This is a genomic window from Billgrantia desiderata (assembly GCF_900108215.1).
Classification (GTDB): domain Bacteria; phylum Pseudomonadota; class Gammaproteobacteria; order Pseudomonadales; family Halomonadaceae; genus Halomonas; species Halomonas desiderata.
In genome coordinates this window covers 1-56639 of the sequence record NZ_FNVC01000027.1, presented here as the reverse complement: position 1 = coordinate 56639, position 56639 = coordinate 1, and the positions used below count along the sequence as shown (strand labels likewise).

Here is a 56639-nt window from a genome sequence, read left to right as displayed (position 1 = left end):
GCAGGCCTGGTGATTCGCCACAACTTCGACGGCGGTCATGCCGTGTTCGAGATCTCCCAGGAGGAGCATCACGACCACATGGTGTGCCTCGACAGCGGCGAGATCATCGAATTCTTCGACGAGACCATCGAGCGGCGTCAGCAGGAGATCGCCGAGGAGCACGGCTTCGAGCTGGTCGATCACGCACTGGTGCTCTACGTGCGCCCGCGTGGCTCCAACGCCACGCGCCAGGACGGCCTGCCGCGCAAATAGCCCGACGAAGCAGGCGCTCGAAACAGCTCGGCTGGCACGATCATGACAGCGGCCCCGGTCAGCATTGACCGGGGCCGCTGGCGTATGGGCTGAGGGCTGCCCGAGCGTCCGGCTAGTGGGCGGCGCCCTGCTGGCTGGCATCCAGCATCTCGCGCGCGTGGGCCAGGGTGCGATCGGAGAGGTTGACCCCGCCCAGCATGCGCGCCAGTTCGCTGACCCGGCCGGCCTCGTCGAGCAGCGCCATGCGGGTCAGGGTGGTGTCGCGCTTGGCCTGCTTCTCGATGTGCAGATGGTGGTGCGCCTGCGCCGCCACCTGGGGCAGGTGAGTCACGGTCATCACCTGGCCCTGCTCGCCCAGGCGGCGCAGCAGCTGGCCGACGATCTCGGCGGTGGCACCGGAGATGCCCACGTCGACCTCGTCGAACACCAGGCTGGGGATGGTCGAGTGGCGTGCGGCGACCACCTGGATCGCCAGGCTGATGCGCGACAATTCGCCGCCCGAGGCGACCTTGGCCAGCGGGCGTGGCGGCTGGCCGGGGTTGGCACTGATCAGAAAGCGCACTTCCTCCATGCCGTCGACCTGCGGGCTCTGGCGCGGCGAGACTTCCACCTCGAAGCGTGCCTTGCCCATGGCCAGGAAGGCGAGCTGCTCCTGCACCGCCTTGCCGAACCTGGCCGCCGCCTGCTGGCGGGACTCGCCAACGCTTCGTGCCTGCTCGCGCCAGCTGTCGCGCAGGCTCTCGACCTCGGCGCGCAGCGCCTCGAGATCGTGTTCGCCGCCCTCCAGGCCGTCCAGCTCGGCCTGCAGCCGGCGGTGCAGGGCGGGCAGCTCCTCGGGCATGACGTGGTGCTTGCGGGCGATGCGATGCACCTCGCCCAGGCGCGACTCGACCCAGGCCAGGCGCTCCGGGTCCAGCTCGGTGGCATCGGCGAAGCGATGCAGCTCGCGCACCGCTTCCTCGACCTGGATGCGCGCCTCGCCCAGCATGGCGAGGATCTCGGCCAGTGCGCCGCGGTCGCTGCCCGGTAGCGGATCGAGCCGATGCATCGCCTGGTTGAGCAGGGTCATTACGCCGCCTTCGTCGTTGTCGCAGCATTCGGCGGCGTGCTGTGCCTCGCGCAGCGTCTCCTCGGCGTGGGCGAGCTGCTCCTGTTCGTGCTCCAGGGTGGCGAGCTCCTCGTCGCCCAGCGCCAGCAGGTCGAGCTCCTCGACCTGATAGCGCAGCAGCTGGCGGCGCGCCTGTACCTCGTCGCCGCTCTCGCTCAGCTGCTTGAGGCGTTTGCGGGTCGCCTGCCAGCGGCGGAACGTCTCGCTGAGTGCGTTCACCGCGGCGCGGTTGCCGGCGAAGTCGTCGAGCAGGCGCAGGTGGGTCTCCTCGCGCAGCAGCAGTTGGTGGGCGTGCTGGCCGTGGATCTCGACCAGGTGCTCGCCCAGCGCCTTGAGATCGGCCACGGTGGCCGGCTGGCCGTTGATCCACGCCTTGGAGCGACCGCTCGCGGTCACTACCCGGCGCAGCAGGCAGTCGTCAGCGGGCAGCTCGCGCTCCGTGAGCCAGGCGCGGGCGGCGGGCAGCGCGGCGATGTCGAAACGCGCCGAGAGATCGGCACGCTCGCAGCCATGGCGCACGCTGGCGGCGTCGCTGCGCTCACCCAGGCACAGCCCCAGGGCGCCGAGCAGGATCGACTTGCCGGCACCGGTCTCGCCGGTGATGGCGGTCATGCCGCCGGCAAGCTCCAGATCGAGCGTATCGACGATGGCGTAATCGCGAATGGCAAGCTGAGTCAGCATGGGACCTCCCGGCGGCCGGTATCCTGGTGAGCTGGATATCCATACACGTTATTGCGTTTTTATACAGTAGTCGAGGTTCGCTCACAACACATGCGCGAAACAGTCGCCCTCGTTGATGTCCGATCACTTGAGTTTGCGGCGAGGACCCCCATATAGGCGGCAGACCTTCAAGGCATTCGCCGATTCGAAATCTTTCCGGCCTCGCTGGGCCGGTGTTGCTTCAGGAGATGCGCATGGCTAAAGAACCCCAGACCCCGCTTGACGACGAGCTGGCGCGGCGCGAGGAAGAGGCCCGGCCGGAGCCGCTGGAAGGCGAGCTGGACGAGGCGGCCGGCCTCGTGGAGGACGACGCCGCGGCGCCCGAGGAACCGACGGAGGTGAGCGACAACCCCGAGGCCGACATGCTGGCGGCCCAGGTGGAGGAACTGGAGCAGAGCCTGGCGGAGGCCAAGGACCAGGCGCTGCGTGCCGCCGCCGAAGCGCAGAACGTGCGCCGCCGCGCCGAGCAGGAGGCCGAGAAGGCGCGCAAGTTTGCCCTGGAGCGCTTCGTCAAGGAGCTGCTGCCGGTGGTCGACAGCCTCGAGAAGGCGCTGGACGCCATGGGCGAGGACGCCAGCGACGCCCATCGCGAAGGCGTGGCCATGACGCTGAAGATGCAGCACGACGTGCTGGCCAAGTTCGGCGTTGAAACGGTCGAGCCGGCCGGCGAGCCGTTCGACCCGCAGTTCCACGAAGCGATGGCCATGGTGCCGAACCCCGAGCTCGAGCCCAACAGCGTGATGGAAGTGATCCAGAAGGGCTACCTGCTCAACGGGCGCCTGGTGCGCCCGGCCATGGTAGTGGTCAGTCAGGCCGCCGGCTGAGGCCTCACGAATGAAAACGGGGGCGGGGCTTGAAAAGCCACCCGACGCCCCCAGATAGACGTCAACCGCGGCAGCTGCCGCAGCGATGGATTCAAGGCAAACGAATTTTCGAGGATTTCCTATGGGACGCATCATCGGTATTGACCTGGGGACCACCAACTCCTGTGTGGCCGTGCTCGACGGCGACAGCGCCAAGGTGATCGAGAACGCCGAAGGTGCCCGCACCACGCCCTCCATCATCGCCTATACCGATGATGGCGAGATTCTGGTGGGGCAGTCGGCCAAGCGCCAGGCGGTGACCAACCCGCAGAACACCCTGTACGCCATCAAGCGCCTGATCGGTCGTCGCTTCAAGGACGACGTGGTGCAGAAGGACATCAAGATGGTGCCCTACGGCATCGTCGAGGCCGACAACGGCGACGCCTGGGTGGAAGTGAAGGGCAAGAAGCTGGCACCGCCGCAGGTCAGCGCCGAAGTGCTGAAGAAGATGAAGAAGACCGCCGAGGACTACCTGGGCGAGACCGTTACCGAGGCGGTGATCACCGTACCGGCCTACTTCAACGACAGCCAGCGTCAGGCCACCAAGGACGCCGGTCGTATTGCCGGTCTCGAGGTCAAGCGCATCATCAACGAGCCCACCGCGGCGGCGTTGGCCTACGGCATGGACAAGGCGCGCGGCGACAAGACCATTGCCGTGTACGACCTGGGCGGCGGTACCTTCGACATCTCCATCATCGAGGTGGCCGATGTCGACGGCGAGACCCAGTTCGAGGTGCTGGCCACCAACGGCGACACCTTCCTCGGCGGTGAAGACTTCGACATGGCACTGATCAACTACCTGGTCGATCAGTTCAAGGCCGACAGCGGCATCGACCTGTCCGGCGACAACCTGGCCATGCAGCGCCTCAAGGAAGCCGCCGAGAAGGCCAAGATCGAGCTTTCCAGCGCCCAGCAGACCGACGTCAACCTGCCCTACATCACCGCCGACAACACCGGGCCCAAGCACCTCAACGTCAAGGTGACCCGGGCCAAGCTGGAGTCGCTGGTGGAGGAGCTGGTGCAGCGCTCGCTGGGGCCGTGCAAGACCGCGCTGTCCGACGCCGGCCTGTCCGCTTCCGAGATCGACGACGTGATCCTGGTCGGCGGTCAGACCCGCATGCCGCTGGTGCAGAAGAAGGTCGCCGACTTCTTCGGCAAGGAAGCGCGCAAGGACGTCAACCCCGATGAGGCCGTGGCCGTGGGTGCGGCGATCCAGGGCGGCGTGCTGGGCGGCGACGTCAAGGACGTGCTGCTGCTCGACGTCACCCCGCTGACCCTGGGTATCGAGACCCTGGGCGGCGTGATGACGCCGCTGATCGAGAAGAACACCACCATCCCGACCAAGAAGACCCAGACCTTCTCGACCGCGGATGACAACCAGACCGCCGTGACCATTCACGTGCTCCAGGGCGAGCGCAAGCAGGCTGGCCAGAACAAGTCGCTGGGTCGCTTCGACCTGGCCGACATTCCGCCGGCGCCGCGCGGCGTGCCGCAGATCGAGGTGGCCTTCGACCTCGACGCCAACGGCATCCTCAACGTCTCCGCCAAGGACAAGGCCACCGGCAAGGAGCAGTCGATCGTCATCAAGGCCTCCAGCGGCCTGACCGATGAAGAGATCGAGCAGATGGTGCGCGACGCCGAGGCTCACGCCGACGAGGACAAGAAGTTCGAGGAGCTGGTGGCCCTGCGCAACCAGGCCGACGGCATGGTCCACGCCGCGCGCAAGACCGTGCAGGAAGCCGGCGAGCATGGCACCGACGAGGAGAAGCAGGCCATCGAGGCGGCCGCCACCGAACTCGAGGAAGCGCTCAAGGGCGACGACAAGGACGACATCCAGGCCAAGCTGGACAAGCTGACCGAGCTCTCCGGTAACCTGGCGCAGAAGATGTACGCCGCCCAGGCCGAGGCTGCCCAGCAGGCCGGTGGCGAGGGCCAGGAGGCCGGCGCCAAGCAGGAAGACGACGTGGTCGACGCCGAATACGAAGAAGTCAACGACGACCAGAAGAAGCAGTAATCGCCACGGCGATGCCACGGACGACGGTAGCGCGGGGGGACGACTCCCGCGTTGCCGTTTCCGCGGATCGGGCAGCACTGCCTAGACCAGGAGGCGCATGGACCCATGTCCAAACGCGATTATTACGAGGTGCTCGGCGTCGAGCGAGGGGCCGACACCAAAGAGATCAAGAAGGCCTACCGACGGCTGGCGCAGAAGTACCATCCGGACCGCAATCCGGATGACGACAAGGCCGCCGAGAAGTTTCGCGAGGTCTCCGAGGCCTACGAGATCCTTTCCGACGGCGAGAAGCGTGCCGCCTACGACCAGTTCGGCCATGCCGGCGTAGATGGCCAGGCCGGCGGTTTCGGTGCGGGCGGCTTCGGCGGCGCGGGTGCCGGCGGCTTCAGCGACATCTTCGGCGACGTGTTCGGCGACATCTTCGGTGGCGGCGGCCGGCGCAGCCCCCATGCGCCGCAGCGCGGCAGCGACCTGCGCTACAACCTCGAACTCGACCTCGAGAGTGCGGTGGCCGGTACCACGGTGGACATCCGCGTGCCGCGTCACGTGGAGTGCAGCCGCTGCGACGGCGAGGGCGCCGAGCCTGGCTCCACCAAGGAGACCTGCCCCACCTGTAACGGCCTGGGCCAGGTGCGCATGCAGCAGGGCTTCTTCGCCGTGCAGCAGACCTGCCCCACCTGTCACGGCAGCGGCGTGCACATCAAGGTGCCGTGTCACAAGTGCCACGGCGAAGGCCGCGTGCGCGAGACCCGCACCCTGTCGGTGAAGATTCCCGCCGGGGTCGATACCGGCGACCGCATTCGTCTCAACGGCGAGGGCGAGTCCGGCATCAACGGCGGCCCGCCCGGCGATCTCTACGTGCAGGTGGCGATCAAGCCGCACCGAATCTTCCAGCGCGACGGCAAGCACCTGCAGTGCGAGGTGCCGATCAACTTCGTCGACGCTGCGCTGGGCGGCGAGCTCGAAGTGCCCACCCTGGACGGCCGGGTCAAGCTCAAGATCCCGCCCGAGACCCAGACCGGCAAGCTGTTCCGCCTGCGCGGCAAGGGCGTCAAGCCGGTACGCGGCGGTCCGCCCGGCGACCTGCTGTGCAAGGTGGTGGTGGAGACCCCGGTCAACCTCAGCGAAGACCAGAAGGCGCTGCTGCGTCAGTTCCAGGAGAGCCTGGGGGGCAGCAACAGCGCCCACCACTCGCCCAAGAAGAGCGGCTTCTTCGACGGCGTGAAGAAGTTCTTCGAGGACATGAAGCCGTAAGGCGGAAGTGCGCCACGCAAGCCCCCGAGCCCTTGCGGTGTCGGGGGCTTTTGCGTTTTCGGCGTGGACGGTTCCTTCGAACCCGGCGTTCCGCCCTGCGCTGCGCATCGGGGCTGGCGCCAACCCGCTCCGGCATCTTAGTCTGTTGGCTCAGATACGAATGGAGATCGTTGCTATGCCGATGTCGCGTGCCGAGATCGCCACCGAGTCCGGGGCGAGGGTGATGAAACGGCTGTGCAAGCACTGGGCGCACAAGCTGGAAGTGGAGCAGGGCGAGGAGCAGAGCCGCGTGGCGTTCGAGGGCGGCTCCTGCGTCATGCGCGTCGAGCCGGGCAAGCTGCTGGTGGCCATCGAGGCGCTGGACGATGAGGTGCTCGACCGCCTCGAGGGCGTGGTGGATTCCCACCTGCAGCGCATGGCGGGTGACGAGGAACTGGCCATCGTCTGGGAAAATTGAGCACCCTGCCGTCGCCCCGCCTGGCCCACCTCGGCATGCTGCTGTGGGCCCTGCTGGTGGGGCTGTCGTTTCCCGCCGTGGGGCTGATGAGCGAGCTGCCGCCGCTGTCGCTCACCGCGCTACGTTTCGCCATCGCCTGTGCCGGGCTGTGGTGGCTGGCGCGGCGCTCGTCCGACTTCCTGCCCACCTGGCGGTTGCTGCCGCTCTACACGCTGATGGGGCTGTGCCTGGCCGGCTTCTTCGGTGCCATGTTCTGGGCCGCCCATCACGCCACCGCGCTCTCCATGGCCACCCTCTACGTCACCGTGCCGCTGCTGGCCTACCTGCTGGGGCTGGGCTTTCGCGTCGAGCGGCTGGGCTGGCAGCTGCCGGCCATCCTTGCGCTGGGCGCCGCCGGGGCATTGGCGCTCGCCTTCGCCGAGGCCCGCAGCCACGGTGAAGGCATGCGGGTGGGGATCGGCGAGGCGGTGTTCTTCTTCGGCTGCGTGTCGTCGGCGCTCTACCCGGTGCTGAGCAAGTGGGGGCTGGCGCGGCAGTGGCTGCCCGAGTCCGCGGCGGTGCGCACCTTCTGGAGTCTGGGGCTGGGCGGGATCGCCATCGGCCTGCTGGGGCTCGCCATCGAGCCGGCTACCCACCTCGTCGCCATGCGCTGGCAGGATCTGGCCCTGGTGGTCTATCTCGGGCTCTTCTCCAGCGCGCTCACCTTCTGGCTGATGCAGCGCGCCACGGCGGTGCTCACCCCAGGAGCCGTGACCGCCTACGGCTACATGGTGCCATTCGTCTCCATGCTGCTGCTGTTCGCCACCGCCCCCGAGCAGCTCGGCTGGCACTGGCTGCCGGGCAGCGCGCTGGTGCTCACCGCCATCGGGCTGCTGCTGCGCCAGGACGGCAGGCAGGAGCCAGGCTAGCCTTCCACGTCGTCGTGCTGCTCGTCGGTGCTCTCGCTGCCCGGCGTGGCGGCCAGCCGCGGAAAATGGCGGCGAATCTCGGCGTAGAGCTCGCTCACGTCCTCCACGTGACGGCGCGAGAAGTGGAACGGCACCAGTTGGCCGACCCCGGCCGCGGCGGCGATCTCGCCGCAGGCGCGGGCGGTCAGATGGCCGGTACGCCGGGCCTGCTCGACCTGGTCTTCACGAAACGAAGCCTCGCAGAACAGCACCTCGGCGCCGTGGGCAAGCGCACACAGGCGCTTGCGGTTCTCCGGTGTGTCGCCGAAGTCGGTGGCATAGACCAGGCGCTGGCCTGGCTGCGCGAACAGCAGTTGCTCGGCCAGCCCGGCGACGGGCTGACGGCTGCCGTCGGGCAGGGCGATCTCGCCTGCGTCGCCGCCTTCCTGCGCGCGCTGCTTGAGCTCGCCCAGCCAGGGGCCGGGCGCCCAGCCGTGTGCGTTCAGGCGCTCCTTGCGCACCTTGAGCTGGGTCGCCGGCTCATAGGCGAAGGCCAGTACCGGGGTGCCGTGGTCGAGGGTGACCGCTCTCACGCGAAAGCTGGGCTCGGCGTGGATCACGCCGTCGTCGACCTCGCGCGGTGAGCGCGCCTGCATCGGCTGGCCGGCGACGAGCCGATAGTGGGCCAGGCGTTCACCGTGCAGCTCGAAGACCTCGAAGCGAGGCGCCTTCTGCTCGACCCGGTCCCACAGGATGCCGCGCAGAAAGCCGTCCAGGTGAGCGGCGAGTCCGGGCGGGCCGTAGACCCGGCAGGCCGAGTAGTCGCCGATGCGCGAGCGCAGCAGCCATAGGAAACCGCCGATGTGGTCGACATGGGCATGGCTGATGAACACGTCGCTGATCTGGTGGGCCAGCCGCGCCGGCAGCCGGCCGGGGTCGCCTAGGTCGAACAGTAGGCTGCGCTTGCGGTGGCGCAGGCGCAGATGCAGCAGCGGGTCGCCGAACACGCCGTTGACCAGCGTGGCGCGCAGGCCATCGAGGCGCAGCGTCGGGCGGGGGCCGGTGGCGCTCTCCTGAGGAGTGTACGAGAGCGCCGGCGCTTCACCGGATGCGGCCGAGGAGCGAGGGTGAGGGCGCGCCGTGCCGAGCTGTCCTTCGGCGCTGCGCCGGGCATCGCGAATCACCAGGGTACGCGGCGTGCCCGTCAGGGGCGGAGTGCGCACGCTGAGCCAATCCCCCACCAGAGCGAACACTTCGCCCATGGCCAGGGTCGCCCCGCCGGCATCGAGCAGGCCGATCTGACGCCCTGGCCAGGCATGAGGCGCGTCGCCGGGCGGCGGGGCGCCGACGATGGTCAGCGCCGACAGCTCGAGCTCCCGCGCCTCGGCGCTGTGGAGATAGGCATCCCAGGCGGCGGTGCGCCACTGGCGGCGCAGCTGTTTGCCGGGGTGGCGCGCCTGAGGGTGCGCAGGCAGGCTCAGCGTCGCCAGGCCGAGGGCGGCGCGTTCATGGGGATACGGGTCGCTCACCTGCGCCGGTGCCAGGCGTACCACGGCACTCACCCGGCCGGCGCTGGCCAGTGTCAGCAGCAGCTCGGCACCGCCGATGCCGCGCTCTACGCCGGGGGCGTCGATGAGCAGCGGCCCCTCGTCGACCTGCGCGGCCATGTGGCGTACGGCTTCTGTCAGCGGCAGGCGGAAGCGGGCGCTGTCCAGGGTGGCGAGCGCCTCGATGGCCTCCAGCTGCCAGTCGTCCAGGCGCTCGTCCCAGCGCCCCAGGCACACGGCGCCGGGCGGGCCGAAGCCGGGCAGGCCGGGGTCGGCGGCCAGGCAGCGGCACACCTGGCCGCGCTCGGCCAGGGCTGTCGCCGTGCTCCGCGCCAGGGTGCTCTTGCCGCTGCCGGGCGGGCCGGTGAGCAGCACGCGCGGATGACGTTCGAGCAGCTCGAGCAGGGCGGCTGCACGGGTGGTGTCGGGCGGCATCGACTCAGACATGGCGTTCCTTGAGTGGTGTCGTCATGCCCAGTGTGGGCGATTCCGCCGTCGCTGCCCAAGCGCTCGGCCAGGCGGGCCCTGGCTCTGATATACTGCCTCGATCCCCACTCGTCAGCTTTCGCAGGAGTCCGCATGACCCGTATCGCCATCGTCGGTGTCGCCGGCCGCATGGGCCGCACCCTGGTCAACGCCGTGCAGGAGGATGCCGGCGCCACCCTGGCCGGCGGTATCGTCGAGCCGGGCAGTTCGCTGGCCGGGGCCGATATTGGCGAGCTGGCGGGGCTCGGCAAGCTGGGTGTCGCCGCGGTGGACTCCCTCGACGCCATCGTCGACGACTTCGACGTGTTGATCGACTTCACCGCGCCCCGGGTCACGCTGGCCAACCTGGCCTTCTGCGCGGCGCACGGCAAGCGCATGGTGATCGGCACCACCGGGCTCTCCGACGACGAGCTGGCCGAGCTCGACGGCTACCGCGAGCGGCTGCCCTTCGTCTTCGCCCCCAACATGAGCGTGGGGGTCAACCTGACCCTCAAGCTGCTCGAGACCGCGGCCCGGGCGCTGGGCGACGAGGGCTACGACATCGAGGTGATCGAGGCCCACCACCGCCACAAGGTCGACTCGCCCTCCGGCACCGCGCTGAAGATGGGCGAAGTGGTGGCCGAGGCGCTGGGGCGCACGCTCAAGGCGCACGGCGTGTTCGAGCGTGTCGGCCAGTGCGGGCCGCGGGACCCCAAGGAGATCGGTTTCGCCACGGTGCGCGCCGGCGACATCGTCGGTGAGCACACGGTGATGTTCGCCACCGAGGGCGAGCGCATCGAGATCACCCACAAGGCCTCTAGCCGCATGACCTTCGCCAAGGGCGCGGTGCGGGCGGCGCGCTGGGTGGCCGACCAGGAAAGCGGTCGATACGGCATGCAGGACGTGCTCGGATTGGACTAAAGGGGTGGTCGAGAAGGGCAGAATCCTGTAACATCTCCAAAATTTTGGCCGGGCGCCTGAAATACAGCAGTCCAACTGCGCGCTTGTTGCGTGGCCAGCCCCGAGCAAACAGAGACAACAAGCGGGATGAAACCGGTTCCATCGGCTTCGTCCCGCTTTTTTACGAGCCAAATCTGTCGCCGCGACGATAGCCGCCGAGCCTGCGCCCCTCAGGCTCGCATCAGCATGGGAGGACCTTGTCTTGAACAGCCCCGCATTGAGCAGACCCGCGATACTGGCCCTGGAAGACGGCAGTGTGTTTCACGGCACCGCCATCGGCGCCGATGGGCAAACCAGCGGCGAGGTGGTGTTCAATACGGCCATGACCGGCTATCAGGAGATCCTCACCGACCTCTCCTACACTCGACAGATCGTGACCCTGACCTACCCGCACATCGGTAACACCGGCGTCAACGCCGAAGACGTCGAGTCGGGCTCGATCGCCGCCGCCGGCCTGGTGATTCGCGACCTGCCGCTCATCGCCAGCAACTTCCGCTCCGAGCAGTCGCTCTCCGACTACCTCAAGAGCCAGAACGTGCTCGGCATCGCCGACATCGACACCCGCCGCCTGACCCGCATCCTGCGCGACAAGGGTGCCCAGAACGGTGCCATCCTGGCCGGCGCCGAGGCCGAGGGCGAAGACGCCGTCGAGCGTGCGCTGGCCGCGGCGCGGGCGTTTCCCGGGCTCAAGGGCATGGATCTGGCCAAGGAAGTCAGCTGCAAGCAGGCCTACGAGTGGAACGAGGCAGAGTGGGTGCTGGGCCAGGGTAACGTCGATGCCAGTGGCAGCGAGCGCCCCTTCCACGTGGTGGTCTACGACTACGGCGTGAAGTACAACATCCTGCGCATGCTGGCCTCCCGCGGCTGCCGTCTCACCGTGGTGCCGGCACAGACTCCGGCCAGCGACGTGCTGGCGCGCAACCCGGACGGCATCCTGCTGGCCAACGGCCCCGGCGACCCCGCGCCCTGCGATTACGCCATCAAGGCGATCCAGGAGATCCTCGAGACCGACGTGCCGGTGTTCGGCATCTGCCTCGGCCACCAGCTGCTGGCGCTGGCCGCCGGTGCCAAGACGGTGAAGATGAACCACGGCCACCACGGCGCCAACCACCCGGTGCAGGACCTCGACAGCGGTCACGTGATGATCACCAGCCAGAACCACGGCTTCGCCGTCGACGAGGCGAGCCTGCCGGGCAACGTGCGCGCCATTCACCGCTCGCTGTTCGACGGCACGCTGCAGGGCATCGAGCTGACCGACCGCCCGGCCTTCAGCTTCCAGGGCCACCCGGAAGCGAGCCCCGGACCGCGCGACGTGTCGCCGCTGTTCGACCGCTTCGTGACGATGATGCGCGAGCGCCGCTGAGCGGCTCCCATCGTCTTATCGCCTGATTTCAACGAATCCAGCCGCGGGAACCGACATGCCCAAGCGTACCGACATAAACAGCATCCTGATCATTGGCGCCGGCCCCATCGTCATCGGCCAGGCGTGCGAATTCGACTACTCCGGCGCCCAGGCCTGCAAGGCGCTGCGCGAGGAGGGCTACCGGGTCATCCTGGTCAACTCCAACCCGGCCACCATCATGACCGACCCGGTGATGGCCGACGCCACCTACATCGAGCCGATCACCTGGCAGGCGGTGGAGAAGATCATCGAGGCCGAGCGCCCCGACGCCATCCTGCCCACCATGGGCGGCCAGACCGCGCTCAACTGCGCGCTGGCGCTCGACAAGCACGGCGTGCTGGAAAAGTACGGCGTGGAGATGATCGGCGCCAACGCCGACACCATCGACAAGGCCGAAGACCGCGACCGCTTCGACAAGGCGATGAAGAACATCGGCCTGGAGTGCCCGCGGGCCAAGGTCGCCCACTCCATGGAAGAGGCCTGGGAGATCCAGGCCGAACTCGGCTTCCCGGTGATCATCCGCCCCTCCTTCACCATGGGCGGCTCCGGTGGCGGCGTGGCCTACAACAAGGAGGAGTTCGAGGAGATCTGCGATCGCGGCTTCGACCTCTCGCCCACCAAGGAGCTGCTCATCGACGAGTCGCTGCTGGGCTGGAAGGAGTACGAGATGGAGGTCGTTCGTGACAAGAACGACAACTGCATCATCGTCTGTGCGATCGAGAACTTCGACCCCATGGGCGTGCACACCGGCGACTCCATCACCGTGGCCCCGGCGCAGACGCTGACCGACAAGGAGTACCAGATCATGCGCGACGCATCGCTTGCGGTGCTGCGCGAGATCGGCGTCGAGACCGGCGGCTCCAACGTGCAGTTCGGCGTCGACCCCAAGACCGGGCGCATGGTGGTCATCGAGATGAACCCGCGGGTGTCGCGCTCCTCGGCGCTGGCCTCCAAGGCCACCGGCTTCCCGATCGCCAAGATCGCCGCCAAGCTGGCGGTGGGCTACACCCTGGACGAGCTCTCCAACGACATCACCGGCGGCCGCACCCCGGCTTCGTTCGAGCCCTCCATCGACTACGTGGTCACCAAGATTCCGCGCTTCACCTTCGAGAAGTTCCCCCAGGCCAACGACCGCCTCACCACCCAGATGAAGTCGGTGGGCGAGGTGATGGCCATCGGGCGTACCTTCCAGGAGTCGCTGCAGAAGGCCCTGCGCGGGCTCGAGACCGGCAACGACGGCCTCGACCCCAAGGTGAGCGAGTTCACCGAAGAGGCCATGCAGCACATCAAGGGTGAGCTGCAGGCCGCCGGCGCCGAGCGCATCTTCTACATCGCCGACGCCATGCGCGCCGGTCTGAGCGTGGAAGAGATCTTCACCCTGACCAACATCGACCCCTGGTTCCTGGTCCAGCTCGAGGAGCTGGTGCGCATCGAGCACGACGTGGCCAAGCGCTCGCTCTCCGAACTCAGCGCCCAGGAGCTGTTCCGGCTCAAGCGCAAGGGCTTCTCCGATGCGCGCCTGGCCAAGCTGCTCGGCGTCTCCGAGAAGGAGTTCCGCCGCACGCGCCAGAAGGCCGGCATCCGCCCGGTCTACAAGCGCGTCGACACCTGCGCCGCCGAGTTCGCCTCGGACACCGCCTACATGTACTCCACCTACGAGGAGGAGTGCGAGGCCGAGGTCAGCGATCGTCAGAAGATCATGGTGCTGGGCGGCGGGCCCAACCGTATCGGTCAAGGCATCGAATTCGACTACTGCTGCGTTCACGCCGCCTTCGCCATGCGCGACGACGGCTATGAGACCATCATGGTCAACTGCAACCCGGAGACCGTCTCCACCGACTACGACACCTCCGACCGCCTCTACTTCGAGCCGGTGACCCTGGAGGACGTGCTCGAGATCGCCGACAAGGAGAAACCGGTCGGCGTGATCGTGCAGTTCGGCGGCCAGACCCCGCTCAAGCTGGCCCGCGAGCTCGAGGCCGCCGGCGTGCCGATCATCGGCACCACCCCGGACGCCATCGACCGCGCCGAGGACCGCGAGCGCTTCCAGCAGATGATCGACAAGCTGGGCCTCAAGCAGCCGCCCAACGCCACTGCGCGCAGCTTCGACGAGGCCTTCGCCAAGGCCGAGGCGATCGGCTACCCGCTGGTGGTGCGGCCGAGCTACGTGCTCGGCGGGCGCGCCATGGAGATCGTCTACTCCGCCGACGAGCTGGAGAACTACATGACCCACGCGGTCAAGGTCTCCAACGACTCGCCGGTGCTGCTCGACCACTTCCTCAATGCCGCCATCGAGATCGACATCGACGCCGTCTCCGACGGCCACGAAGTGGTGATCGGCGGCATCATGCAGCACATCGAGCAGGCCGGCGTGCACTCCGGCGACTCCGCCTGTGCACTGCCGCCCTACTCGCTGCCCGCCGAGGTGCAGGACGAGATGCGCGAGCAGGTCAAGCGCATGGCCGTCGAGCTCGGCGTGGTGGGTCTGATGAACGTGCAGCTGGCGTGGCAGGACGGCGAGATCTACGTCATCGAGGTCAACCCGCGCGCCTCGCGCACCGCGCCCTTCGTCTCCAAGTGCATCGGCACCTCGCTGGCCCAGGTCGCCGCCCGCTGCATGGCCGGCAAGACCCTGGCCGAGCAGGGCTTCACCCGCGAGATCGTGCCGCACTTCTACAGCGTCAAGGAGGCGGTGTTCCCGTTCAACAAGTTCCCCGGGGTCGATCCGATCCTGTCGCCGGAGATGAAGTCCACCGGCGAGGTGATGGGCTCTGGCGAGACCTTCGCCGAGGCCTTCTACAAGGCGCAGCTGGGCGCCGGCGAGGCGATCCCGGCGCTGACCGGCGAGCGCAAGGCGTTCCTCTCGGTGCGCGAACCGGACAAGGCGGGAGTTATCGAGATCGCCCGTTCTCTGCTAGGATTGGGATTCACCCTGTGCGCGACTCGCGGCACTGCCGCAGCCCTCGAAGCCGCTGGCCTCGAGGTGGAGGTCGTCAACAAGGTCTATGAAGGTCGTCCGCATATCGTCGATCTGCTCAAGAACGACGACATCGCCTACATCGTCAATACCACCGAGGGTCGCCAGGCGATCAACGACTCGTCGGTGATCCGTCGCACCGCACTGGCCCGCAAGGTGCCCTATGCCACTACCCTGGCAGGGGCGAGTGCCGTTTGCATGGCGCTGGAGTATGGCAACGAGATCACGGTGCGGCGGCTACAGGAACTGCATGCAGGAGCAACGCAATGAACAAGGTCCCGATGACCGTTGCCGGCGAAGCACGCCTGCGCAAGGAACTCGAGGAGCTCAAGAGCGAGGCGCGCCCCAAGGTGATCGCGGCCATCGCCGAGGCGCGTGAACACGGCGATCTCAAGGAGAATGCCGAGTACCACGCGGCGCGCGAACAGCAGGGCTTCATCGAGGGGCGTATCCAGGAGATCGAGAGCAAGCTCTCCAACGCCCAGGTGATCGACGTAGCCAAGCTGCCGCAGACCGGCAAGGTGATCTTCGGCGTCACCGTGGAGCTGATCAACCTCGGCAACGACGAGGAGGTGAGCTACCAGATCGTCGGCGAGGACGAGGCCGACATCAAGGCCGGCAAGATCTCCGTCACCTCGCCCATTGCCCGTGCCTTGATCGGCAAGGAGGAAGGCGACGTGGTGGTGGTCAGCACGCCGGGCGGCGAGGTCGAGTACGAGATATCCAGCGTCGAGCATCGCTGAGCTACGAGCTACGAGCTACGAGCTACGAGCTACGAGCCAGAAAAAGCCCGCGACAGTTTGTCGCGGGCTTTTGCGAAGTTGCTCGCGGCCCGGAGCCCGGAGCCCGGGGCTCGCCGCTGGCGCGTCAGCGCCTAGTGGCGCCCGTGGTGGTTCTCGAAGCGCTTGATGTTGGAGAGCTTCGGGTTGGCCTGGGGGCTCTTGCGGTAGAGCAGCGCCATCTTGCCGATGGTCTGCACGCGCTCGGCGCCGCTGGCCGCCAGCAGCTCCTCGAGCATGGCGGCGCGATCGTCGCGTTCGGCCAGGGCCAGCTTCACCTTGATCAGTTCGTGATCGGCGAGCGCCCGGTCGAGTTCCGCCAGCACCCCCTCGGAGACACCGTTCTCCGACACCGTCACCACCGGGTTGAGGTGGTGGCCGATGCTGCGAAATGCTTTCTTTTGTGCCTGTGACAAGCTCATGGTATCTTGCGTCTTCCCGGTTGCGCGTAACCTGTCATGGTACGGTGAAATGCGCGCCGGCGAAAGCATGGCAAGGCCCACCGGGCCCTCGTCCAGCTCCGCGTCATTCCGAACCGGGCCGGCATGTCTGCGCTCTGCTCGGCGTCTTCAGTCAAGGTGATCGTGTGGCTCGATCCACTTCCTCGTCCCGCAACGGCGCATCCGACGGCTCGCGCCGCCAGCAGCCTGGTGCCAGTAAGGGCAGCGCAGGCAAGAGCAGTGCCAGCAAGAGCAGCGCCGGCTGGCTCAAGGAGCACTTCGACGACCGCTTCGTGCAGCAGAGCTGGCAGGACGGCTATCGCTCCCGTGCCAGCTACAAGCTGCTGGCGCTCGACGAGAAGGACCGGCTGTTCAAGCCCGGCATGAGCGTGATCGACCTGGGCGCGGCCCCGGGCGGCTGGAGTCAGGTGGCGGCCGACCGCGTAGGCCCTGAAGGCATGGTGATCGCCTCGGACATCCTCGAGATGGATGCCCTGGCCGGCGTCGAGTTCATTCAGGGCGACTTCACCGAGGAGGCCGTGCTGGAGGCGATACTCGCCGTCCTCGATGGCAGGCCGGTGGACCTTGTTATGTCCGACATGGCCCCCAATATGAGTGGTATGAGCGCCATCGACCAGCCCCAGGCCATGTACCTGGTGGAGCTGGCGCTGGACCTGGCGCGCCAGACCCTGCGCCCCGGCGGTCGCTTCCTGGCCAAGGTGTTCCAGGGCGAGGGCTTCGATGCCTATCTGAAGGAGCTGCGCGAGAGTTTTGCCAAGGTGGTGACACGCAAGCCGGAGGCGTCCCGCGCCCGCTCGCGCGAAGTCTACCTGCTGGCAGACGGATTTCGGGGCTGAGCCGCGGCTCGGCCCGACGACACGAGCCAGGGTGCGGCGGCGCCGGCCCTGGGCGATCGACAATAGCTTTAGACTAATAGCGCTATGGCCAGACATGGCCGCCCAACTGTGCCACAGTGTGGGATGGTGCGGGTACGGCCCGCGAGGCGGAACATGGCCTCTCCATTCGTGGTCTTAGAGCCAGGCATCGTTGGCCGAGAGTAGCTTGCAATGAGGGTAGACCCTTGAATGATATGGCGAAGAATCTGATCCTCTGGTTGGTCATCGCAGCCGTGCTGCTGACGGTGTTCAACAATTTCACCGTCGACACGACACCGCAGTCGATGAACTACTCCCAGTTCGTCCAGCAGGTGCAGAACCAGCAGATCCGCAGCGTGACCATCGACGGCTACCGCATCACCGGTGAGCGGGCCGACGGTTCGCAGTTCCAGACCATCCGGCCGGCGGCGGAGGATCCCAAGCTGATCGACGATCTGCTCTCCAACAACGTCACCGTGGTCGGCAGGGAGCCCCAGGAGCAGAGCCTGTGGACGCGGCTGCTGATCGCCAGCTTCCCGATCCTGCTGATTCTCGCCATCTTCATGTTCTTCATGCGCCAGATGCAGGGTGGCGCCGGCGGCAAGGGCGGGCCGATGAGCTTCGGCAAGTCCAAGGCCAAGCTGCTCTCCCAGGATCAGATCAAGACTACCTTCGCCGATGTCGCCGGCTGCGACGAGGCCAAGGAGGAGGTCGAGGAGCTGGTCGACTTCCTGCGCGACCCCTCCAAGTTCCAGCGCCTGGGCGGCACCATTCCCCGCGGCGTGCTGATGGTGGGGCCGCCGGGCACCGGTAAGACGCTGCTGGCCAAGTCCATCGCCGGCGAGGCCAAGGTGCCGTTCTTCTCGATCTCCGGCTCCGACTTCGTCGAGATGTTCGTCGGCGTGGGTGCGTCCCGCGTGCGCGACATGTTCGAGCAGGCCAAGAAGCAGGCCCCCTGCATCATCTTCATCGACGAGATCGATGCCGTGGGCCGTTCGCGCGGTGCCGGCATGGGCGGCGGCAACGACGAGCGCGAACAGACACTGAACCAGCTGCTGGTGGAGATGGATGGCTTCGAGGCCAACGAGGGCATCATCGTCATCGCCGCCACCAACCGTCCCGACGTGCTCGACCCGGCGCTGCTGCGCCCGGGCCGCTTCGACCGTCAGGTGGTGGTGCCGCTGCCCGACATCCGCGGCCGTGAGCACATCCTCAACGTGCACCTGCGCAAGGTGCCGCTGGCCGACGACGTCAAGCCGTCGCTGATCGCCCGCGGTACCCCCGGTTTCTCCGGTGCCGACCTGGCCAACCTGGTCAACGAGGCGGCGCTGTTCGCCGCACGGCGCAACAAGCGCCTGGTGGGCATGGAGGAGCTGGAGCTGGCCAAGGACAAGATCATGATGGGCGCCGAGCGCCGCTCCATGGTCATGACCGACAAGGAGAAGCTCAACACCGCCTATCACGAGTCGGGCCATGCCATCATCGGTCTGGTGATGCCGGAGCACGACCCGGTCTACAAGGTCACCATCATCCCGCGCGGCCGCGCCCTGGGCGTGACCATGTTCCTGCCCGAGCAGGATCGCTACAGCCTGTCGCGCCAGCAGATCCTCAGCCAGATCTGCTCGCTGTTCGGCGGCCGTATCGCCGAGGAGATGACCCTGGGGCCGAACGGTGTCACCACCGGGGCTTCCAACGACATCAAGCGCGCCACCGAGCTGGCCCACAACATGGTCGCCAAGTGGGGCCTCTCCGAGGAGATGGGCCCGATCATGTACGACGAGGACGAGTCGCATCAGTTCCTCGGCGGCCCGGGCCAGGGCGGCGGCAAGCTGAAGTCCGGCGAGACCGTCTCCAAGCTCGACAAGGAGGTGCGCAAGGTCATCGACGAGTGCTACGCCAAGGCCAAGCAGATTCTTGAGGAGAATCGCGACAAGCTCGACGCCATGGCCGAGGCGCTGATGCAGTACGAGACCATCGACGCCGACCAGCTCAAGGACATCATGGAAGGCCGCACGCCGCGTCCGCCGAAGGATTGGGAAGACGGCGACTCCGGCACCGGCGCCCCGGTGACCGGCGAGGCGGAGCCCAAGCCCGAAGCGGAGCCGGCGCCGCAGCCGACCGACAGCGGTGGCGACGGCGGTGATGGCGGAGACCACGGCGATGAGGATGAGGACGACGAGCCTCGCCGCCGCCCCTCCGATCCGCTGGGCGGTCCCGCCGGTTCGTGAACCGCAATGCCGACACAGGCGCCCCACCGGGGCGCCTTTGCCGTGGGGCGACCTGACCCGACCCATGTCACAGGATGCATGACATGACAGATTCTCCTTCAGCGATTTGGCTGCCGTGTGGGCGGCATCGTCTGGACCTCTCCTACCCCCGTGTGATGGGGATTCTCAACGTCACTCCCGACTCCTTCTCCGACGGCGGCCGTCATGTCGCCATCGACGATGCCCTGCGTCACGCCGAGCGCATGCTGGCGGAGGGCGCGGCGATCATCGACGTGGGTGGCGAATCGACCCGCCCCGGCTCGCAGCCGGTGTCCACTCAGCAGGAGCTGGACCGCGTGGCGCCGGTGGTCGAGCGCCTGGTGTGCGAACTCGATGCGCTGGTGTCGGTGGACACCAGCAATCCTGAGGTGATGCGGCAGGCCGCACAGTTGGGCGCCGGCATGCTCAACGACGTGCGTGCCCTGCAGCGCGAGGGGGCGCTGGAGGCGGCACTGGCCACCGGCCTGCCGGTATGCCTGATGCACATGCAGGGCGAGCCTCGCGACATGCAGCAAGCCCCTCACTATGATGAACCCATCGAAGAAGCGGTGGCCGGCTTCCTCGCCGCGCGGGTGGCGGCCTGCGAGGCGGCCGGGCTGCGCCGCGAGCGGCTGCTGCTCGACCCCGGCTTCGGCTTCGGCAAGACCGTGGAGCACAATCTGCGCCTGCTCAACCGCATGGAGCGGCTGGCCGCCCTGGAGCTGCCGCTGCTGGTGGGCATGTCGCGCAAGAGCATGATCGGCAAGGTGCTGGGCCGGCCGGTGGAGGAGCGCCTGCCCGGCGGGCTGGCGCTGGCGTCGCTGGCGATCGAGCGCGGTGCACGTATCCTGCGCGTCCATGACGTTGGCCCTGCCATGGATGCGGTGAACATGACTTGGGCCGTGCTTAGGGAAGGCTGCGAGAATGACTAGAAAATACTTTGGTACGGATGGCATTCGTGGGACGGTCGGCGAGTACCCCATCACGCCGGATTTCATGCTCAAGCTGGGCTGGGCCGTGGGACGGGTGCTGGCCCGTGAGTCGGGGCGCGCTCGCGTGCTGATCGGCAAGGACACGCGTATCTCGGGTTACATGTTCGAATCGGCCCTGGAGGCGGGGCTCTCCGCCGCCGGCGTCGACGTGGCGCTGCTCGGGCCGATGCCCACCCCGGGCATCGCCTACCTCACGCGCACCTTCCGTGCCGATGCCGGCATCGTCATTTCGGCGTCGCACAACCCCTTTGCCGACAACGGCATCAAGTTCTTCTCCACCGCGGGCACCAAGCTCGCCGATGAGCTCGAAGAGCGTATCGAGGCGATGCTGGACGAGCCGCTGACCACGGTGGCGGCGGACAAGCTGGGCAAGGCGATGCGCATCGACGATGCCGCCGGCCGCTACATCGAATTCTGCAAGTCGACCATCCCCAACCGGGTCAGCCTGCACGGGCTGCGCATGGTGCTCGACTGTGCCCATGGCGCCACCTACCACATCGCCCCCAGCGTGTTCCGCGAACTGGGCGCCGAGGTCAGCCTGGTCGGGGCCAGTCCCGACGGCCTCAACATCAATCGCGACGTCGGTTCCACCTCGCCGGCCACCCTGCGCGCGGCGGTAATCCAGCAGAGTGCCGATCTGGGCATCGCCTTCGACGGCGACGGCGACCGGGTGTTGATGGTCGATGCCGACGGTCGCGAGATCGACGGCGACGACATCCTCTACCTGATCGCCCGCGACCGTCATCAGCGTGGCCAACTGGTGGGCGGCGTGGTCGGTACCCTGATGACCAACTTCGGCCTGGCCATGGCGCTCGAGAACATGGACATTCCCTTCGAGCGCGCCAAGGTCGGCGACCGCTACGTGGTCGAGCGCCTGCTGGCCAACGACTGGCAGTTGGGCGGCGAATCTTCCGGTCATATCGTCTGCGCCGACGTGCAGAGCACCGGTGACGGCATCGTCTCGGCGCTGCAGGTGCTGGCGATCATGATCAGCGAGGGCAAGCCCCTGCACACGCTGCTTGCCGGGCTGGAGAAGGTGCCGCAGGTGCTGGTCAACGTGCGCCTGACGCCGGGCAGCGATGCCAAGGCATTGATGGCGAGTCCGGCAGTGAAGGATGCCGTGGCCGAGGCGGAGGCGGAGCTGGGCGACGAGGGGCGCGTACTGCTGCGCCCTTCGGGCACGGAGCCGCTGATTCGCGTCATGGTCGAAGGGCGCGCGCACCTCGATGTCGAGGGATTGGCACGGCGCCTCGCCGCTCAGGTCGAGGGCGAGTTGGGTTGACAACCGCTGCAACGGTTGTCTTGACTAGGCACCTCCTATACCATTTCGCTCCACTTTGAAAGAGGACGCAGCATGCGCACGCCGCTGATTGCCGGGAACTGGAAGATGAACGGTTCGGCCGCGCTGGTCGAGGAGTTCGGTCATCGTTTTGCCGAAAAGACGCTCCCGGCGTCGCTGGACGTGGTCGTTCTGCCGCCTTTCCCCTATCTGGACGCGGCGCGGCGCGCCTTCGAGGGCACGCCGATCCGCCTGGGGGCGCAGACCCTGAACCCGCTGCACTCCGGTGCCCGCACCGGCGAAGTGAGCGGGCGGATGCTCAAGGAGTTCGGCGTGGAGTACGCCCTGGCGGGCCACTCCGAGCGTCGTCAGCTCTATCGCGAGGACGACGAGGCCGTGCTCGACCGGCTGCTGGCCGCGCTGAACGTGGGGATCACCCCGATTCTGTGTGTGGGCGAGACGCTGGAAGAGCGCGATGCCGGCAAGACCATGGAGGTGGTGCTGCGTCAGGTAGGCTATGTGATGGCCCGCCTGGAGCCCGATCAGCGTGAGCGTGTCGTCATCGCCTACGAGCCGGTCTGGGCGATCGGTACCGGGCGCACGGCCACGCCCGAGCAGGCCCAGGAGGTCATGGCCGGTATTCGCGAATACCAGGCCGGCTATGATCGTGCTCTGGCGGCGGGCCTGCGTCTGCTCTACGGCGGCAGCATGAATGCCGACAACGCGGCTGAGCTGCTGGCTCAGCCCGACATCGACGGCGGCCTGGTGGGCGGTGCTTCGCTCAAGGTCGACGATTTCCTAGCCATTTGTCAGTCAGCAGGTTGAACTCATGCAAGTTGCCATTCTCATGATCCATGTGGCGATTGCCGTCGCCCTGGTCGTTCTCATCCTGCTTCAGCAGGGCAAGGGCGCCGAAGCCGGTGCCGCCTTCGGTGGCGGTGCCTCGCAGACCGTCTTCGGCTCGCGCGGGACCGGCGGTTTTCTTTCGCGTACCACGGCGGTGCTGGCTGCGGCCTTCTTCGCCACTTCACTGACCCTGGCCTACTTCGCCACCCAGGCCGGGCAGGCGCCGGAAGCGGGCATCCCCGATGCGCGCCTGATCGAGCAGCAGCGCGGCTTGCCGACGCTTGACGACGAAGCCCGTGACGTGGATAATACCGCGCCAGTGCTGGAGGAAAGCGACGACTGAGGTCGCGGTTCCGGCAGTCAAGCAAGCCGAAGTGGTGGAATTGGTAGACACGCTATCTTGAGGGGGTAGTGACCTTACGGTCGTGCGGGTTCAAGTCCCGCCTTCGGCACCATCTGAAACGCTGCGAACCCGTTGGGATCGCGAGTCGTCAGAAGCAGGATTGGCACCAGGAAGATTGCAGGCCCGCGTCTAGCGCAAGTCTCCTTGACGCAAGCGCTGTCCACGCCTACAATCGCCGACCTGGAATGTTGCGGGGTGGAGCAGTCTGGTAGCTCGTCGGGCTCATAACCCGAAGGTCATCGGTTCAAATCCGGTCCCCGCTACCATTTTCGGCTAGGCGTCCCTTCGGGGGATGCAGAGTGGCGAAAGTGGTACTACAGGTTTCTTGTGAAAGGCCCCTTCCTGCGAAGGGGCTTTTTGTTAGCAGCTTACTGCCGGCATGGGTCGGCAGGGCTTATCCGGGCAACGCCAATCAGCCACCTAGCTTTCCTGTTCACTCCCGGCCAGGTGCCTGATGCAACGGCTGTAGGAGCTTTCTCTGTGGCACTCAAGGACGCTGCGCTGCATGCGCTGATCGAACCGGTGGTCACCGCCATGGGATTCGAGCTCTGGGGCATCGAATATCGCCCCCAGGGCAAGCACTCCCAGTTGGTGATCTACATTGATCATGCCGACGGTGTGAGCGTGGACCACTGCGCCGACGTGAGCCGTCAGGTCAGTGCCGTGCTCGACGTGGAAGATCCCATCCCGGGCGAGTATCGCCTGGAGGTGTCGTCACCGGGTATGGATCGTCCGCTGTACACCCTCGATCAGTTCGCGCGCTACGCCGGGCACGAGGTGGCACTGAAGCTGCGCGTGGCCTTCGACGGACGGCGCAAGTTCCAGGGGCTGCTGGCCGGTATCGAGGAAGACGAGGTCTTGCTGCAGCTCGACGGCGAGGAGTACTGCTTTCCTATCGAAAGCATCGATCAGGCACGGGTAGTTCCGCGATTCGAGGACTGAGGCGCAGGCCAGGTTCGGTGCACAAGAACAGGTTTTCTGGCGAGGCAAAGGCATGAGTAAAGAAATTCTGATGGTCGTCGATGCGATCTCCAACGAGAAGGGCGTACCGCGTCAAGTGATCTTCGAGGCGGTGGAGGCGGCGCTGGCCAGCGCGTCACGCAAGCGCTTCGAAGGTCGCGAGGTCAGCGTGCGCGTGCACATCGACCGTCAAACGGGCGACTACGAGACCTTCCGCCGCTGGGAAGTGGTGGAAGACGACGAGTTCGAGAATCCCGACGCCGAGATCAAGGAGTCCTTCGCCGCGCGTCGCGAGCCGCCGCTCAAGCTGGGTGACGTGGTCGAGGAGCAGATCGAGAATGCCGCCTTCGGTCGTATCGCCGCCCAGACCGCCAAGCAGGTCATCGTGCAGAAGGTGCGCGAGGCCGAGCGGGCCGAGGTGGTACGGCAGTACGCCGAGCGCGAGGGTGAGCTGGTCGCCGGTATCGTCAAGAAGACCACCCGCGACGGCCTGATCATCGACCTGGGCGACAACGCCGAGGCGTTCCTGCCGCGCAGCGAGATGATCCCCGGCGAGCGCTACCGCATGAACGATCGCGTTCGCGCACTGCTGCTCAAGGTCGATGCCGAGGCGCGTGGCGCGCAGCTGATCCTGTCGCGTACCTGCCCGGAGCTGATCATCGAGCTGTTCAAGATCGAGGTGCCGGAGATCGCCGAGCAGCTCATCGAGATCAAGGGCGCGGCACGCGACCCGGGCTCGCGGGCCAAGATCGCGGTCAAGACCAACGACCGCCGCATCGATCCGGTCGGCGCCTGCGTCGGCATGCGCGGTTCCCGCGTCCAGGCGGTGTCGAGCGAGCTGCAGAACGAGCGAGTCGACATCATCCTGTGGGACGACAATCCCGCTCAGCTGGTGATCAACGCCATGGCACCCGCCGATGTCGGCTCGATCCTGGTCGACGAGGATGCGCATGCCATGGACGTGGCCGTGGCCGAGGACAACCTGGCTCAGGCCATCGGCCGTAGCGGGCAGAACGTGCGCCTGGCTTCCGAGCTCACCGGCTGGCGGATCAACGTCATGACCGAGAGCGAGGCGGAGGACAAGCGCGAGCAGGAAATCGACAGCCTGGTCGAGAACTTCATTCAGCATCTGGAGATCGAGGACGACCTCGCCCGGCTGCTGGTGGAAGAGGGTTTCACCACGCTGGAAGAGATCGCCTACGTGCCCCTCGAGGAGATGCTCGAGATCGAGGAGCTCGACGAAGAATTGGTGGAAGAGCTGCGTGCCCGCGCCAAGGACGAGCTGCTGACGCTGGCCATCGCCTCCGAAGAGGAACTCGACGGCGCTCAGCCGGCCGACGACCTGCTGGAGATGGATGGCATGGAGCGTCATCTGGCCTTCATCCTGGCCAGCCGGGGCATCGTTACCATGGAGGATCTCGCCGAGCAGTCCGTCGACGACTTGATGGACATCGAGGGCATGGACGAGGAGCGCGCTGCAGCACTGATCATGACTGCCCGTGCGCCCTGGTTCGAGAACGAACAGTAAACGGGTCACGGGCTGAGGAGGGTCGAGATGTCGGAAATGACCGTTAAGGATTTTGCAGCGAAGGTAGGGCGCGACGTGCCCCGCCTGCTGGAACAGATGAAAGAAGCCGGGCTCGAGCACAAGTCGGAGGGCGACGCTGTGTCCGAGGAGGACAAGCGCAAGCTGCTCGACTACCTGACCAAGAGCCACGGCGGCACCGGTGCCGGTGCGCGCAACCGCATCACGCTGACGCGCAAGACGCGCAGCAAGATCAAGACCGGCGAGCGCGGCAAGACCATCGAGGTGCAGGTGCGCAAGAAGCGTACCTACGTCAAGCGCGCCGAAGAGGAAGAGGCGCCCAAGCCGGAGCCGATGGAAGAGAGCGGGCCGCGCCAGCTGGTAGGCGACATGGCCGACTCCCAGGCCAAGCGCGAGGCCGAGGAGGCCAAGGCGCGCGCCGCCGAGCAGGCCGCCAGCGAAGAGGCCGCCAAGGCCGAAGCTGCCGAGGCCGTTCAAGCCCCCAAGGCCGAAGAGCCCGAGATTGCGGTGCCCGAGCTGGAGGAGCCGGAAGAAGAGACGGCCGCCCAGCCCGAGCCGCCGGCGCCGCCCAAGGAGGGCCGTACCGACCGTCGTACCGCGCCGCCCAAGAAGGCCTCGGCCAAGAAGGGCCGTCACGACCGCGACGACGACGACCGTGGCGATCGCGAAGAGCGTCGCCGTGGCGGCGGCAAGAAGGTCAAGCGCGCCGAGCGTCGCGGCGGCCGCCGCGGTGCCACCCAGAGCGGCGGCGGCAAGCACGGCTTCCAGAAGCCGACGCAGCCGATCGTGCGTGAGGTCACCATCCCCGAATCGATCAGTGTCGCCGAACTGGCCGACAAGATGTCGATCAAGGCGAACGAGGTCATCAAGACCATGTTCACCATGGGCGCGGCGGTGACCATCAACCAGACCATCGATCAGGACACCGCGGCCATCGTGGTCGAGGAGATGGGCCACAAGCCCAAGCTGATCAAGGACGACGCCCTCGAGACCGAAATGCTCGAAGGCATCTCCTACGAGGGCGAGGAGATCACCCGTTCACCGGTGGTCACCGTGATGGGTCACGTCGACCACGGCAAGACCTCGCTGCTCGACTACATCCGCAAGGCCAAGGTGGCCACCGGCGAGGCCGGCGGCATCACCCAGCACATCGGCGCCTACCACGTCGAGGACGAGCACGGCGGCGTGACCTTCCTCGATACCCCGGGCCATGCGGCGTTCACCGCCATGCGTGCTCGCGGTGCCAAGGCCACCGACGTGGTCATCCTGGTGGTGGCGGCCGACGACGGCGTCATGCCCCAGACCATCGAGGCGATCGAGCACTCCAAGGCGGCCGACGTGCCCATGGTGGTGGCGGTCAACAAGATCGACAAGCCGTCGGCCGACCCGGACCGGGTCAAGAACGAGCTGTCCCAGCACGGTGTCATCTCCGAGGAGTGGGGCGGCGACACCCAGTTCGTCCACGTCTCGGCCAAGACCGGTGAAGGCATCGAGGATCTGCTGGAGGCGATCCAGCTGGTCTCCGAGGTGCTCGAGCTCAAGGCAGTGCCGGAAGCGCCCGGCAAGGGCGTGGTGGTCGAGTCGCGCCTCGACCGGGGTCGCGGTCCGGTGGCCACCGTACTGGTCCAGAACGGCACCCTGAAGAAGGGCGACATCGTGCTGGCCGGCCTGCACTACGGCCGCGTGCGCGCGCTGACCAACGAACTCGGTCAGCAGGTCGATACCGCAGGTCCCGCCATGCCGGTGGAGATCCAGGGTCTCGACGGCACGCCGGATGCCGGTGACGACTTCATGGTCGTGGCCGACGAGAAGAAGGCCCGCGAGGTCGCCAACTTCCGTCAGGGCAAGTACCGCGAGGTGCGTCTGGCACGTCAGCAGAAGGCCAAGCTGGAGAACATGTTCAGCCAGATGGGCCAGGACGAGGTGGCCAAGGTCAACATCGTGCTCAAGGCCGACGTGCAGGGCTCGCTGGAAGCGATCAAGGGCGCCCTCGAGGAGCTCTCCACCGACGAGGTACAGGTCTCCGTGGTCTCCTCCGGCGTGGGCGGCATCACCGGCACCGACGCCAACCTGGCGCTGGCCTCCGAGGCCATCGTGGTCGGCTTCAACGTGCGTGCCGATGCCGCTGCCCGTGAGATCATCGAGCGCGAAGGGCTGGACCTGCGCTACTACAGCGTCATCTACCAGCTGATCGACGAGGTCAAGCAGGCCATGAGCGGCATGCTGGCACCGGAGTGGAAGGAAGAGATCGTCGGCGTGGCCGAGGTTCGCGACGTCTTCCGCGCGCCCAAGATCGGCGCCGTGGCCGGCTGTATGGTGGTCGAGGGCACCGTCTTCCGTAACAAGAAGATCCGCGTGCTGCGCGACAACGTCGTCATCTACGAGGGCGAGCTCGAGTCGCTGCGCCGCTTCAAGGACGACGTGCAGGAAGTGCGTAGCGGCATGGAGTGCGGCATCGGCGTCAAGAACTACAACGACGTCCAGGTCGGCGACAAGATCGAGGTCTTCGACCAGGTCAAGGTCGAGCGGACGCTGTAATCGCAGCGGGAGTAGTGCATGCGCGAGTTCAAGCGTACCGACCGGGTCGGCGACCAGCTGCAGAAGGAGCTGGCCGTGCTGATCCAGCGCGAGGTCAAGGACCCGCGCCTGGGCATGGTCACCGTCAGCGGGGTCACGGTCAGCCGTGACCTCGGCTATGCCGACGTCTACGTGACCCTGCTGGGCGAGGACAGCCCCGAGCGCATCAAGGAGAACCTCAAGGTCCTCAAGCAGGCGGCGGGCTTCCTGCGCAGTCAGATCGCCCGGCGCATCAAGCTGCGTCACGTGCCGGAGCTGCGCTTCCACTACGACGAGAGCGTGGTGCGCGGCCAGCGGCTCTCCTCGCTGATCGACGAGGCCGTCTCCAGCGACCGTGCCCGCCACGGCGACGACGAGCACGGCCCGGCCGATGGCGACGAAGGAGAGCGCGGCTGATGGCACGGCGCCGTCGCGGTCTGCCGGTCAATGGCGTGCTGCTGCTCGACAAGCCCAAGGGCGCCTCGAGCAACCATGCCCTGCAGCGGGTGCGACGCCTGCTGCAGGCGCAGAAGGCGGGTCATACCGGCACCCTCGATCCGATGGCCACCGGGCTGCTGCCGGTGTGCCTGGGCGAGGCGACCAAGTTCTCGGCGCACCTGCTCGAGGCCGACAAGGTCTATCGCACCCGGGTACAACTGGGCGCGGTGACCGACACCGGCGACGCCGAGGGCGAGGTGATCGAGCGCTGTGCGGTGCCGTCGCTGACGGCGGCGGACGTCGAGCGCGTGCTCGAGCGCTTTCGCGGCGAGATCGAGCAGACGCCGCCGATGTATTCGGCGCTCAAGCATCAGGGGCGCAAGCTCTACGAGCTGGCCCGCGAGGGCAAGAGCGTCGAGCGTGCAGTGCGCCGCGTGACGGTGTATGATGCCCGGCTGCTTGCCTTCGAGGGCGATGCCTTCGAGCTGGAAGTCCGGGTCAGCAAGGGCACCTATGTGCGTACCCTGGCCGAGGACATCGGCCGGGCGCTCGGCAGTGGGGCGCACATCACCGCCCTGCGGCGTCTGGGCACCGGTCCCTTCGACAGCGAGGGCATGCTGCCCATCGAGGCGCTGGAAGCGCTGGCGGGTCAGGATGAGCGCGAGGCGGCGCTGCTGCCGGTCGACGTGCTGGTGGCGCATCTGCCCAGGCTCGACGTCGACGAGCGCGCCAGACAGCGGCTCGTGCACGGCCAGGCGGCCAGCGTCGATGCCGGCGGCGAACAGGCCGGCAAGCTGGCGAGACTCTACTGCGGCGAGACCTTCATCGGGCTCGGCGTGGTGACGGGGCCACAGGAGGTGGCGCCGAAGCGGCTGCTCAATACGGCAGCCGAGTGAGGGGTGGCGCAAGCGCTGCCCTGTAGGGAGAGACGCCCGAGACTGCAAATATGCGTGGTCTCACACATTCACGTTTCAGGCATATTGCTTACTGGAGATACAGATGGCACTTACCGCTGAACAGAAGGCCGAGATCGTCAAGGAATTCGGCCGTGGCGACAACGACACCGGTTCCCCCGAGGTTCAGGTGGCCCTGCTGAGCGCCAACATCGATGGCCTGCAGGACCACTTCAAGACCAACAAGCAGGATCACCACTCCCGTCGTGGCCTGATCCGCATGGTCAACCAGCGCCGTAAGCTGCTGGACTACCTGAAGCGCAAGGACCTGGCGCGCTATCAGGCATTGATCCAGCGCCTCGGCCTGCGTCGTTAAACGACGCGAAGCTGGAAACGAAACGGGCAGCCCCATGGGGCTGCCCGTTTTGCGTTTCCAGGGGTGAAATCGGTGGTATAGGTGGCTCTCGCGCGCGTCAACCCCTAAAATGGTCGCCGAGTCAAAAACGACCCATACATGAAGTAGAGACAAGTTGAAGGAAGTCGCCGTGAATCCGGTCAAGAAAACGTTTCAATACGGTCGCAGCACCGTCACCCTGGAAACCGGGCGCATTGCCCGCCAAGCCACTGGTGCCGTCATGGTCACCATGGACGAAACCGTGGTGCTGTGCACCGTGGTGGCCCGCAAGGACACCAAGCCCGGGCAGGATTTCTTCCCGCTCTCCGTGCACTATCAGGAGAAGACCTACGCAGTGGGCAAGATCCCCGGCGGCTTCTTCAAGCGTGAGGGACGTCCCACCGAGAAGGAGACCCTCACCTCGCGGCTGATCGACCGCCCCATCCGTCCGCTGTTCCCCAAGGGGTTCATGAACGAGGTGCAGGTCATCTGTACGGTGCTCTCCACCGACCGCAACCATGATCCGGACATTGCCGCCATGCTCGGCACCTCCGCGGCCCTGGCGATCTCCGGCGTGCCGTTCAACGGCCCCATCGGTGCCGCCCGCGTGGGCTTCGACGAGGAGAAGGGCTACTTCCTCAACCCCACCGTGGAAGAGCTGGCCAGCTCCGAACTGGACATGGTGGTCGCCGGCACCGAGAAGGCCGTGCTGATGGTCGAGTCCGAGGCCGACGAGCTGCTCGAGGACGAGATGCTGGGTGCCGTGCTCTATGGCCACCAGGAGATGCAGGTCGCCATCCGCGCCATCAACGAGCTGGCCGCCGAAGCCGGCAAGCCCAAGTGGGACTGGCAGCCCCCCGCCGAGAACACTGCGCTCAAGCAGGCCATTGCCGCTGCCTTCGAGGCCAAGGTCGGCGAAGCCTATCGCATCACCGACAAGATGGCGCGTCAGGATGCGCTCGCTGCGCTCAAGGAGCAGGCGGTTGAGCAGCTGGCCGGTGAGGAAGAGGGCAAGTTCGACGCCGACGAGGTCAAGGGTGCCTTCGCCGGTCTCGAGAAGAAGACGGTGCGTTCGCGCGTGATCAAGGGCGAGCCGCGTATCGACGGACGCGATCACAAGACCGTGCGGCCGCTGGCCATCGAGGTGGGCAGCCTGCCCAAGACCCACGGCTCGGCGATCTTCACCCGCGGCGAGACCCAGGCCATCGTCATCGCCACCCTGGGCACCCTGCGCGACGCCCAGCTGATCGAATCGCTGGAAGGCGAGCGCAAGGACCGCTTCCTGCTGCACTACAACTTCCCCCCCTACAGCGTGGGCGAGGCCGGCTTCATGGGCGGTCCCAAGCGCCGCGAGATCGGCCACGGCCGTCTGGCGCGCCGCGGCGTGCAGGCCATGCTGCCCGACGAGGCGGATTTCCCCTACACCATTCGCGTGGTCTCCGAGATCACCGAGTCGAACGGCTCCAGCTCCATGGCCTCCGTCTGCGGCGCCTCGCTGGCGCTGATGGATGCCGGCGTGCCGATGAAGGCGCCGGTGGCGGGCATTGCCATGGGCCTGGTGAAGGACGACAGCGGCTTTGCCGTGCTCACCGACATTCTCGGTGACGAGGACCACCTGGGCGATATGGACTTCAAGGTGGCCGGCAGCGCCGCCGGTGTCACTGCGCTGCAGATGGACATCAAGATCGAGGGCATCAACGAGGAGATCATGGAGATCGCCCTGCAGCAGGCCCACGAGGCCCGCCTGCACATCCTCGAGCAGATGAACGCGGTAATCGGCCAGAGTCGCGCCGAGGTCTCCGAGAACGCGCCCTCCATGGCCACCATCAAGATCGATCCGGAGAAGATCCGCGACGTCATCGGCAAGGGTGGCGCCACCATCCGCAAGATCTGCGAGGACACCGGCGCTTCCATCGATCTCGACGACGACGGCACCGTGCGCATCTACGCCGAGGACAAGGCGGCGGCCAAGAAGGCCATCGACATCGTGCTGTCGATCACCGCCGAGGCCGAGATCGGCAAGCTCTACCGCGGCAAGGTGGTGCGCATCGCCGACTTCGGCGCCTTCGTCAACATCATGCCGGGGACCGACGGTCTGGTGCACATCTCGCAGATCGTGCCCGAGCGGGTCAACGACGTGCGTGATTTCCTCAACGAGGGTGACGAGGTGGTGGTCAAGGTGCTCGACATCGACAACCGCAACCGCGTGAAGCTCACCATCAAGGAGATCAGCGCGGAAGAGAAGGCTGCGTTCGAAGCCGCCGAGGCCGAAGTCGCGCTGTAAGCCGCACTCGACGCCGTAATGCGAACCGCCCCCATGGCCTGGCCATGGGGGCGGTTTTTTGGAGTGCTGCCACGCTAGCGCAGCGGCTTTACCTCTCGATTGCCAGGGCGACGCCCTGTCCACCGCCAATACACAGCGTAGCCAGACCCTTCTTGGCGTCACGGGCGATCATCTCGTGCAGCAGTGACACCAGCACGCGGCAGCCGGAGGCGCCGATGGGGTGACCCAGGGCGATGGCGCCGCCGTTGACGTTGACCTTGGAGGTGTCCCAGCCGAGCTCCTTGTTGACCGACAGCGCCTGGGCGGCGAAGGCCTCGTTGGCTTCGATCAGGTCGAGATCGTCCAGGCTCCAGCCGGCCTTTTCCAGGCAGCGACGGGTGGCCGGGGCCGGGCCGATGCCCATGATCGCCGGGTCGACGCCGGCGTTGGAGTAGGCGGCGATGCGCGCCAGCGGCTCGAGGCCGAGCTCCTTGGCCTTGGCGGCGGAGCAGATCATCACGGCGGCGGCGCCGTCGTTGATCGAGGAGGCATTGCCGGCGGTGATGGTGCCGTCCTTCTTGAACGCGGGACGCATGCCGGCGAGTTTGTCGGCGCTCACTTCGCGCGGGTTCTCGTCGGTGTCGAAGACCACCGGGTCGCCTTTGCGCTGGGGGATCTCCACCGGCACGATCTGGCCCTTGAAGCGGCCCTCCCGGATGGCAGCGGCGGCCTTCTGCTGCGAGGCGGCGGCGAACTCGTCCATCTCCTCGCGAGTGATGCCGTACTTCTCGGCCAGATTCTCGGCGGTGATGCCCATGTGGTAGTCGTTGAAGGCGTCCCACAGGCCGTCGTGCACCATGGTGTCGATGGCCTTCCAGTCACCCATGCGCTGGCCGTTGCGCGAGTTGGGCAGCACGTGGGGCGAGGCCGACATGTTCTCCTGGCCGCCGGCGATGATCAGCTCGGCATCGCCGCAGCGGATCGCCTGGGTCGCCAGGTGCAGCGCCTTGAGGCCCGAGCCGCACACCTTGTTGATGGTCATGGCGGGTACGGCCGCGGGCAGGCCGGCCTTGATGGCGGCCTGGCGGGCCGGGTTCTGACCCACGCCGGCGGTGAGCACCTGGCCGAGCAGAACCTCGTCGATCTGGTCGGCGGCCACGCCGGTGGAGGCCAGGATGTCTTTGATCACCAGTGCGCCGAGGTCGCTGGCGGCGATACCGGCAAGCGATCCTCCGAAGGCGCCGATGGCGGTGCGACGAGCGGCGACTATTACCACATCTTGCATTGTAATTCTCCTGAGTCGTTCACTGACGTTATCCGGACCAGCATAGGCGACTATTGTGCACTGCGGCAATCCCCCTTGGAGAAACGCCCGGCTTCGTCGCTCGGTTTCCTGGCCGGTCAGGCAAACTGGACGGGAATGGCGTTGCTGGTATGGCTGACGACGTTGCCTTCCTGCAGGTAGACGAGGCGTGGCTGGTGGTGCTCCAGTTCGGCCTCGCTGTAATGAGCATAGCTGCAAATGATCACGCGGTCGCCGGGGCCGGCGAGATGGGCGGCGGCACCGTTGATGGAGATGACCTTCGAGCCCTCTTCGGCACGAATGGCATAGGTGGTGAAGCGCTGGCCGTTGGCGACGTTGTAGATCTGGATCTGCTCGTTCTCGCGAATGCCGGACATGTCCAGCAGTTCGCCGTCGATGGCACAGGAGCCTTCATAGTTGAGCACGGCGTGGGTGACACGGGCCATGTGCAGCTTGGCCTTGAGCATGACGGTGAACATCCGGGGTTTTACCTCCAGGTAGCGCTGGGGAACCGCCTCAGTGCGGCAGGGTCAGGGTCAGGTTGTCGATCAGGCGGGTCTTGCCCAGGCGTGCGGCGGCGAGCAGCACGGCCTCGCGGGTGGTGGCGCTCACCGCTGTCAGGTCGGCGGCGCGCAGCTCCAGATAGTCGGGCTCGAAGCCGGCCGCGCGCAGCCGCGCCAGCCCCGCCTCGAGCGTAGCTGCGACGGGCTCTCCGGCTTCCAAGGCCTCGCGCAGGGCGACCAGGGTGCGCTGCAGCTCTGCTGCCGTGTCGCGCTCGCGGGCATCGAGATAGCCGTTGCGTGAGGAGAGCGCCAGCCCGTCCTCGGCGCGCACGATGGGCACGCCGACGATCTCGATGGGGAAGTGCAGATCCGCCACCAGCTTGCGGATCACCGCCAGCTGCTGGTAGTCCTTCTCGCCGAAGCAGGCCACGTCGGGCTGCACCAGGTTGAAGAGAATGGATACCACGGTAGCGACGCCGTCGAAGTGGCCGGGGCGCGAGCCGCCGCAAAGCCCTTCGCTGACCCCCGGCACACGCACCTGAGCCAGGCTCTGCAGGCCGCGGGGGTAGAGGGTGGTGTCGCTGGGCGCGAACAGCAGGTCGCAGCCGGCGGCCTCGAGCTTGGCCTGATCGTCGGCCAGGGTACGCGGATAGGCGTCCAGATCTTCGCCGGCGCCGAACTGCAGCGGATTGACGAACACGGTGGCGACCACCACATCGGCATGACGCCTGGCAGCCTCCACCAGCGCCAGGTGGCCGGCGTGGAGATTGCCCATGGTCGGCACCAGGCCGATGCGCTGCCCGCGGCGGCGATACTCGCCGAGTGCCTCACGCAGCGCCGAAATGTCTCGCAGAGTACGCAACGGCATGACTCCTGGATCTAGAGCTTAGTATCAGAAGCTGTGTTTCAGAAGCTGTGTTCCTTGGCCGGGAAGCGGCGTGCCTTGACCGCTTCGTGATAGCGGCGGAACGCATCGGGGATGTCGTCGGCCTCGGCCATGAAGTTCTTGACGAAGCGCGGCGTGCGTCCATGAGTGACGCCCAGCACGTCATGCATGACGAGGATCTGGCCGTCGGTGTCGGGGCCGGCACCGATCCCGATCACCGGCACGTCGAGGGCCTCGGTGACGGCACGGCCGAGGCTGGCCGGCACGCACTCCAGCAGAATGACCGAGGCGCCGGCATCGGCCAGGGTTTGGGCATCCTCAAGGATCTGCGCCGCCCGTTCGGCATCGCGTCCCTGCACCTTGTAACCGCCCAACTGGTGCACGGTCTGCGGCGTCAGGCCCAGGTGGGCGCAGACCGGTACCCCACGCCGGGTCAGCTCACGAATGCCCTCGGCCATCCAGGCTTCGCCCTCGACCTTGATCAACTCGGCGCCGGCACGCATCAGTTCGCCGGCGTCGTTGAGCATGCGCTCGGTGGTGGCATTGCTCATGAAGGGCAGGTCGACCATCAGCAGGCTGGCGCCCTTGGCGCGCGCCACGCAGCGAGTGTGGTAGCAAATGTCGTCGAGGGTCACCGGCAGCGTGCTGTCATGCCCCTGCAGCACCATGCCGAGGGAGTCGCCGACCAGCAGGACCTCGATACCCGCCTCGGCTGCGGTGCGGGCGAAGGTAGCATCGTAGGCGGTCAGGCAGCTGAAGGTCTCTCCAGCGCGCTTGTAGGCCTGCAGTGTGCTTAGCGTGACGGTTTTCATGGCGTGCTCTCGTTGTGTCTCGGGCGAGCGGTCTGCAGCCGCCTGCACCAATGCTGCGCATGATTGTTACCAGAATAAGGCAGTCGTGTCGACTGGTAACACTTGGCCCCTCACTCGGCGCTACTCGGGTAACACTTCAATCTCATCGCTTGTCGCAAGAGCGCTCGCCAGGGCCGCCACTGAGCGTCCATCCGGCAGCTGCAGCTGTGGCGACAGCTCGGCGAGCGGCAGCAGGACGAAGCTACGCGCGGTCATCTCGGGGTGCGGCACCCGCAGGCGCGGCAATTCCAGGCGCTCGTCACCGTACAGTAGCAGGTCGAGGTCGAGAGTGCGGGGCCCCCAGTGGCGCCGGCGCACCCGGCCATGGCGCTGCTCCAGGGCCTGTAGCTGGTCGAGCATGGCAAGAGGGGAGAGACGGGTACGCAGGTGGGCGACGGCATTGATGAAGTCGGGCTGGTCCTGTGGGCCAACCGGACGACTGGCATACAGCCGTGAGACGGCGACGCGCTCGGTCAGCGGCAGTCCGCCGAGCGCTTCGAGCGCCCGGCGCACCTGGGCGACGGGGTCTTCGAGATTGCTGCCCAGCCCGACATAGACGTCGACGAGAGGCGTCATGAGGGGCCGGAGGAGCTGCGCCGACGACGTTTGCGTGGGCGCCGGCGACGCGAGTCGCCGCCGGGGGCGGCATCGGCGCCGGCCTTCTCGAGCAGACGCCGCTGCTCATGTTCGTCGCCTTCCTGGTAGGCGGTCCACCATTCGCCGAGTCCTGCCTCGATCTCGCCGGCGGCCTCGCGCAGCAGCAGGAAGTCGTAGGCGGCGCGGAAGCGTGGATGCTCGCGGGTCTGCAGAGCGCGCTTGCCGCGCCGCTGAGGCAGGCGTTGCTGCAGGTCCCAGATGTCGCGCATCGGCATGCTGAAACGCTTGGGAATGGAGATATGCTGCAGCTGGCGCGACAGCACCTGCTGCGAGGCCAGCTGCAGTGCCGGAACGGGTGGCATGCCGTCGGCTTGCAGCGCGGCCTGGCGGCGCTGTACGGGCCCCCACAGCAGGGCGGCGAAGAGGAACGCCGGCGTGACCGGGCGCTCCTCGTGGATGCGCTTGTCGGTGCTGGCCAGGGCGTGCTCGATGAGCGGCTCGGCCCAGGGTTGCTGTGCCATCGCCTCATCGGTTTCGGGAAAGAGCATGGCGAACAGGCCGTAATGACGCAGCAGGCGGAAGGTCACCACGCCATAGCCGGCCATGAACAGCTTGAGGACTTCATCGAACAGCCGTGCCGGCGGAATCTGCAGCAGCAGCGGTGCCAGCTCGCCGATCGGCGCTTCCGAATCGGCGGCGATATGGAAGTCCAGCTTGGCGGCGAAGCGCACCGCGCGCAGCATGCGTACCGGGTCTTCGCGGTAGCGCACGGCCGGGTCGCCGATCAGGCGCAGGGTGCGCGATTCTATGTCGCGCATGCCGTCGGCAAAGTCGTGAATCGAGAAGTCGGCGATGCTGTAATAAAGAGCGTTGACGGTGAAGTCGCGTCGGATGGCGTCTTCCTGGACGCTGCCCCACACGTTGTCGCGCAGCAGCAGGCCGTGCTCCGATTGCTGGGCGATATGATCGTCGTGGTCGTCGCCGTGGGTGCCGCGGAAGGTGGTGACCTCGATCACCTCGCGGCCGAAGCGCACGTGCACGATGCGAAAGCGGCGGCCGATGATGCGCGAGTTGCGAAACAGCTCGCGGACCTGCTCGGGCGTCGCATCGGTGGCGACATCGAAGTCCTTGGGCATCTTGCCCAGCAGCGAATCGCGAATGCAGCCGCCGACCAGATAGGCCTCGAACCCGGCATTGTGCAGGCGATAGAGCACCTTGAGTGCCGGTTCGCTGAAGTGCTGACGCGACACGGGGTGCTGATCACGGGGAATGATTCGAGGGCCTGCGTGCCCCCCTGAGGCATCCTGGGGGCCGAAAAGTGTCCTGAAATGCGCGCCAGGGCTCTGCAGAAAGCGGGTAAATCCTTTGAACATGCGGCGATATCGACTCGCAGTGTGCGAAAGTACTAGAGTGTAGCGGACCGCCGACACCTTGCAAAGCGGCGTGCGGTTTCTCGCGAGGGCATCGCAGCAGGGACATGTTAAAAGAGGAGGCCCGTGGGCCTCCTCTCACAAGCTAAGGTGATGCTGCGTCCTTGCGGCTGTTTCTTCTTCGTGATGGCGCATCGCCTTGAATACGCACCACAGTCACCAAGAGTCACAGGCAAACAGTGTTGTTGTGATTGTTGACGTTCCTGGTTATGCGACCGCCTCGTATTCAAAACAATAATCCAACCACGACGGCATGAAAGATATGCCTCCCTTCGGCTTGTTGGCATTGTTGCCGAAGGTGCGCGTTTGCGGCCGTTGTTCTTGTTGGAGGCCGGGGTTGGCGCGTCGCGTCCTGATGGATCCGGTGCTTCGCTCGTGTCTTGTTGTTGTTGCAGTCGAAGCGAAGGGCGGCGTTCTCCGGGGCATCTTGTTCTTGTTGCCCCTCGCCGCGTCTCTATCACAGCCTGCCATTGTTGTTGTTGGCGCAGGCCCTGCTCTACCGATGCCTTGTTTTTGTTGTTGGCTCGGGATGCAGCCGGATGTTGTTTTTCTTGCCATGAATGTTGCACGGCATATGCCAAGCTTTTTTTAATTCATGAAAAACAGTGGCTTGCCTTGGCGTCTCAGATGCGCCCCGGCGTGCCATGGCGAATGTGTTACCTCGGTTGCGCCATGAGGGGGCAGGTTCTGGGTGGGAAGGTAACACCTGGTGCATGAGCGTATGGAAGGGCACAAAAAAGCGCCTTGGCGAAGCCGCACGAGACGCTTGGACATTAGTCGTAGAAAGGGGCGAGGCGGTCAGGCGCTGCTGCGGCGGGCCTGCTTCTTGCGTGGAATGCCCAGGCGCTGACGTCGCTCCCACAGGCACTTGCGGCTGATGCCGAGCTTCTGGGCGAGCTCCGTCTCGCTCATGTGATCCTGGTGCTCGAGCACGAAGTGCTGGAAATAGTCCTCCAGCGAAAGGTCCTCTTCGGCGTCCAGCACTTCGCTCTCGACCTGGGCGGTGGCCGGCTGGGATTCGACGATGCTGCGGGGCGCCGGTGCCAGGCTCGGCCTGAGGCCCAGATCGTCGGGGTGAATGAGATGGCCCTCGGCGAGGATCACGCCGCGTTCGAGCGCGTTCTCCAACTCCCGCACGTTGCCGGGCCAGGGGTAGTCGCGTATCTCGCGCCGCGCCGCGCGCGACAGGCGCAAGCCGTCGCGATGGTGGCGCTGGCAGGCCTTCTCCAGCAGTACGTCGGCGATCAGCAGTATGTCGTCCTCGCGCTCGCGCAGCGGCGGCAGGTCGATCTGCATCACGTTGAGCCGGTAGTAGAGATCGAGGCGGAACTCGCCGGTCTTCGACAGTGCGCGCAGGTCGCGATGCGTGGCGGCGATCAGACGCACGTCGACATGGCGGGTCTCCACCGAGCCGATGCGACGGATCTCGCCTTCCTGCAGCACGCGCAGCAGGCGCGCCTGGGCATCCAGCGGCAGCTCGCCGATCTCGTCGAGAAACAGCGTGCCGCCATCGGCGGCTTCGACCAGGCCGGTGCGGGCGGCGCTGGCGCCGGTGAAGGCACCCTTCTCGTGGCCGAACAGCTCCGACTCGATCAGGGTTTCGGGGATGGCCGCGCAGTTGACGCAGATGAGCGGGGCGTGGGCGCGTTGGCTCTGCTGGTGAATGGCGCGGGCGACCAGTTCCTTGCCGGTGCCCGACTCGCCCTGGATCAGCACGGTGACGTCGGCCGGAGCGGTCTTGCGGATGCGGGTGTAGACCGCCTGCATGGCGGCGCACTCGCCGATCATCGGCTGGCGTGCGCCGCCGGCATCGGTGATGTCAGGCGGTGAGGTGTTGTGTGTCGACCGCTGATGGAGCACCCGGGCCACGGTCTCCAGCAGCTCGTCATGGTCGAAGGGCTTGGCCACGTAATCCACGGCGCCCTGCTTGAGCGCCTCCACCGCGGAGCGCATGCTGGCATAGCTGGTCATGATCAGCACCGGGGTCGGCGCGGCGTGCTCGATCAGGTCGGTGCCGGGCTCGCCGGGCAGGCGCAGGTCGCTGATCACCAGGTCGAAGCCGCGCGGCTCCAGCGCGAGCGCCTCGTCCACGCAGCCGGCCTCGCTCACCTGGTAGTCGTGACGCTCCAGCAGCCGGCGCAGTGCGGTGCGGATGATGGCTTCGTCTTCAACGATCAGAATCCGGCTCATCGGTATGTTCACCATCCTCTCGTTCGGTGGGCAGCCACAGACAGATGCGGGTGCCCCGCTCAGCCCCCGGGGGCGGCGATTCGATCTCTATCCTGCCATGATGCTCGGCAACGATGCTGTAAACCAGGGGCAGGCCGAGTCCCGTGCCTTCGCCCGGCGGCTTGGTGGTGGTGAAGGGCTCGAAGAGGTGCTCGCGAACCCGGTCGTCGAGCCCATGCCCCTCGTCGGTCACGGTGACCTTAACCGTGTCGCCATCCGGCTCGGCATCGATGTCCACCTTGCCGCCCGGCTCGCTGGCGTCCCGTGCGTTGCTCAGCAGATTGATCATCACCTGCTGCAGCCGCTGGGTGTCGCCGAGCACCTTCAGCTCGGGAGGACAGAGATTGCGGTACCGGACATCCTCGCCCGAGCGTGCCAGCCGGATCAAGTGCAGCGCCTCTTCGGCGATGGCGGCAATGGAGACCGACGCCAGGGTGGTGTCCTTCACGTGACGACCGCCATGGGCGAAGCCCACCAGTGAGCTGACGATGCGCGAGATGCGGTCGGTCAGCTGCTGGATCTGCTGGGCGGTTTCCAGCACTTCGGGGTCGTCGGTGTCGTAGCGCAGGTTCTGGGCCAGCGAGGAGATGCCGGTCACCGGATTGCCGATCTCATGGGCCACCCCGGCCGCCAGCTGACCGATCGAGGCCAGCCGGGCGGCGTGCACCAGCTCGTCCTCGAGCCACTTCATCTCGCTGTGGTCCTCGACCAGGATCACGGTGCCGCCGCGCACGTCGTCGTCGGCCTGCAGTTCGGCGCGATGGAAGGTCAGGTAGCGGGTGTTGCCGCGCAGTTCGACCGGCTGCTTGTAGAGGTGGTCGTTGGGCTCGACCAGGGCGCGGCCCAACAGCTCGGACCAGGGCGCCGGCAGGCCGTCGCGTCTGGCCCCCACGACGCTGCCGCCGTCGATGCCGGAGAGCTCGGCCAGGGCGTCGTTCCACATCAGCAGTTCGTCATCGACGCCGAAGGCACACAGGCCCACCGGCAGGCGGGTGAGGATGCGCCGATGATAGCGGCGCAGGCCGTCGAGCTCGCGGGCCAGGCCGGTGAGCCGCGAGCGGTAGGCCTCGAGACGGCTTTCGACGAAGTGGATGTCGTCGGTGGGCTCCTGGCCGCTGCGGCGATAGGGCAGGTAGCGGTCGACGATGTCCTGGGCCACCGAGGGCCCCATCAGGCCGGAGAGGTTGGCCTGGATACGATCGCGCAGCCGGCGCAGGGCATAGGGGCGGCCATCCAGCGGCGACATGCCGAGATCGGTCAGGGCGCGCTCCACCTCACGCTGGGCGACCTCCTCGCCCAGCGCCTGGGCCAGCGGCTGCTTGAACTCCTCGCCGGTGGCGGCCAGCAGCTGCATGCGCTTGGGCCGGATCACGGCATCCACCGAACAGGCTTCGGCAGCGGCGCGCTCGCCCTCGGAGGTCCGCGTGGCCAGCGAGACGATGATGAAGACGAGCACGTTGAGCGCCAGCGACACCAGGGTGACCACGTACCAGTCCGGTTCGCCGTCGAGCAGCTCGAGTCCCGGTGGGATCAGGATCAGGGTGGGCAGGCCGGTGAGCAGCGGCAGCCACAGGCCGACGAGCCAGATGAGCACGCCGACGACCAGCCCCGAGACCATGCCCTTGCGGTTGGCCCCGGGCCAGTAGAGCAGTGCCAGCAGCCCCGGCAGACACTGGGCCATGCCGACGAAGGCGGCCAGCGCCAGGGTGGTCAGGTCGTGGTTGACGCCGACCGTACGATAGAACAGCCAGCCGCTGAGAATCACCGCGGCCATCAGCGCCCGGCGCAGCCAGCGCAGCCAGCGGTAGAGGTTGGGCTGGGCCTCGGGTGGGTGGGCCACCAGCAGCACGTGGTTGAGGATCATGCCGGACAGCGCCATGGCGATGATGACCATGGTGCCGCTGCTGGCGGCCAGGCCGGCCAGGAACGCCAGTGCCTGGACCCAGAAGGTGTCGGAGAGACCGAAGGCCAGATAGGCGGCGCCCACCAGTTCGTGGCTGCCCAGCCGCTGGCCCGCCCACAGGATCAGCGGTACCGGAATCGCCATCAGCAGCAGGAACAGCGGCAGCGACCAACTCGCCTGCAGCAGGGTGTGCCGCGACAGGGTCTCGGCGAAGGTGATGTGAAAGATGTGCGGCATCAACAGCGCGGCGGCGAAGAACAGCAGCAGCAGGGTGCGCCAGTGGGCGGCATCCGGCTGCACCACGCCGGCCTGGTAGAGCTGGCCGGGGCCGTCGAGCCAGTGCTGCAGGTCGGCGGGGCCATCGAAGACGACGAACAGGGCGATGGCGCCCAGTGCCAGCATGGCGAAGAGCTTGACCACCGAGGTCAGGGCGATGACCGCCAGCAGGGTGTCGTGCCGCGCCGGGCCCTTGCCGTGGCGGGCGCCGAAGATCATCGCGAACAGTGCGATCAGGGCGCACAGCGCCAGGGCGAGCAGCGACGGTGAGGCGGTACCGGTCATCAGGAAGATGGCATCGCCCAAGGTCTGCACCTGCAGCGCCAGCAGCGGCATCACCGCCAGCAGGCTGATCACGGTGATCATGGTGCCGACCCAGCGCGAGCGGAAGCGGAAGGCGAACAGGTCGGCCAGCGAGGCGAGCTGGTGGGTGCGGGTCATGCGCTGGATGGGCACCAGCAGTACCGGGGCCAGCAGAAAGGCGCCGGCCACGCCCAGGTAATAGGCGAGATAGCCGTAGCCGGCGCTCGAGGCCAGCTCCAGGCTGCCGTAGATCGCCCAGGCGCTGGCATAGACGCCCAGCGCCAGGGTGTAGACGGCCGGATGACGGGTCACGCGGCGGCTCAGCCAGCCCCGCTCCACCGCCAGGGCGCAGAGAAACATCAGCAGCAGGAAGCCGGTACCGAGGGCGAACACGCTGACCAGGCTAGCGTTCATCGAGCTTCCTCTTCTGCTCCAGCCACAGCGTCAGGGCGATCAGTACGCCCCAGATGACGAAGGGGCGGTACCAGGCGACTCCGGGGCTCGACCAGCCGCTCATCAGCAGCGGCGACAGCAGATAGCCGGCCAGAACCAGGAACAGCATGATGCGATAGACGTACATGGACGCTCCTCACTCCTGGCGGTGGGCCTCGGGGCGGATTCGGCTCGGTTCCCAGTGGTCGATGGCCCAGGCCAGCTGCTCCTGCACCGGCGCCGTGCCCAGCTCGGCGGGCGGCGCCTGGTCGAGTGCCGCCAGGGCGCGGTACAGCAGCGGCCGTACGGCGCTCTCCTCGCACGGCAGCGCCGGGGCCAGATTCTGCTTGGAGAGCTTCTGGCCGTCGCGATTGACGATCAAGGGCAGGTGCAGATAGCGCGGCTCGGCCAACTCCAGCGCCTGCTGCAGTTGGCGCTGCCAGGGCGTGTTGTCGAGCAGGTCGAAGCCGCGAACGATATCCGTGATGCCCTGATCGGCGTCGTCGACCACCACCGCCAGCTGATAGGCCCACAGGCCGTCCTTGCGCTTGAGCACCACGTCGCCGAGCTCGGCCGGATCGAAGCGCTGCTCGCCGAACAGGCGGTCCTGCCATACCACCGGACGCAGGCCGAGGTTGCTGCGCAGGCGCCAGGCAAGCGGCTTGTCCGGCTCGCGCGGACCGCCACGGCACCAGCCGGGGTAGACCGAAAAGTCACGCCACTGCTTGCGCGAGCAGCTACAGGGATAGGCCAGCCCCAGCGCCTCGAGCCGCTCCAGTGCCGCAGCATAAGCCGAGTCGCGTGAGTGTTGCCACAGCACGGGGCCGTCCCAGTGCAGGCCGAACGCCTCGAGCTGGCGCAGAATGGTGTCGGCGGCACCCGCCGGGCAGCGCGGCGGATCGATGTCCTCGATACGCACTAGCCATTCGCCTCCGGCCCGGCGCGCATCGACAAAGCTGGCCAGGGCGGCAATCAGCGAGCCGAAGTGCAGGGCGCCCGAGGGGGTCGGGGCGAAGCGACCGCGGTAGCCGGTCATGACGCGCTCCCGGGGATGACGACCGACATGCGAACGGGCACCCAGGGGTGCCCGTTGCGAAGTGAAGCGACCCACACGGCAGAGACCTCAGCCGCCGAGCTGCTTTTCCTTGAGTTCGGCCAGGGTCTTGCAGTCGACGCACAGCGTAGCGGTGGGGCGAGCCTCCAGTCGGCGAATGCCGATCTCGACGCCGCACGCCTCGCAGTAGCCGTAGTCCTCCTCGTCGATCTTCTCGAGGGTCTCGTTGATCTTCTTGAGCAGCTTGCGCTCGCGATCGCGGGTCCGCAGCTCCAGGCTGAACCCCTCTTCCTGGGTGGCCCGGTCCGCAGGGTCGGCGTAGTTGTTCGCCTCTTCCTGCAGATGGCGCACGGTGCGATCGACTTCTTCCATGAGCTCCTGTTTCCAGCCCAGCAGGATCTGTCGGAAGTGCTCAAGCTGCTGCTCGTTCATGTACTCTTCACCCGGTGCCGACTCGTACGGGGTGAACTTTTTGGGCGCTTCCGCTTTCTTGTCTGCTACTGGCATGGGACTGCCTCATTACTTGAGTGACTGCTGATCAATACCCGCCGCAACCTGGTGCAAGGTATCTCACGCCAAAGGCATGCTTGTTTATCGGATATTGGCCAACTTTGCAATACCTGGCAGCAACGCCTGGCATCCCCAGGTGAGTCAAATCAATGGTATGGTTTTTTGACCGTGGGAACGGGAAAAGTGCCCAACGTCGGTCATCTATCTTTGTGTTTCAGGAGTCAGCCATGTCGTGGAATCCGCGCGTTGATCGCGTCGCACCCTTTCGTGTGATGAGCCTGCTGGAGGCCGCTCAGGCGCGCGAGGCGGCCGGCCACGACGTCATTCATCTCGAGGTGGGCGAGCCCGACTTCGCCACCCCCGAGCCGGTAGTGGCGGCCGGACAGGCGGCCCTCGCGGCCGGACTCACGCGCTACAGCCCGGCGGCGGGGTTGCCGGCTCTGCGCGAGGCGATCGCCGGCCACTACGGCGAGCATTTCGGTGCCGACGTCGACCCCAGGCGGGTTCTGGTCACGCCCGGGGCTTCCGGCGCGCTGCTGCTGGCCAGCCAACTGCTGGTCGGGCCCGGCGACCGGGTGCTGATGGCCGACCCCAACTACCCCTGCAACCGCCACTTCATGGCGCTGGCGGGTGCCGAGGTGGACACCGTGCCCATCGGCCCGCAGAGCGGCTGGCAGCTCGATGCCAACCTCGTCGCGCGGCACTGGCAAGAGGCGACCCGGCTGGCGATGCTCGCCACGCCGTCCAACCCCACCGGCCATATGCTCGATGCGGCACAGCTGAAGGCGGTGGCCGACACGGTGGCCGCACGCGGCGGTCATTTGCTGGTGGACGAGATCTACCAGGGGCTCAGCTACGACATCGCGCCGCTGTCGGTGGCCTCGCTGACCGCGGATGCCTTCGTCGTCAACAGCTTCTCCAAGTACTTCGGCATGACCGGCTGGCGCCTGGGCTGGCTGTTGGCGCCCCAGGCGGCCGTGGAACCCTTGACCCGGCTGGCGCAGAACGTCTTTCTAGCGGCACCCACCCCGGCGCAGCATGCGGCGCTCGCCGCCTTCACCCCCGAGTGCCGGGCGCTGCTCGAGGCCCGCCGCAGCGAACTCGGCCGCCGCCGCGATGCGCTGCTGGCCGGGCTCGCCCGTCTTGGGCTTGCCCCCTCGCTGCCTCCCCAGGGCGCCTTCTACCTGTGGCTCGACATCTCGCGCTACAGCCGCGACAGCCAGGCCTTCTGTCAGCGCCTGCTGGAGGAGGAGAACGTCGCCATCACGCCCGGCATCGACTTCGCCGTCACGGGCGGCGAGTATCATGTGCGGATTGCCTTCACCACCGGGATCGAGCGTCTGGAGGAGGCGGTGAGCCGGCTCGAACGCTTCCTGGCGCGGCAGTAGGGGAGAGGCATGGAGTACCCGTCGCTGGTTCCCGGCGTGCTGCTGCGCCGTTACAAGCGTTTCCTGGCCGACGTGCGTCTCGACGACGGCCGCGAGGTGGTGGCGCACTGCCCCAACACCGGCTCGATGCGGGCGGTCAACGTGCCCGGCTGCCGGGTGTGGCTGGCACCGAGCGACAACCCGGCGCGCAAGCTGGCCTGGACCTGGGAGCTGATCGAGCTGACCCAGCCCGACGATAGCGTGGCGCTGGCCTCGGTGCATACCGGGCGCACCAATCGCATCGTCGAGGAGGCGCTGGAAGGGCAGCGAATTGCCGCGCTGGCCGGCTATGCCGAACTCCGGCGCGAGGCCAAGGTGGAGGGGGCGCGGCTCGACTTTCGCCTCGACGATCCCGAGCGCGGCACCGCCTTCGTCGAGGTCAAGCAGGTCACGCTCAAGGAAAGCGATGGCCACGGTTACTTTCCCGACGCGGTGAGCGAGCGCGGGCGCAAGCACCTGCTGGCGCTGGCGGCCCTGGCCGAGCAGGGGCAGCGTGCGGTGCTGCTGTTCTGCATCGCCCACGCCGGCATTCGCGACGTGGCGCCGGCAGCACACCTCGACCCGGCCTACGCCGCCACGCTCGAGGCCGTGGCAGCGCGGGGAGTGGAAGTGCTGGCCTACGGCTGCGAGTTCGGCTGGCAAGATTCACGGCCGGTGTCGGTGGCGCTGGGTGGCCAACTTCCGGTGTCACTCACTCGCCAAGTGAATGTTGCCCTCGGCGTCGATTGAGATCGCCAGCGGCTCCAGGAAGCGGCCCTGGCAGGGGCCGAACACGCACTCGCCGCTTTCCGGCAGGAACAGCGCGCCGTGCATGCCGCACTGAATCAGTTCGCCGCCTGCTTCGAGAAAGTCGCCATCCGGCAGGTTGAGCGGCACCTGCTGATGCGGGCAGCGATTGACGAAGGCGCTGACCCGGCCGTGAACGCGCACCAGGAAGGCCTGACGCCCGTCGGGCAGCGCGACACCCCGCGACGGCGAGGCATCGAACTGCTGCAGGTGGGCGATAGGCTGGGGCATGGGCTCAGCGGTCGATGTGGAAACGCTGCACGAAGCCCACCTCGGCCGGCTCCCGGTTGCGGTCGTAGCGCACTTCCAGATCGAAGCGCATGGGCTCGTCGTCACGAATGCGGAATACCGCCACCTGCGACTGCGTATCTCCCTCGCGCAGAGTGCGGAACTCCAGCGGCGTGCGATTCTGCCCCTTGAGTTCTCCCACCGTACCGCTGACCGGGGCATTGACCGGCCGCAGTTCGTTCCCGACCTCCTGCAGCACGCTGACGTTGAGCAGCGCCATGGCCGGGCTGCGCTGTATGCCGTGGGCCTCGGCCACGGCAGCGGGCAGGAAGTCGGTGCTCACCGCGCTGTAGTGGATCTGGTAATCGCCGACCTGTTCGTACTGCTGGGCATGCGCCGACAGCGACAGCAGGCCCAGCGCCAGCAGCAGGCCGGCGGCAAGGTGACGAAGCGGCAGGATGCGATGGCTCGACATGGCACTCTCTCCTTGAAGTGGCGGGCCTGCCTTGAAATGACCGACCCGCGGTTCGGCCTCAGCGGCGCTCCTGGCGTGCGACGCGGAAGATCGCGATCTCGCCGAACAGGTTGGGCCGCAGCCGGGTGGCCCAGTGGCCTTCGTGATCGCCGATGCCCACGGCACGGTCGGTGATGTGCACCCCCTTCTCGCGACACAGGTGCTCGAAGTCGTTGAAGGTCGAGAGATGGATGTTGGGCGTATCGTACCAGGCATGGGGCAGCGACTTGGAGACCGGCATGTAGCCGCGAATGCCCAGGTGCACCCGGTGGCGCCAGTAGGCGAAGTTGGGGAAAGTGATGATGCACTCGTTGGCCACCCGCAGCATCTCGTCGAGCATGCGGTCGGGGCGGCGCAGGGCCTGCAGCGCCTGGGTCATGACCACCAGATCGTAGGTGTCGTCCTCGAAGTGGACCAGCCCCTCGTCGAGGTTCTGCTCGATGACGTTGACGCCCTTGGCGATACAGGCCGTGATGCCGGCCGGGTCGATCTCCAGGCCGTAGCCGGTGACGCCCTTGTCGCGCGCCAGGGCTTCGAGCAGGGTGCCGTCGCCGCAGGCCAGGTCGAGAATGTGAGCACCCTCGGGCACCCAGCGATGAATCAGCTCCAGGTCGGCGCGCATCATGCGGTCTCCTCCAGGCCCAGCTCGCGGGCGACGCGAGACATGAAGGCGGCGAACACCGCCTGGTAGCGCGGCTCCGGCAGCAGGAAGGCGTCGTGGCCGTGGGGCGAGTCGATGTTGACGTAGCTCACCCGCTTGCCGGCGCGAATCAGGGCATTGGCCAGCTCGCGGGAGCGTGACGGCGGGAAGCGCCAGTCGCTGGTGAAGCTCACCACCAGGAACGGACACTGACAGGGAGCGACGGCTTCGGCCAGCACGCCGCCATGCTCCGCTGCCGGGTCGAAGTAGTCCAGCGCCTTGGTCATCAGCAGGTAAGTGTTGGCGTCGAAGGCGGTGGAGAAGGTGTCGCCCTGGTAGCGCAGGTAGGACTCGACCTGAAACTCCACGTCGTAGCCGAAGTTGAGGTCCGTGCTGCGCAGGTCGCGGCCGAACTTGCTGCCCATGGCATCTTCCGAGAGGTAGGTGATGTGCCCCACCATGCGTGCCAGCTTGAGGCCGCGTCGGGGGGCGGTACCGTGCTCGGCGTACCAGCCGTCGTGGAAGTCCGGGTCGGAGCGGATCGCCTGGCGTGCCACCTCGTTGAAGGCGATGTTCTGCGCCGAGAGCTTGGGCGTGGCGGCAATGATCACCGCGTTGGCGACCCGCTCGGGATAGAGGCGGGTCCACTGCAGCACCTGCATGCCGCCGAGGCTGCCGCCGATGGCGGCGGCGAAGCGCTCGATGCCCAGGCGATCGGCCAGGCGCGCCTGGCTGTGCACCCAGTCGCTCACCGTGACCATGGGGAAGTCGGGCCCCCACTGGCGCCCGGTAGCGGGGTTGGTGCTGATCGGCCCCGTGCTGCCGTGACAGCCGCCCAGGTTGTTCAGCGACACCACGAAGAAGCGGTTGGTGTCGATCGACTTGCCCGGGCCGATATGGGCGTCCCACCAGCCGGGCTTGCGCTCGTCGGCGTCATGGTAGCCGGCGGCATGATGGTGTCCCGACAGGGCATGGCAGATCAGTACCGCATTGGAACGCTCGGCGTTGAGCGTGCCATAGGTCTCGTAGACGAGATCGTAGGCGGGCAGGGTCCTGCCGCAGGCCAGGGCCAGGGGGTCGTCGAAGTGCGCCGTCTGCGGCGTCACCAGACCGACCGAGTCATCGGGAAGCTCGGGCATCTTGTCTTTTCATGTCCAGTCGTTGAGGTCCGTCACTGCGACAGTGGCTCACAGCCCCACCAGAGCGCCGGCAATGCCGGCGGCACGGGTCAGCGCGCCCACCACGATACCATCGACGATGCTGATGGCGATGAAGACCACGATCGGCGACAGGTCGATCATGCCCAGCGGCGGAATGACCTTGCGCACCGGCGCCATGATCGGCTCCACCAGCTGCATCACCAGCAGCGCCCCGGGATGGCTGGCGTTGGGCGCGACCCAGCTCAGGATGATCATCACGATCAGGGCGAAGAAGTAGATCTTGAGAATGGCGTTGGCGATGGCCGCAATGGCGCCGATCGCCACCTGGGTGAGCGGCGGCATGCCGATGCCGGCGATCTGCAGGATCGCCACGATGCTGACCGCCTTGAGCACGAAGGCCGCGGCCAGGGTGGCCATGTCGAAGCGTCCCAGCACCGGGCCGAGGAAGCCCTGAAAAGGGCGCACCACCGGCTGGGTGATCTTCACCACCGACTGGCTGATGGGGTTGTAGTAGTCGGCCTGGGATGCCTGCAGCAGGAAGCGCAGCATCATCAGGAACAGGTAGATGTTGATCAGGGTGTTGACCAGCAGCAGGCCGGCATTTCCCATTTGGCCCATGTGGGCTCCTCCATGTCGTCGAGATGGCCGCTCCGTCAGCGGGAGCGGCCTGAAAGACTATCGTTGGCCGAGAAGACTATCGCTGGCCGAGCTCTTCGGCCATCTCCCGGGCGCGGGCGGCGCAGGCGTCCATGGCGTCGGCCACGATGCCGCGCAGGCCGGCCTGCTCCATGTGCTCCACGGCACGCTCGGTGGTGCCGCCGGGAGACATCACGTTGCGCTTGAGGCGGTCCGGGGTGAGCTCGCTCTGCTGTGCCATGCGCGCCGCGCCGAGCGCCGTCTGGATCGCCAGTCGCCGCGCCGTCTCGGCCGGCAGACCGAGCTTGACACCAGCCTCTTCCATGGCTTCGAACATCAGGAAGAAGTAGGCCGGGCCGCTGCCGGAAACGGCGGTCACGGCATCCAGCAGCGCTTCCTGCTCGACCCACTCGACCAGACCCACGGCCTCGAGCAGCTCGGTGGCCTGGGCGCGCTGCTCGTCGCTCACTTCGGCAGTGGCGTACAGGCCGGCGGCGCCGGCGCCGACCAGCGACGGCGTGTTGGGCATGCAGCGCACCAGCGGCAGGCCGCCACCCATCCAGGCCTGCAGCGACTCGGCGGTGAGTCCCGCCGCCACCGAGATGATCAGCGGGCGCTGGCGCTGCAGGGTGTCGCGCAGTCCTTCGCAGACCTCGCGCATGACCTGAGGCTTCACTGCCAGCACCACGATGTCGGCATCACGCACCGCGGCCTGGTTGTCGGTGTTGGTGCGAATGCCGTAGCGCTCGTGCACCGGCGCCAGGAAGGCATCGCTGGGCGAGGTGGCGGTGATGGCGGTGGCCGGGTGGCCGTTGTCGATCATGCCGCCGATGATGGCGCTGGCCATGTTGCCTGCGCCGATGAAGGTGACTCTGCTGGCCATTGCGATTCGTCCTTCTTCTGTTATCCAGCGACCGGCCGTGTGCCGGTGCGAGTGCGTCTAGCGACGCGATGTGTCCCGTGCGCCAAAAATGGCCGTGCCCAGTCGTACCAGGGTGGCGCCCTCGAGAATGGCGGCTTCCAGGTCGTCGCTCATGCCCATCGACAGGGTGTCCAGCGGGGCCTCGGGGAAGCGCTTGCGTAGCGCTTCCAGGGCCTGGCGCAGGCGTGCCAGCGGGGCTCGCTGCGCGGCCATGGTTGCCGCCGGGGCCGGAATGGCCATCAGCCCGCGCAGACGCAAGCGTGGCAGTGAGACCACCGCTTGCGCCAGGCTTTCCAGCTCGGCGAAGGCCACGCCCGACTTGCTGGCCTCGTCGCTGACATTGACCTGCAGGCAGACCTCGAGCGGGCCCAGTGCCTCGGGGCGCTGGTCGTTCAGGCGCCGGGCGATCTTCTCGCGGTCGACGCTGTGCACCCAGTCGAAGTGCTCGGCCACCGCGCGGGTCTTGTTGGCCTGCAGCGGGCCGATGAAGTGCCACACGATGCCCTTCAGGTCGGCCAGTTCGGTCTGCTTCTCCAGTGCTTCCTGGACGTAGTTCTCGCCGAATTCCCGCTGGCCGAGCTGCCACGCTGCGCGAATCATGTCGGCCGGCTTGGTCTTGCTCACGGCCAGCAGCCGGGCCGCATCGGGTGCGCGTTCGGCCGCCGACAGGGCGGCGGCCAAACGTCGCCGAGCGCTGGCCAGCGACTCGGAAAGCATGGTATCCGTCATCTCAGCCACATGAAGTCCTTCATGTCCGCAAGGTCTGTCATACTCGCTGGAACCTTAATCGGGAGCAGGGGAATCGCATGGATATTACCGAACTGCTGGCGTTCTCGGCAAAACAGAACGCCTCCGATCTGCACCTGTCGGCTGGCCTGCCGCCGATGATTCGCGTCGATGGCGACATTCGCCGTCTCAATGTGCCGGCTATGGACGACAAGGAAGTCCGCAAGCTGATCTACGACATCATGGGCGACCGCCAGCGCCGTGACTACGAGGAGTTCTTCGAGACCGACTTCTCCTTCGAGGTTCCGGGGGTGGCGCGCTTTCGTGTCAACGCCTTCAATCAGGCGCGTGGCGCCGGCGCGGTATTCCGTACCATTCCCAGCGAAGTGCTGACCATGGAGGACCTGGGGCTGGGTGAGGTCTTCCGCCGACTTGCCCTGCTGCCCCGCGGACTGGTGCTGGTCACCGGCCCTACCGGCTCGGGCAAGAGCACCACCCTGGCCGCCATGATCGACTATATCAACGATCACCGTTACGACCATATCCTGACCATCGAGGACCCGGTGGAATTCGTCCATCGCAGCAAGCGCTGCCTGATCAACCAGCGCGAGGTGCATCGCGACACCCACGGCTTCGCCCAGGCGCTGCGCAGCGCCCTGCGCGAGGATCCCGACGTGATCCTGGTGGGCGAGATGCGCGATCTCGAGACCATCCGCCTGGCGCTCACCGCCGCCGAGACGGGCCATCTGGTGTTCGGCACCCTGCACACCACCTCGGCAGCCAAGACCATCGACCGGATCATCGACGTCTTCCCCGGCGAAGAGAAAGCCATGGTGCGTTCGATGCTGTCGGAGTCGCTGCAGGCGGTGATTTCCCAGACCCTGCTCAAACGGCGCAGCGGCGGGCGCGTGGCCGCCCACGAGATCCTCATCGCCAATGCGGCGGTACGCAACCTGATCCGCGAGGACAAGGTGGCGCAGATCTACTCGGCCATCCAGACCGGCGGCAACATCGGCATGCAGACCCTCGACGCCGCGCTGGCCAAGCTGGTGGCGGAGAACGTGGTCAATCGCGATGAAGCCCAGGCCCGCGCCAAGAGCGCGCTGACCGGCTGAGTGTTCGATAATGACGACAAGGGGGTGGGGAGATGAAAGCACAGGAATGGCTGGAGCAGCTGCTCGACATCATGGCCCGGCAGGAGGCCTCGGACCTGCTGATCTCTGTCCAGGCACCGCCTACCATCAAGACCGCCGGCAAGCTCACCGCGCTGGGCGACCAGCGGCTCTCGGTGGAGCAGGTGCGCGAGCTGGTCAACGTGGCCGTGCCCGAAGGGCTCAAGGAGCGCTTCGCGCAGGAGCGTGAGGCCAATTTCGCCCTGAGTCTCAGCGGGCGAGGCCGCTTTCGGGTCAGCGCCTTCCAGCAGCGCAACCAGTTGGCCATGGTCATTCGGCGCATCGCCTACGAGATTCCCCACCTGGAGGAGCTCTCGTTGCCGCCGCAACTGGGCGAGCTGGCCAATCTCAAGCGCGGGCTGGTATTCGTGGTGGGCGGTACCGGTACCGGCAAGTCGACCACCCTGGCGTCGATGATCCAGCAGCGCAACGAGACCGTGGGCGGCCACATCATCAGCGTAGAGGATCCCATCGAGTACGTGCATCCGCACAAGAAGGCGATCATCAATCAGCGTGAGGTGGGCATCGACACCGAGTCGTTCGAGGTGGCGCTGAAGAACACCCTGCGTCAGGCGCCGGACGTGGTGCTGATCGGCGAGGTGCGCACCCGCGAGACCATGGAACACGCCCTGACCTTCGCCGAGACCGGCCACCTATGCCTGGCCACGCTGCACGCCAACAACGCCAACCAGGCGCTGGACCGCATCATTCACTTCTTCCCCCACGAGCGCCACGAGCAGATCTGGCTCGATCTGTCGCTCAACCTGCACGCCATCGTCGCCCAGCAGCTGCTGCCCACTCGCGACGGCGGGCGCTGCCCGGCCATCGAGATCCTGCTGCGCACGCCCCTGATCGCCGACCTCATCCGCAAGGGCGACGTGGGCGAGATCAAGAACGTCATGGGCCGCTCCCGTGACCAAGGCATGCAGACCTTCGACCAGGCCCTGTACGACCTCTACAAGGCGGGCAGGATCAGCGAGGAGGTGGCCATGGTGCACGCCGACTCGGCCAACGAGCTGCGCATGATGATCAAGTACGGCGACGAGAAGAGCGACGTGCTGGCCAAGGCGCAGGAGTCCGCGCAGAGGCTGTCACTGCGCGACGACGACGACTTTTAGCCTCGAATAGTTTACGGCGTGTAGACGCCACCGAGGATGCGCGGGCCGGCGGCGCCGGTGACGCTGGGCAGATTGCCGGGCAATCCCTCCAGGCGACGCCAGGCGAGCCAGGCGAAGGCGCCGGCTTCCAGCCAGTCGGCCGGCCATCCCCAGTCGCTGCTGGGTACCAGGGCGGTTTCCGGCAGGTGGCGGGCCAGGCGGCCGAGCAGATCGCCGTTGTGGGCGCCGCCGCCGCACGGGATCAGCGCCGAGGCCGGAGGCGCGCCGGCCAGCTCGCGTGCCATCTCGATGCCCAGGGCCACGCTGGTGGCGGTCAGCTCCGCCAGGGTCGCCTGCACGTCAGCAGGACGCTCCTTACCCGTGAGGTGACCTGCGAGCCAGTCGAGGTGGAACACTTCGCGCCCGGTGCTGCGCGGCGGCGGGCGATGGAAGAACGGCTCGGCAAGCAGGCGCTCCAGCAGTGTGTCATCCACCTGGCCCGAGGCGGCCCAAGCGCCCTCGGGGTCGTAGCGGCCGCCGCGATGGTGGGTGTGCCAGGCATCCAACAGCGCGTTGGCCGGGCCGGTATCGAAGCCGATCACCTCGGCCTCGCTTTCCGCGGGTGGCAGCAGGGTCAGGTTGGCGAAACCGCCCAGGTTGAGCACCAGCTGCCACTGCCCCGCACGCCGGAACAGCGCCTCGTGAAAGGCCGGCGCCAGCGGGGCGGCCTGACCGCCGGCGGCCAGATCGCGGCGGCGGAAGTCCGCCACCACCGTGCAGCCGGTCAGCTCGGCCAGCAGGCTGGGATTGTCGAGCTGCAGGGTATAGGCCGGCCCTTCGGCGTGGCCCCAGGGCGCATGCTCGATGGTCTGGCCGTGGCTGCCGATGGCGGCGATCTGCCCGGTGGCGATGCCATTGCCGGCGAGCAGGTGTCCGACCGCAGCGGCCTGGAGCCGGCAGAAGGCATCCTCGGCGCCGGCCAGCTCGGCGAAGGCGATCCGCTCGGCTTGGCATAGCCTCAGCAGGAGCTCACGCAGCGCTTCGGGCATCGGCTCGGCGTGGCTGGCGAGCAGGCGCGCCCTCCCTGCGGCGTCGATCTCGACCAGGGCGGCATCGATGCCGTCCAGGCTGGTGCCGGACATCAGGCCCACGAACAGTGCCATCTCTATTTTCTCCCTTAGGCTGGGGGGACCGCGAGGCATCAAGTCATGCTACCATCGTGCCCCATTCGATGGACCCTGCCCGCAAGGGCGATCAACGTATTTGGAGTGGGAGACGATGAGTGAGGTCGCAAGCGCGCTGGCGCTGCTGAAACGAGGCACCCAGGAGATCCTGCTGGAGGACGAGCTGATCAAGAAGCTCGAGTCCGGCCGCAAGCTGCGCATCAAGGCGGGCTTCGATCCCACCGCTCCCGACCTGCACCTCGGCCACAGCGTGCTGCTGACCAAGATGCGCCAGTTCCAGGATCTCGGCCACCAGATCATCTTCCTGATCGGCGACTTCACCGGTCGCATCGGCGATCCCACCGGCAAGAACGTCACCCGCAAGCCGCTCACCGAGGAAGAGGTCCGGGTCAATGCCCAGACCTACAAGGAGCAGGTGTTCAAGATCCTCGATCCTGAAAAGACCGAGGTGCGCTTCAACTCCGAGTGGTTCAGCCAGCTCACCGCGGCCAAGATGATCGAGCTGGCCGCCCAGAGCACCGTGGCGCGCATGCTCGAGCGCGACGACTTCGACAAGCGCTACAAGTCGGGCCAGCCGATCTCCATCCACGAGTTCCTCTACCCGCTGGTGCAGGGCTACGACTCCGTGGCGCTCGAGGCCGACGTCGAGATGGGCGGCACCGACCAGAAGTTCAACCTGCTGATGGGGCGCGAGATCCAGAAGCACTTCGGCATGGAGCCGCAGGTGGTCATCACCATGCCACTGCTCGAGGGGCTCGACGGCGTGCAGAAGATGTCGAAGTCGCTGGGCAACTACGTCGGCGTCGACGAGGCGCCGGGTTCGATGTTCAACAAGCTCGTCTCCATGCCCGACAGCCTGATGTGGCGCTACTTCGAGCTGCTCTCGTTGAAATCGAATGAAGAGATCGAGGCGCTCAAGCGCGACGTCGAGGCCGGTGCCAACCCGCGCGACATCAAGATGATCCTCGCCCGCGAGCTGATCGGCCGCTACCACGGCGAAGAGGCCGCGGCCAATGCCCACAAGTCGGCCGGTAACCGCCTGGCCGAAGGCGAGCTGCCCGCAGACCTGCCCGAGGTGGAGGTCGACTTCGAGGGCAGCGCCCAGGCGCCCATCGCTGCGGTGCTCAATCGGGCGGGTCTGGCCAACAACAGCGCCCAGGCCAAGGACATGCTGGGCAACGGCCGGGTCAAGGTCGACGGCGAGGTCGTCGCCAAGGATGCCATGCTCGACACCGGCAAGAGCTACGTGATCCAGGCCGGCAAGAAGCGCTATGCCCGGGTGACGCTACGCTGAGTCATTCCACCGGCTCTCAGGCCAACCGATGACAAGTCAGTTGCTCTACCGACGCCCGCCCCGTGCGGGCGTCGTCTTCGCCCCGGGGGCAAACCATCCACAGCCCCTGGCCGCCGAGCGCCTGTGGATAGCTCGCTCGCCCGCGTCTCGTCACCGCGTTGCCATCATCCTGAAATTTTTTTACAGCCGCCCCTTGCGGGGCTCAGGGGAAAACCGTAAAGTACGCATCCGCTGCCGGTGACGGGCAACGTCGCAGGCGGTGCTAAGAGTGGTAAGTGGTTGTCGTTGTTTGAGTTTTTCGATTCGTTTCGCAAAATTCTCACTTGACGCCCACGGCGGATTCGGTAGAATGCGCCCACTCGAAAGCGGGTCCGGCAACGGGCTTGCGGCCGCCGGCTCCGGCTGGTCTTCGCGGTCAGGATCACCTCGGTGACGGCCCCGAAGAGAGTTGACAAACTCCGGCGCTTCAGTAGAATACGCCTTCCTCGCAGGGCGCTGGCGAGGCCCCTCGGTCCCTGGATCGACGGCCGCGACAGCAAGCGAGACGCTCCGCGCTTCAGGCTGAGGCTTGAAGAGAAAAGGAGCCGCTCTTTAACAATCGATCAGGTAATTCATGTGGGCGCTTGTCGATGAGGTGGTGAGAAGTCACACCATTTCAAGGCAAGCGACTCGTCGAGACCTTCGGGTCTTTTGAGAAGCTTTGACCTTGAGCCAAGTTTGGTCCGCTTTCTGCTCCTGTTTCGGCAGGGGTCAGGGTAAG

50 protein-coding genes and 2 tRNA genes (1 of these 52 running past the window's edge) are annotated in these 56639 nt (G+C 66.8%); 30 read left to right on the top strand and 22 right to left on the bottom strand.

The window, feature by feature from the left end; all coding sequences use genetic code 11:
- A protein-coding gene (gene fur, locus C4S71_RS19250) for a ferric iron uptake transcriptional regulator (RefSeq protein WP_086510482.1) crosses the window boundary here: on the top strand, nucleotides 1-252 show its 3' portion. 195 nt of this gene lie to the left of the window's left edge; the window shows 252 of its 447 coding nt (coding positions 196-447); its start codon lies beyond the left edge, outside the window; it ends in the stop codon at nucleotides 250-252.
- 112 nt (nucleotides 253-364) lie between these two features.
- On the opposite strand, the gene recN is transcribed toward fur, so the two are convergent.
- A complete protein-coding gene (recN, locus tag C4S71_RS19245; protein ID WP_103970237.1) occupies nucleotides 365-2041 on the bottom strand; it encodes a DNA repair protein RecN in 1677 nt (558 codons plus the stop codon).
- Nucleotides 2042-2274: 233 nt separating this feature from the next.
- Here recN and grpE point away from each other — a divergent pair, with 233 nt between their 5' ends.
- The 5 genes from grpE to C4S71_RS19220 all read left to right on the top strand — a co-directional run bounded on the left by grpE (nucleotide 2275) and on the right by C4S71_RS19220 (nucleotide 7576).
- Nucleotides 2275-2904: a nucleotide exchange factor GrpE gene (grpE, locus tag C4S71_RS19240; protein ID WP_103970236.1), complete on the top strand. Its 630-nt coding sequence runs from the start codon at nucleotides 2275-2277 to the stop codon at nucleotides 2902-2904.
- A gap of 121 nt (nucleotides 2905-3025) precedes the next feature.
- Nucleotides 3026-4957, top strand: coding sequence for a molecular chaperone DnaK (dnaK, locus tag C4S71_RS19235; protein ID WP_103970235.1), 1932 nt, complete (start codon nucleotides 3026-3028; stop codon nucleotides 4955-4957).
- A 105-nt stretch (nucleotides 4958-5062) separates the two neighbouring features.
- On the top strand, nucleotides 5063-6211 hold the full coding sequence (gene dnaJ, locus C4S71_RS19230; RefSeq protein WP_103970234.1) for a molecular chaperone DnaJ: 1149 nt from the start codon (nucleotides 5063-5065) through the stop codon (nucleotides 6209-6211).
- A 175-nt stretch (nucleotides 6212-6386) separates the two neighbouring features.
- Nucleotides 6387-6668: a DUF2218 domain-containing protein gene (locus C4S71_RS19225; RefSeq protein ID WP_086510472.1), complete on the top strand. Its 282-nt coding sequence runs from the start codon at nucleotides 6387-6389 to the stop codon at nucleotides 6666-6668.
- On the top strand, nucleotides 6665-7576 hold the full coding sequence (locus C4S71_RS19220) for a DMT family transporter (RefSeq protein WP_235014633.1): 912 nt from the start codon (nucleotides 6665-6667) through the stop codon (nucleotides 7574-7576). The genes C4S71_RS19225 and C4S71_RS19220 overlap by 4 nt, the downstream gene beginning before the upstream one ends.
- Here C4S71_RS19220 and C4S71_RS19215 read toward each other — a convergent pair.
- The gene (locus C4S71_RS19215; RefSeq protein WP_103970233.1) at nucleotides 7573-9549 is read right to left on the bottom strand and encodes an MBL fold metallo-hydrolase; all 1977 of its coding nucleotides are present in this window, start codon (nucleotides 9547-9549) and stop codon (nucleotides 7573-7575) included. The two genes, C4S71_RS19220 and C4S71_RS19215, sit on opposite strands and share 4 nt — an antisense overlap.
- Nucleotides 9550-9681: 132 nt before the next feature.
- Here C4S71_RS19215 and dapB point away from each other — a divergent pair, with 132 nt between their 5' ends.
- The 4 genes from dapB to greA all read left to right on the top strand — a co-directional run bounded on the left by dapB (nucleotide 9682) and on the right by greA (nucleotide 15649).
- Complete coding sequence (gene dapB / locus C4S71_RS19210; RefSeq protein ID WP_103970232.1) at nucleotides 9682-10488, top strand: 4-hydroxy-tetrahydrodipicolinate reductase; 807 nt, start codon at nucleotides 9682-9684, stop codon at nucleotides 10486-10488.
- Nucleotides 10489-10744: 256 nt separating this feature from the next.
- A complete protein-coding gene (gene carA / locus C4S71_RS19205) occupies nucleotides 10745-11890 on the top strand; it encodes a glutamine-hydrolyzing carbamoyl-phosphate synthase small subunit (RefSeq protein WP_191224040.1) in 1146 nt (381 codons plus the stop codon).
- Nucleotides 11891-11945: 55 nt separating this feature from the next.
- Complete coding sequence (gene carB, locus C4S71_RS19200; RefSeq protein ID WP_103970230.1) at nucleotides 11946-15176, top strand: carbamoyl-phosphate synthase large subunit; 3231 nt, start codon at nucleotides 11946-11948, stop codon at nucleotides 15174-15176.
- Nucleotides 15173-15649, top strand: coding sequence for a transcription elongation factor GreA (gene greA / locus C4S71_RS19195; protein WP_086510466.1), 477 nt, complete (start codon nucleotides 15173-15175; stop codon nucleotides 15647-15649). The genes carB and greA overlap by 4 nt, the downstream gene beginning before the upstream one ends.
- A 131-nt stretch (nucleotides 15650-15780) precedes the next feature.
- Here the strand turns inward: greA and yhbY are convergent, their stop codons facing one another.
- Entirely contained in the window at nucleotides 15781-16107 is a 327-nt protein-coding gene (gene yhbY, locus C4S71_RS19190) for a ribosome assembly RNA-binding protein YhbY (RefSeq protein WP_086510465.1), read from the bottom strand.
- 164 nt (nucleotides 16108-16271) lie between these two features.
- Here yhbY and rlmE point away from each other — a divergent pair, with 164 nt between their 5' ends.
- The 15 genes from rlmE to pnp all read left to right on the top strand — a co-directional run bounded on the left by rlmE (nucleotide 16272) and on the right by pnp (nucleotide 31837).
- Nucleotides 16272-16982: a 23S rRNA (uridine(2552)-2'-O)-methyltransferase RlmE gene (rlmE, locus tag C4S71_RS19185; RefSeq protein WP_086510464.1), complete on the top strand. Its 711-nt coding sequence runs from the start codon at nucleotides 16272-16274 to the stop codon at nucleotides 16980-16982.
- A gap of 224 nt (nucleotides 16983-17206) precedes the next feature.
- Nucleotides 17207-19228: an ATP-dependent zinc metalloprotease FtsH gene (gene ftsH / locus C4S71_RS19180; protein WP_086510463.1), complete on the top strand. Its 2022-nt coding sequence runs from the start codon at nucleotides 17207-17209 to the stop codon at nucleotides 19226-19228.
- A gap of 83 nt (nucleotides 19229-19311) precedes the next feature.
- The gene (folP, locus tag C4S71_RS19175; RefSeq protein WP_438583456.1) at nucleotides 19312-20178 is read left to right on the top strand and encodes a dihydropteroate synthase; all 867 of its coding nucleotides are present in this window, start codon (nucleotides 19312-19314) and stop codon (nucleotides 20176-20178) included.
- Entirely contained in the window at nucleotides 20171-21520 is a 1350-nt protein-coding gene (gene glmM, locus C4S71_RS19170) for a phosphoglucosamine mutase (protein WP_103970228.1), read from the top strand. The genes folP and glmM overlap by 8 nt, the downstream gene beginning before the upstream one ends.
- Nucleotides 21521-21592: 72 nt before the next feature.
- Nucleotides 21593-22342, top strand: a complete 750-nt coding sequence (gene tpiA, locus C4S71_RS19165; RefSeq protein ID WP_086510460.1) for a triose-phosphate isomerase — start codon at nucleotides 21593-21595, stop codon at nucleotides 22340-22342.
- A 4-nt stretch (nucleotides 22343-22346) separates the two neighbouring features.
- Nucleotides 22347-22706: a preprotein translocase subunit SecG gene (secG, locus tag C4S71_RS19160; RefSeq protein WP_103970227.1), complete on the top strand. Its 360-nt coding sequence runs from the start codon at nucleotides 22347-22349 to the stop codon at nucleotides 22704-22706.
- A 25-nt stretch (nucleotides 22707-22731) separates the two neighbouring features.
- Nucleotides 22732-22818: transfer RNA gene (locus tag C4S71_RS19155), tRNA-Leu, on the top strand.
- Between the two features lie 137 nt (nucleotides 22819-22955).
- A tRNA-Met gene (locus tag C4S71_RS19150) sits at nucleotides 22956-23032 on the top strand.
- Nucleotides 23033-23246: 214 nt separating this feature from the next.
- Entirely contained in the window at nucleotides 23247-23708 is a 462-nt protein-coding gene (rimP, locus tag C4S71_RS19145; RefSeq protein ID WP_010625701.1) for a ribosome maturation factor RimP, read from the top strand.
- 52 nt (nucleotides 23709-23760) lie between these two features.
- Nucleotides 23761-25254: a transcription termination factor NusA gene (gene nusA, locus C4S71_RS19140; RefSeq protein ID WP_086510458.1), complete on the top strand. Its 1494-nt coding sequence runs from the start codon at nucleotides 23761-23763 to the stop codon at nucleotides 25252-25254.
- 27 nt (nucleotides 25255-25281) lie between these two features.
- On the top strand, nucleotides 25282-27810 hold the full coding sequence (gene infB, locus C4S71_RS19135; protein WP_103970226.1) for a translation initiation factor IF-2: 2529 nt from the start codon (nucleotides 25282-25284) through the stop codon (nucleotides 27808-27810).
- 18 nt (nucleotides 27811-27828) lie between these two features.
- The gene (rbfA, locus tag C4S71_RS19130; protein ID WP_086510456.1) at nucleotides 27829-28245 is read left to right on the top strand and encodes a 30S ribosome-binding factor RbfA; all 417 of its coding nucleotides are present in this window, start codon (nucleotides 27829-27831) and stop codon (nucleotides 28243-28245) included.
- Nucleotides 28245-29162: a tRNA pseudouridine(55) synthase TruB gene (gene truB / locus C4S71_RS19125; protein ID WP_103970225.1), complete on the top strand. Its 918-nt coding sequence runs from the start codon at nucleotides 28245-28247 to the stop codon at nucleotides 29160-29162. Before rbfA ends, truB begins: the two co-directional genes overlap by 1 nt.
- Nucleotides 29163-29265: 103 nt before the next feature.
- Nucleotides 29266-29535: a 30S ribosomal protein S15 gene (gene rpsO, locus C4S71_RS19120; protein WP_086510454.1), complete on the top strand. Its 270-nt coding sequence runs from the start codon at nucleotides 29266-29268 to the stop codon at nucleotides 29533-29535.
- 169 nt (nucleotides 29536-29704) lie between these two features.
- A complete protein-coding gene (gene pnp, locus C4S71_RS19115; protein ID WP_086510453.1) occupies nucleotides 29705-31837 on the top strand; it encodes a polyribonucleotide nucleotidyltransferase in 2133 nt (710 codons plus the stop codon).
- Nucleotides 31838-31925: 88 nt separating this feature from the next.
- Here the strand turns inward: pnp and C4S71_RS19110 are convergent, their stop codons facing one another.
- From C4S71_RS19110 to dksA, 11 genes are all read right to left on the bottom strand, one after another.
- Nucleotides 31926-33101: an acetyl-CoA C-acetyltransferase gene (locus tag C4S71_RS19110; RefSeq protein ID WP_086510452.1), complete on the bottom strand. Its 1176-nt coding sequence runs from the start codon at nucleotides 33099-33101 to the stop codon at nucleotides 31926-31928.
- Between the two features lie 116 nt (nucleotides 33102-33217).
- A complete protein-coding gene (gene panD, locus C4S71_RS19105; RefSeq protein ID WP_086510451.1) occupies nucleotides 33218-33598 on the bottom strand; it encodes an aspartate 1-decarboxylase in 381 nt (126 codons plus the stop codon).
- Between the two features lie 37 nt (nucleotides 33599-33635).
- A complete protein-coding gene (panC, locus tag C4S71_RS19100) occupies nucleotides 33636-34484 on the bottom strand; it encodes a pantoate--beta-alanine ligase (RefSeq protein ID WP_103970224.1) in 849 nt (282 codons plus the stop codon).
- 44 nt (nucleotides 34485-34528) lie between these two features.
- Nucleotides 34529-35320 (bottom strand): 3-methyl-2-oxobutanoate hydroxymethyltransferase, encoded by a 792-nt coding sequence (gene panB / locus C4S71_RS19095; RefSeq protein ID WP_103970223.1) that lies wholly within the window; start codon nucleotides 35318-35320, stop codon nucleotides 34529-34531.
- Between the two features lie 120 nt (nucleotides 35321-35440).
- Nucleotides 35441-35935: a 2-amino-4-hydroxy-6-hydroxymethyldihydropteridine diphosphokinase gene (folK, locus tag C4S71_RS19090; protein WP_103970222.1), complete on the bottom strand. Its 495-nt coding sequence runs from the start codon at nucleotides 35933-35935 to the stop codon at nucleotides 35441-35443.
- Entirely contained in the window at nucleotides 35932-37329 is a 1398-nt protein-coding gene (gene pcnB / locus C4S71_RS19085) for a polynucleotide adenylyltransferase PcnB (RefSeq protein WP_086510447.1), read from the bottom strand. The genes folK and pcnB overlap by 4 nt, the downstream gene beginning before the upstream one ends.
- An 855-nt stretch (nucleotides 37330-38184) precedes the next feature.
- Nucleotides 38185-39576, bottom strand: coding sequence for a sigma-54-dependent transcriptional regulator (locus C4S71_RS19080; RefSeq protein WP_103970221.1), 1392 nt, complete (start codon nucleotides 39574-39576; stop codon nucleotides 38185-38187).
- Nucleotides 39554-42511 carry an ATP-binding protein gene (locus tag C4S71_RS19075; protein WP_086510445.1) on the bottom strand — a complete coding sequence of 986 codons (2958 nt, stop codon included), beginning with the start codon at nucleotides 42509-42511 and terminating at the stop codon, nucleotides 39554-39556. The genes C4S71_RS19080 and C4S71_RS19075 overlap by 23 nt, the downstream gene beginning before the upstream one ends.
- Nucleotides 42501-42677, bottom strand: a complete 177-nt coding sequence (locus tag C4S71_RS22635; RefSeq protein WP_010625686.1) for a hypothetical protein — start codon at nucleotides 42675-42677, stop codon at nucleotides 42501-42503. The genes C4S71_RS19075 and C4S71_RS22635 overlap by 11 nt, the downstream gene beginning before the upstream one ends.
- Before the next feature lie 9 nt (nucleotides 42678-42686).
- Entirely contained in the window at nucleotides 42687-43565 is an 879-nt protein-coding gene (gene gluQRS / locus C4S71_RS19070; RefSeq protein WP_103970220.1) for a tRNA glutamyl-Q(34) synthetase GluQRS, read from the bottom strand.
- 87 nt (nucleotides 43566-43652) lie between these two features.
- Nucleotides 43653-44090, bottom strand: coding sequence for an RNA polymerase-binding protein DksA (gene dksA / locus C4S71_RS19065; RefSeq protein ID WP_086510443.1), 438 nt, complete (start codon nucleotides 44088-44090; stop codon nucleotides 43653-43655).
- Between the two features lie 230 nt (nucleotides 44091-44320).
- On the opposite strand from dksA, the gene C4S71_RS19060 reads away from it, so the two are divergent.
- Together C4S71_RS19060 and sfsA are read left to right on the top strand one after the other, a co-directional pair.
- Complete coding sequence (locus C4S71_RS19060) at nucleotides 44321-45481, top strand: pyridoxal phosphate-dependent aminotransferase (RefSeq protein WP_103970219.1); 1161 nt, start codon at nucleotides 44321-44323, stop codon at nucleotides 45479-45481.
- A gap of 9 nt (nucleotides 45482-45490) precedes the next feature.
- Nucleotides 45491-46249, top strand: a complete 759-nt coding sequence (sfsA, locus tag C4S71_RS19055) for a DNA/RNA nuclease SfsA (RefSeq protein WP_103970218.1) — start codon at nucleotides 45491-45493, stop codon at nucleotides 46247-46249.
- On the opposite strand, the gene C4S71_RS19050 is transcribed toward sfsA, so the two are convergent.
- The 7 genes from C4S71_RS19050 to C4S71_RS19020 form a co-directional block, all read right to left on the bottom strand.
- Nucleotides 46208-46537 (bottom strand): Rieske (2Fe-2S) protein, encoded by a 330-nt coding sequence (locus C4S71_RS19050; protein ID WP_086510440.1) that lies wholly within the window; start codon nucleotides 46535-46537, stop codon nucleotides 46208-46210. The genes sfsA and C4S71_RS19050 overlap by 42 nt on opposite strands.
- A gap of 4 nt (nucleotides 46538-46541) precedes the next feature.
- Nucleotides 46542-47009, bottom strand: a complete 468-nt coding sequence (locus C4S71_RS19045) for a DUF4426 domain-containing protein (RefSeq protein ID WP_103970217.1) — start codon at nucleotides 47007-47009, stop codon at nucleotides 46542-46544.
- 58 nt (nucleotides 47010-47067) lie between these two features.
- Nucleotides 47068-47670, bottom strand: coding sequence for a methionine biosynthesis protein MetW (metW, locus tag C4S71_RS19040; RefSeq protein WP_086510478.1), 603 nt, complete (start codon nucleotides 47668-47670; stop codon nucleotides 47068-47070).
- Nucleotides 47670-48827 carry a homoserine O-succinyltransferase MetX gene (metX, locus tag C4S71_RS19035; RefSeq protein WP_103970216.1) on the bottom strand — a complete coding sequence of 386 codons (1158 nt, stop codon included), beginning with the start codon at nucleotides 48825-48827 and terminating at the stop codon, nucleotides 47670-47672. Before metX ends, metW begins: the two co-directional genes overlap by 1 nt.
- Before the next feature lie 48 nt (nucleotides 48828-48875).
- Entirely contained in the window at nucleotides 48876-49466 is a 591-nt protein-coding gene (locus tag C4S71_RS19030; protein ID WP_103970215.1) for a YggT family protein, read from the bottom strand.
- A gap of 76 nt (nucleotides 49467-49542) precedes the next feature.
- Nucleotides 49543-50367: a pyrroline-5-carboxylate reductase gene (gene proC, locus C4S71_RS19025; RefSeq protein ID WP_086510436.1), complete on the bottom strand. Its 825-nt coding sequence runs from the start codon at nucleotides 50365-50367 to the stop codon at nucleotides 49543-49545.
- Nucleotides 50368-50424: 57 nt separating this feature from the next.
- A complete protein-coding gene (locus tag C4S71_RS19020) occupies nucleotides 50425-51135 on the bottom strand; it encodes a YggS family pyridoxal phosphate-dependent enzyme (protein WP_103970214.1) in 711 nt (236 codons plus the stop codon).
- Between the two features lie 77 nt (nucleotides 51136-51212).
- On the opposite strand from C4S71_RS19020, the gene C4S71_RS19015 reads away from it, so the two are divergent.
- Together C4S71_RS19015 and C4S71_RS19010 are read left to right on the top strand one after the other, a co-directional pair.
- Nucleotides 51213-52247 carry a type IV pilus twitching motility protein PilT gene (locus C4S71_RS19015; RefSeq protein WP_086510434.1) on the top strand — a complete coding sequence of 345 codons (1035 nt, stop codon included), beginning with the start codon at nucleotides 51213-51215 and terminating at the stop codon, nucleotides 52245-52247.
- 32 nt (nucleotides 52248-52279) lie between these two features.
- Complete coding sequence (locus C4S71_RS19010) at nucleotides 52280-53422, top strand: PilT/PilU family type 4a pilus ATPase (protein WP_086510433.1); 1143 nt, start codon at nucleotides 52280-52282, stop codon at nucleotides 53420-53422.
- A gap of 11 nt (nucleotides 53423-53433) precedes the next feature.
- On the opposite strand, the gene C4S71_RS19005 is transcribed toward C4S71_RS19010, so the two are convergent.
- A complete protein-coding gene (locus C4S71_RS19005) occupies nucleotides 53434-54564 on the bottom strand; it encodes an anhydro-N-acetylmuramic acid kinase (protein ID WP_103970213.1) in 1131 nt (376 codons plus the stop codon).
- Nucleotides 54565-54679: 115 nt separating this feature from the next.
- On the opposite strand from C4S71_RS19005, the gene tyrS reads away from it, so the two are divergent.
- Nucleotides 54680-55879: a tyrosine--tRNA ligase gene (gene tyrS, locus C4S71_RS19000; protein ID WP_103970212.1), complete on the top strand. Its 1200-nt coding sequence runs from the start codon at nucleotides 54680-54682 to the stop codon at nucleotides 55877-55879.
- Nucleotides 55880-56639: the final 760 nt, after the last annotated feature.

Excerpts from the sequence above, each read along its gene's own strand:
- recN (WP_103970237.1), bottom strand. The coding sequence starts at position 2,041 with ATGCTGACTCAGCTTGCCATTCGCGATTACGCCATCGTCGATACGCTC.
- grpE (WP_103970236.1), top strand. The coding sequence starts at position 2,275 with ATGGCTAAAGAACCCCAGACCCCGCTTGACGACGAGCTGGCGCGGCGC.
- dnaK (WP_103970235.1), top strand. The coding sequence starts at position 3,026 with ATGGGACGCATCATCGGTATTGACCTGGGGACCACCAACTCCTGTGTG.
- dnaJ (WP_103970234.1), top strand. The coding sequence starts at position 5,063 with ATGTCCAAACGCGATTATTACGAGGTGCTCGGCGTCGAGCGAGGGGCC.
- C4S71_RS19225 (WP_086510472.1), top strand. The coding sequence starts at position 6,387 with ATGCCGATGTCGCGTGCCGAGATCGCCACCGAGTCCGGGGCGAGGGTG.
- C4S71_RS19215 (WP_103970233.1), bottom strand. The coding sequence starts at position 9,549 with ATGTCTGAGTCGATGCCGCCCGACACCACCCGTGCAGCCGCCCTGCTC.
- dapB (WP_103970232.1), top strand. The coding sequence starts at position 9,682 with ATGACCCGTATCGCCATCGTCGGTGTCGCCGGCCGCATGGGCCGCACC.
- carB (WP_103970230.1), top strand. The coding sequence starts at position 11,946 with ATGCCCAAGCGTACCGACATAAACAGCATCCTGATCATTGGCGCCGGC.
- greA (WP_086510466.1), top strand. The coding sequence starts at position 15,173 with ATGAACAAGGTCCCGATGACCGTTGCCGGCGAAGCACGCCTGCGCAAG.
- yhbY (WP_086510465.1), bottom strand. The coding sequence starts at position 16,107 with ATGAGCTTGTCACAGGCACAAAAGAAAGCATTTCGCAGCATCGGCCAC.
- folP (WP_438583456.1), top strand. The coding sequence starts at position 19,312 with ATGACAGATTCTCCTTCAGCGATTTGGCTGCCGTGTGGGCGGCATCGT.
- glmM (WP_103970228.1), top strand. The coding sequence starts at position 20,171 with ATGACTAGAAAATACTTTGGTACGGATGGCATTCGTGGGACGGTCGGC.
- tpiA (WP_086510460.1), top strand. The coding sequence starts at position 21,593 with ATGCGCACGCCGCTGATTGCCGGGAACTGGAAGATGAACGGTTCGGCC.
- secG (WP_103970227.1), top strand. The coding sequence starts at position 22,347 with ATGCAAGTTGCCATTCTCATGATCCATGTGGCGATTGCCGTCGCCCTG.
- nusA (WP_086510458.1), top strand. The coding sequence starts at position 23,761 with ATGAGTAAAGAAATTCTGATGGTCGTCGATGCGATCTCCAACGAGAAG.
- infB (WP_103970226.1), top strand. The coding sequence starts at position 25,282 with ATGTCGGAAATGACCGTTAAGGATTTTGCAGCGAAGGTAGGGCGCGAC.
- rbfA (WP_086510456.1), top strand. The coding sequence starts at position 27,829 with ATGCGCGAGTTCAAGCGTACCGACCGGGTCGGCGACCAGCTGCAGAAG.
- truB (WP_103970225.1), top strand. The coding sequence starts at position 28,245 with ATGGCACGGCGCCGTCGCGGTCTGCCGGTCAATGGCGTGCTGCTGCTC.
- rpsO (WP_086510454.1), top strand. The coding sequence starts at position 29,266 with ATGGCACTTACCGCTGAACAGAAGGCCGAGATCGTCAAGGAATTCGGC.
- C4S71_RS19110 (WP_086510452.1), bottom strand. The coding sequence starts at position 33,101 with ATGCAAGATGTGGTAATAGTCGCCGCTCGTCGCACCGCCATCGGCGCC.
- panD (WP_086510451.1), bottom strand. The coding sequence starts at position 33,598 with ATGTTCACCGTCATGCTCAAGGCCAAGCTGCACATGGCCCGTGTCACC.
- panB (WP_103970223.1), bottom strand. The coding sequence starts at position 35,320 with ATGAAAACCGTCACGCTAAGCACACTGCAGGCCTACAAGCGCGCTGGA.
- folK (WP_103970222.1), bottom strand. The coding sequence starts at position 35,935 with ATGACGCCTCTCGTCGACGTCTATGTCGGGCTGGGCAGCAATCTCGAA.
- pcnB (WP_086510447.1), bottom strand. The coding sequence starts at position 37,329 with ATGTTCAAAGGATTTACCCGCTTTCTGCAGAGCCCTGGCGCGCATTTC.
- C4S71_RS19080 (WP_103970221.1), bottom strand. The coding sequence starts at position 39,576 with ATGAGCCGGATTCTGATCGTTGAAGACGAAGCCATCATCCGCACCGCA.
- C4S71_RS19075 (WP_086510445.1), bottom strand. The coding sequence starts at position 42,511 with ATGAACGCTAGCCTGGTCAGCGTGTTCGCCCTCGGTACCGGCTTCCTG.
- C4S71_RS22635 (WP_010625686.1), bottom strand. The coding sequence starts at position 42,677 with ATGTACGTCTATCGCATCATGCTGTTCCTGGTTCTGGCCGGCTATCTG.
- gluQRS (WP_103970220.1), bottom strand. The coding sequence starts at position 43,565 with ATGACCGGCTACCGCGGTCGCTTCGCCCCGACCCCCTCGGGCGCCCTG.
- dksA (WP_086510443.1), bottom strand. The coding sequence starts at position 44,090 with ATGCCAGTAGCAGACAAGAAAGCGGAAGCGCCCAAAAAGTTCACCCCG.
- C4S71_RS19060 (WP_103970219.1), top strand. The coding sequence starts at position 44,321 with ATGTCGTGGAATCCGCGCGTTGATCGCGTCGCACCCTTTCGTGTGATG.
- sfsA (WP_103970218.1), top strand. The coding sequence starts at position 45,491 with ATGGAGTACCCGTCGCTGGTTCCCGGCGTGCTGCTGCGCCGTTACAAG.
- C4S71_RS19050 (WP_086510440.1), bottom strand. The coding sequence starts at position 46,537 with ATGCCCCAGCCTATCGCCCACCTGCAGCAGTTCGATGCCTCGCCGTCG.
- C4S71_RS19045 (WP_103970217.1), bottom strand. The coding sequence starts at position 47,009 with ATGTCGAGCCATCGCATCCTGCCGCTTCGTCACCTTGCCGCCGGCCTG.
- metW (WP_086510478.1), bottom strand. The coding sequence starts at position 47,670 with ATGCGCGCCGACCTGGAGCTGATTCATCGCTGGGTGCCCGAGGGTGCT.
- metX (WP_103970216.1), bottom strand. The coding sequence starts at position 48,827 with ATGCCCGAGCTTCCCGATGACTCGGTCGGTCTGGTGACGCCGCAGACG.
- C4S71_RS19030 (WP_103970215.1), bottom strand. The coding sequence starts at position 49,466 with ATGGGCCAAATGGGAAATGCCGGCCTGCTGCTGGTCAACACCCTGATC.
- proC (WP_086510436.1), bottom strand. The coding sequence starts at position 50,367 with ATGGCCAGCAGAGTCACCTTCATCGGCGCAGGCAACATGGCCAGCGCC.
- C4S71_RS19020 (WP_103970214.1), bottom strand. The coding sequence starts at position 51,135 with ATGACGGATACCATGCTTTCCGAGTCGCTGGCCAGCGCTCGGCGACGT.
- C4S71_RS19015 (WP_086510434.1), top strand. The coding sequence starts at position 51,213 with ATGGATATTACCGAACTGCTGGCGTTCTCGGCAAAACAGAACGCCTCC.
- C4S71_RS19010 (WP_086510433.1), top strand. The coding sequence starts at position 52,280 with ATGAAAGCACAGGAATGGCTGGAGCAGCTGCTCGACATCATGGCCCGG.
- C4S71_RS19005 (WP_103970213.1), bottom strand. The coding sequence starts at position 54,564 with ATGGCACTGTTCGTGGGCCTGATGTCCGGCACCAGCCTGGACGGCATC.
- tyrS (WP_103970212.1), top strand. The coding sequence starts at position 54,680 with ATGAGTGAGGTCGCAAGCGCGCTGGCGCTGCTGAAACGAGGCACCCAG.